The following is a 57,289-nucleotide window of genomic DNA, read 5'->3' on the forward strand; positions in this document are numbered from 1 at the left end:
CTGCCAGCCTGGTGTGGCCAGATTGAGCCCTGGGTATTGCCGGCGGCAGTTTTCCAGGGCAGGCGACTGAGCATTGCGTTCTTCGTCACGCAGCGCATCCGAGGCGCCTCTGATAATTCGTGCAGCTTCCTCGCGCTCTCGCTGTTCTTCTTGTCTAGCGCGTAAATCCAGTGCTCGGGCATGCTCCAGTTGAAGCCGCTGTACCTCCAGCATGGCAATGAAGCGTTCAGTGTTTTCGGCTAGTAGCTGACGCTCGGCGTCGGTAAGAAGCTGGCCAGCGCTTGATCCATAAACGGGCACCGCCCCGGTGTCATAGGAGCCGTATAGGAGCTTGAAGCACTCGGAGCCGAGGACGGTGAACCGCCCATTCTCCCGCACGATGTGGATGCGTTTGTACACGCTGTGGCGACAGCCGTCGCGCTGACAAATTATCCGATCTCCTTTGTCTACCTCGACTACTGCCATCAGCTGCGCGTTCGACATCTTTTATTTTTCCAAGCAAAGACCGCCCCCGGTCATAAATGTCGACTATACAGTATAGGGTCAGGGCGTTTGCAAGTCGACTGCGCGGAATGGTTTGCGGGCGATATGCTCGGCCAAATCGCCTTAGCGCCCGATTTTTTCCGTTTTCCCTATTCGCCCCAATTCGGCAAGTCCTTCCTCCCCGGCCACCTCGGCATCCGGATCACCGAAGTCGCCGAAGGGCGCGTCTGCGCCGAGCTCCCGGTCCAGCCCCACCTGCTGGCACCGCGCGCCAGGGCACGATCGCCGTCGTGGCGACCGCAGTGCATCTGGGACGCACCACGCAGGTATGGGATGCGACGGTGACGGACAAGGACAGCGGCAAGACCATCGCCCTGTTCCGCTGCACCCAGATGATTTTGTACCCCAAGGCTTAAGAGGCGAGCTCTTTCTCGATCAGCTTGTGCAGGGTCGGGAAGTCCGGCTCGCCCACGTACTGCTTGATGATCCTGCCCTGCTTGTCGATGACAAAAGTGGTCGGGGTCAGGGTCACGTCGCCGAACTGCTTCGCGATGTCGCCGGCCGAGTCGATGGCGACCTTGAAGGGCAGCTGGCGCGTCTCGGTGAAGTTCAGCACGTAGTTGGGCGGGTCGTACTGCATCGCCACCGCCACGAACTCCAGGCCCTGCGCCTTGTACTTGTTGTAGGTCTCGACCATCTGCGGCATCTCCTTGACGCAGGTGACGCAGGAAGTCGCCCAGAAGTTCACCATCACTACCTTGCCGCGCAGGGACTCGGTACTGATCTTGTCGCCGGCGATGCTGATGAAGGTGACGTTCGGCGCGGGCGGGGCGCTGGTGAAGGAGGCGTAGCCGATGCCGGCCAGGGCCAGCACCACGGCGGCAGCGGCGGCGGGCTTGATCCAGGAACGGGAGGAAGTCTGAGCGGTCATGATGGGAGCGGATGAAAAAACGGCAGGACCGCAGTCCTGCCGTTGGCATTAACCCTGGCTTGGCGCCGCCTGGTTGGCGCGCGGGTCTTCGTCGGCGATGTATTCGAAGATCTTGACGACCTTGACCACGCCCGGCACGCCCTTGGCGACGTCGGCGGCGATATTGCCTTCACGCGCGGTGACCAGGCCCTGCAGGTAGACGATGCCGCGCTCGGTGGTCACCTTGAAGGCGGTGGCCGAGACGGTCTTCTTGTCGACCAGGCTGGCCTTGACCTTGGTGGTGATCAGGGCGTCGTTCGAGCGCGAGGTATAGCTCGACGGGCCGGCGATCTCCAGCTCGTTGATCACCGAGACCACGTTGTCGATCGCGCGCACTTCGCGCTCGGCCGCCTGCTTCATCGCGTCGTCGCGCACTTCGCCGGTCAGCAGCACCTTGCGGTTGTAGCTGGTGACGTTGATGTGGCCGTTCTCGCCGGTGAGCTCGCGCAGCTTGAGCTCGGCCTTGACGTTGATCGCCTTGTCCTCGGTCTGCATGCCGAGGGTGCGGCGGTCGTTGGCCGACAGGACGGCCGTGGCGGCGCCGCCGACGGCCATGGCCACGCAGCCCGACAGCGATGCCGCCAGCGCGGTACCCAGGACGATTTTGGACAGCAGGCCGGCCAGCGGGCGCAGTTTGGTCATTCTTCTTCTCCTCCGAACAGTGCGACGTCGATGCCGTCGCAGATGCAGTGAATCGCGCACAGGTGGACTTCCTGGATGCGCGCGGTGCGTGCGTGGGGCACGTTGATATGGATGTCGGCGTCGGTCAGCAACTTCGCCAGCGCGCCGCCGTCCTTGCCGGTGAAGGCGACGATGCGCATCTCGCGTTCCAGCGCCGCCTCGACCGCGGCCAGCACGTTGGCCGAATTGCCCGAGGTCGAAATCGCCAGCAGGATGTCGCCGGCCTGGCCGAAGGCCTGCACCTGCTTCGAGAAGATCTCCTTGAAGCTGTAGTCGTTGCCGACCGCCGTCATGATCGAGGTGTCGGTGGTCAGCGCGATCGCGGGCAGCGGGAAGCGCTCGCGCTCGAAGCGACCGACGAGCTCGGCAGCGAAGTGCTGGCAGTCGGCGGCGGAACCGCCGTTACCGCAGGCCAGGATCTTGTTGCCGTTGGACAGGGCGCCGAACATGAGTTCGACGGCCTGCGAAATGGGTTGTGCCAGGGCAGCAGCCGATTTCATCTTGAGATCGGCGCTCTCCTGGAAGTGAGCGAGGATGCGTTGAGTGTTCATAGCCGGGAATTATAGTGCAGTGGCAACCCAGGTCGGGCAAGCACGTTAAAAATTGCTTACATTTAAATAAGCGCCGTAGATACGGTTAGTCGATGACATTTTGCAGCCACTCCAGCTGTTCACCATCAATGGCGACGACATCGAAGCGGCAAGGCGGCGTGACGGGAAAACGCAACAGGTACACCTGGGCCGCGCGCACCAGGCGGCGGATCTTGGCGGGAGTGATGCTGGCGGCAGCGCCGCCGTGTTCGCGATCGGCACGCTGGCGCACCTCGACGAACACCAGGGTATCGCCATCGCGCATGACCAGGTCGATTTCGCCGCCTTTGCAGCGGAAATTCTCTTCGACCGGCTGCAAGCCGTGACGTCGCAGGTGAAGCAGGGCGACCTGTTCCCAGTCGCGGCCCTGGGCTTGCCGCGGTGACAGGCGCAGCGGCCACATGGTAGAAGTTATCCCAGTAAAGTTTCTTAGCGCCCGAAGGCGACCGTTTCGTAGATGCCGTCACGGTACACCGTGCCGGTTTCGACGCGCCGGAAGCCCCCTGCGCCGGCGCCCATGTCGATCGACAGGCGGCCGGTCACGCCATCCAGTTCGAAGCGGGCGTCGGGACGTGCGGCCAGTTCGCGGGCGATGCGGTAGGCGTCGATGCCGAGGGCGTACAGGCGCTTCATGTCGTAGCCGCCGGTCTCGCCGCTCCAGCGCGGATAGCTTGCCACCAGGGGATTGTCCGGCTGCACGGTCCAGGGCAGGTCGAGGATGCGCACCCCGGCCAGTTCCGGTCCGCCCACGGTCGGGTCCGGGCCCGGGTTGATCGAGCCGGTGCCATAGGTCGGCAGCGAGGTGCCGATGGCGCTGCGTACCTGGCGCAGCTGGACCGGGTCGAGGGCGGCGAACACCAGTTGCGGCGGGTCGACCTGCATGCGCGCGCGCAGCTCGGCCAGCGCGTTCGGATCCACGTAGCCGTCGCTGCTGGGCAGTTCGACGGTGGCATTGTTCAGGCCCAGCTGCGCCCAGCGCGCGGTGAAGGCGCCCGACAGGCGTTGCTGCCATGCGGCCTTTCCGGTCAGCACCAGGGCGCGCCCGCCCGGCTGTTCCGCGGCGGCCCAGTCGGCCACCTGGCTGGCTTCTTCTTCGAGCGACAGGCCGACCACCAGCAGCTGGCGCGGCAGCGGGCCATTGGTCTGCGGGTGATTCAGGGCAATGGTCGGCTTGCTCACGATGCCGCTGGTGGCCAGCGCGGCCACGGCAGGGCGGGTGAGGGGACCGACCACGATGTCGTTCTGTTCGCTGGCGCGCGCATAGGCATCGAGCGTGGCCTGCGCGGAATCGCTGGTGGGAATCAGGTTGACGGTCACGCCGCTGCGGTCACGCTCGTAGCCGGCCATGAAGCCGGCGCGCACCGCTTCGGCAGGCTGCGCGAACGCGTCGGATTGCATGGGCAGCAGCAGCGCAATACGTACTCCTTGCAGGCCCGGGCGGGGAAGGTTCGATGCCAGCGGACGGCCATCGGATGGGCCGAGTTCGACCGGATTGGTGCGGACCGGCGCGGACGCCGGCGCGGGCATATAGCCGGGTTCGGCAGGTGGCGGGCTTGCACTCGGCGCGGCGGGCGCGCAAAATCCGCCCGGTACGCCGCAGCCCCGGTCTGGCGGCATTGGCGTGCTGCTACAGGCCGACAATGACGACGCCAACAAGCCCAGCGCGGCCGTCGCCAGCAGCGCTCTGATATTCTTCTTCTTCAACATCGGAATCCCTTATGACAGAACAGCAGACCATCGACATCGCCCGGCTTCCCGTCATGGGCGAAGCGGCCCAGCAGTCCTATCCTACCGCAACGCTGTATGTCGTGGCTACACCGATCGGCAACGTCACCGACATCACGCTGCGCGCACTGCACCTGCTGGCGCTCGCCGATGTCGTGGCCTGTGAAGACACGCGCAAGACCGGCGCGCTCCTTCAACGCTTTGGCTTGAGCAAGCAGACCATCGCCGCGCACATGCACAACGAGCGCGAGGTGGCCGACAAGATCGTCGAGCGCCTGCAGGCCGGACAGCGCGTGGCCCTGGTGTCCGATGCGGGCACGCCGGCCGTCTCCGACCCGGGGGCGAAGATCGTCGATGCGGTGCGCGCGGCCGGGCTGAACGTGGTGCCGCTGCCGGGACCGTCGGCGGCGATCGCGGCCCTGTCGGCCAGCGGGCTGGTGAACGACCGCTTCCACTTCGTCGGCTTCCTGCCGGCAAAATCGAAGCAGCGCGAAAGTGCGCTGGCCGAGCTGGCGCGCGAGACCTCGACCCTCGTCATCTACGAAGCGCCGCACCGCATCGTCGAGTGCGTCGAAGGCTTGATGAGCGTGTTCGAGCCGACCCGCCAGGTGGTGTTCGCGCGCGAGCTGAGCAAGATGTTCGAGGAAGTGCACCGCTGCCCGCTGAGCGAGGCACGGGGCTGGGTCACGGCCGACCAGCACCGCGAGCGCGGCGAATTCGTCGTGCTGGTGGAAGGGGCCACCCTGGAAACCGATGCGCAGGATGCGGAGGCGGAGCGCATCCTCCAGATCCTGCTGGGCGAATGCTCGGTCAAGCAGGCAGCGAACCTGGCGGCCCAGATCACCGGGCGCAAGAAAAATGCGCTGTACGAGCGCGCCCTGCAGATCAAGGGCGAGTGACGCCGGCCGCCGCCCGGCCGCAAGACCAATCCCGCTGTCTTCCTGGGCTGTCCGCCCAGGTATCCTGCTGTATTCCTCCCTTCTTCCATGCTGGCAGCATGAGTCGTTATCGCATTGGCATGTTCGTAAATATTTAGTTAAGCAATTTTTGATTCAGATCAAGTAAATGGTTTGATGAGCACAAATTGCTTACCTACAATATTGCTCTAGATTCACTTAAATATCCTACGGGAATCATGATCTAGGTTTCAACCGCGAGAACTCGCATCGCTGCCGTCGTTCACTCAAAGCCAGTGGCATTCCCGCTCGTTCGAGCACTTATCCGGACCGATTGCTGAGTAATCCACGACATGCCTGGTGACATTGGCGTTTTCTCGTCATGTCATCAGCCAGTAACAGGCTTCAATCAACGACGATGGGTATCCGCTATGGTGCAGCACGCGCAGCTTGTGAGGTCAATGCCGAACGCATTGGATGAAACGGTCGACTCGATCGGACGCGAAATTGGACTCGACCAGCAGGAAGTCGCCGAACGCATGGCTTTCCTCGACTTGCGCGCGGACGACCTGCGCCTGCTGCGCGAGCTGCACGGAATGGTGGAGGATACCGACACCTTCTCGGACGACTTCTACGAGCACATCCTCGGCTTTCCCCAGCTGCGCCAGCTGGTCAAGGACGACGCCACGGTACAGCGCCTGAAGCACTCGCAGGCCGCGTATTTCCGCAGCCTGAGCTCGGGCGACTACGACGGCAGCTACATCCGCGACCGCCTGCGGGTCGGGCTGGTCCACCAGCGCATCGGGCTGGAACCGAAATGGTATATCGGCGCCTACCGTAAGTACGTGGCAGGCATGTTCGATCTCCTGTGGAAGCAGTTCCACGCCGAGCCGGAACGCTTCCGGGCGATGTTCAACAGCGTGCTCAAGGTCGTTTGCCTGGACATGGGCCTGGCCCTCGACACCTATGCCCACGCCGACCGGCGCAGCGTGGTGCAGCACCAGAACTACCTGGAACAGGTCATCGGCGGCATGCCCGCCGGGCTGATCGTCACGGATGCGTCGGGCCGGATCCGCTCGATGAACGCGACGATGCGGGACATGCTCGGCGTCCCGGACGATGCGCTCGAGGCGCCCCGCTGGCTGGAATCGCTGCTGCCGTCGCCGGAACTGGCCGAACGCATGGCCGCCGCGCTGGCGTCCGGCGCGCCGCAGGACGGCGTGGTCGTCACGGTCGACGGCCATGCCGACGGGGTGCGCTACCTCGAGTTCAACATCCGCCGCACCCGCCAGGCCGACGAGAACATCCTGCTGCTGATCGGCCATGACGTCACCTTCAAGCGCCAGGCCCGCCTGCGCCTGCAGGAGAGCGAGGAATTCTTCCGCCTGACCTTCTCCCAGGCCGCGGTCGGCATCGCCCTGCTGTCGCGCGAAGGCCGCTTCGTGCGGGTCAACCGCAAGCTGACCCAGATCGTCGGCTTTACCGAGATCGAGCTGCTCCAGCGTTTTCTTTACCAGATCACCTACCAGAGCGACCTGCTGGAAGACCGCGCGCTGTTCCGCCAGCTCATCGACGGCGAAATCCGCGACTTCCAGCGCGAGACGCGCTTCATCTCGAAGCGCGGCAACCCGGTATGGGTGACGGTCAGCGCGTCAGCGATGCGCGAAGCCGTCAGCGGCCAGCTGCGCCTGATCGTCGCGGTCGAGGACATCTCGCGCAGGAAGGAGGCCGAGGAAGCCCTGCTGCGCATGGCGAACCACGACGCGCTGACCGGCCTGCCGAACCGCATCCTGCTGCAGGACCGCCTCTCGCACGCGATTGCCCAGGCCCAGCGCAGCGGGCGCCTGGTCGGGGTGATGTTCGTCGACCTCGACCGCTTCAAGCACGTCAACGATAGTCTCGGGCACGAGGCGGGCGACCAGATGATCATCGAGATCGCGCGCCGCCTGAGCCGCAGCCTGCGCGAGAGCGACACCGTGGCGCGCCAGGGCGGCGACGAATTCGTCGTCGTGCTGCCGGACCTGGCCAGCACCGGCGATGCCGCCCTGGTGGCCCAGAAGGTGCTGTCGGAGCTGTTCCAGCCCTTGATGCTGGCCGGGAACGAGCTGTTCCCCACCGGGAGCATCGGCATTGCGCTGTATCCGCGCGACGGGCAGGACCCGACGGCCCTGCTCAAGGCCGCCGATACCGCCATGTACCGTTCCAAGGCGAACGGCGGCAACCATTTCCATTTCTATACCGAGGACATGGGCATGCGCGCCGAAGAGCACCTGCATGTCGAGGCAAGGCTGCAGCGCGCCCTGCAGCGCAACGAACTGAGCCTGCACTACCAGCCCCAGGTCGACATCGCCAGCGGCCGCATCGTCGGGCTGGAAGCCTTGCTGCGCTGGGAGGTCGACGGCGTCGAGGTCTTGCCGGCCGCCGACTTCATCCCGCTGGCGGAAGAAACCGGCCTGATCGTACCGATCGGCGAGTGGGTGCTGGCCACCGCGATGCGCCAGCTGACGCACTTCGCCCGCATGGGGCTGGCGCCGCTGCGCATGAGCGTGAACGTCTCGGCGCGCCAGTTCCACCAGCAGGACATTGCCGCGCAGGTGGCGCAGCTGCTGGAGGATTCGGGCTGCGATCCGCACGCCCTGACGCTGGAGATCACCGAGACCCTCCTGATGGAAAGTCCGGGCGCCGCCGCCGAGGCGATGGTGCGCCTGTCGAACATGGGCATCCAGCTGGCCATCGACGATTTCTGCACCGGCTACTCGAGCCTGGCCAACCTCAAGCGCTTCCCGATCCATGGCCTGAAGATCGATCGCTCCTTCATCGCCGACATTCCGGGCGACAGCGATGCCGCCGCCATTGTCCACGCCGTGATCGCGTTGGCCGGTTCGCTCGAGCTCGACGTGGTCGCCGTGGGCGTCGAGAGCGCGGAGCAGCAGGCTTTCCTGGAAGCGCACGGTTGCCGGCACCTGCAGGGCTACCGGTTCGGCAAACCGGTGCCGGCAGCCGAGATCGAGCGGCTGCTGCGGCGCGGATGCGTGGACGCGGCAGCATGAGGACACTGCTGCGCCGTATGCCGGGCGGCCTGCGCCTGGCGATCCTGGCCGCCCTGCTGGCCGCGCTCGTCCTGGGGCTGGCCCTGAGCTGCGCGAGCATGCTGGCCTTCGCAGTCGGCGTGAGCGCCGGCGCGGCCCTGATCCTGGTGTCGCGGACGCGCCGCGCGCCGGAGCTGGTCGTGGAAAGCCGGCCGGAACAAGCCTTGCCCGCTCTACCTGCCGGCGGCACGCTGGCCAGCCTGCCGGACCGGCGCCATGCGCTCGAGGTGCTGGCCGAAGCGATCGACGCCGCACGCCGCGACGGCGGCTCGGCGGCGGTAATCGTGCTCGACATCGACGGTTTCAGGAAGATCAACAGCCACTATGGCTGGGCCGGGGGCGACGAGGTGCTGCACGAATGCATGGCGCGCCTGGCGGCGCGGCTGGGCCCGGGCGACACGCTGGCGCACCAGGGCGGCAACGAATTCATCGTCGTGTGCAGGCAGGCCGACCGCGACGGCGCGACAGCGCTGGCCCGCGGGCTGCAGGACTGCATGCGCCTGCCGTTCGCGCCGGGCGGACACTGCGTGTTCCTGTCGGCCAGCGTCGGCATCGCGATGCTGCCGCCCGAACCCTGCCAGGCGTTCCAGCTCCTGCACATGGCGCAGGTGGCCAGCGCCTGTGCCCGCCACGAAGGACCGGCGCACCTGTGCTTCTATACGCCCCGCATGGGCGGCGCGATCCGCGAGCGGGTCGACCTGGAAACCATGCTGTGCCATGCCATCGAGCGCAAGGAGTTCGTGCTCCAGTACCAGCCGCGCATCAGCATGAAGGACGGGCACATGGTCGGCGTCGAGGCCCTGGTGCGCTGGTGCCACCCGGAACTCGGCCTGCTGTCGCCGGCGCGCTTCATTCCGCTGGCCGAGGAGAGCGGAATGATCAACGAGCTCGACCTGTGGGTGCTGCGCGAGGCCTGCACCTGCGCCGCCGCATGGCGCGCGCAAGGCCTGTTCGGCGGCCGCGTGTCGGTCAACCTGTCGGCGCGGCAGTTCCAGCAACCCGGGCTGGCAGGGCGGGTGCGCAGCGCGCTCGAGGACAGCGGCCTGGCGCCGGCCGGACTCGAACTCGAGATCACCGAGAGCACCGTCATGCACGACACCGAGGACGCCGCCGACGTGCTGCGCTCGCTGCGGGAGCTCGGCGTGACCGTGTCCATCGACGACTTCGGCACCGGCTATTCCTCGCTGAGCTACCTGAAGCGCTTCCCGCTCGACGTGCTGAAGATCGACCGCGCCTTCGTCAGGGACATGGAAGGCGATGCCACCGGCGCCGCCATCATTCGCGCCATCATCACCCTGGCCCATTCGCTCGGCCTGTCGGCGGTCGCGGAGGGCGTCGAGACGGCGGAGCAGGTGGCCTTCCTGAAGGAAAACGGCTGCGATGAAATCCAGGGGTATTACTTCAGCCGCCCGGTCTGGCCCGACGAGGTAGCGCGCCTGCTGGCGGATGAAGCGCCGGCCCTGTGTTCAACCATGTAAGAGTCCATCCTATGCGTTTATTCAACCAACTCAGCATCAAGCTCCGCCTCCTGCTCGTGCTCTCCCTGCTCGGCATCGAACTGGTCATCGGCGCAACCGTCGGGCTGTTCAGCCTGGAACAGGCCAACGACGAGCTGCAGTCCCTGTACGCCGACCGGCTGGTCCGCCTGGGCCAGCTCGACCAGATCGTGCGCAGGCTGAACCGCAACCAGTTCAACGTCTCCGAGGCCTTGACGGCCGATGCCGGCCAGGTGCCGGCCCTGCTCGACGACATCGAGCGCAACAAGGCCGTGATCGACGAACAGTGGAAGGCCTACACCGGATCTAGCCTGGCAGGGCAGGAGCAGCAAGCCGCCGCGCGCTTCCTCCAGGCGCGCGCGGCCTTCGTCGAGCGTGGCCTGCAGCCCGCCGCTGCGGCCCTGCGCGCCGGGGACCTGGAGCTTGCGCGCCAGATCGTGCACGGCCCGCTGGTCGAACTGTTCCGGCCCGTCGCCACCGCCATCGATGTGCTCATCCAGCTGCAGCTCGACGAGGCCAGGAAGTCGAACGAGGCCTCGCGCCACCAGTTCGAAGTGGTGCGCGCGGTCTGCCTGGGCGGCATGATCCTGGGCCTGCTGCTGGCCGGCGCGGTCGGGGTGGTGCTGGTGCGCGGCATCGTCGGCCCGCTCGAGCAGGCGGTGCGGATCGCCGGTGCGGTGGCCGATGGCGACCTGACCCGGGACATCGACGTCCAGGGGCGGGACGAGACCGGCCGCCTGATGCAGGCGCTGAGCGACATGAACGAAGGGCTGGCCGCCATCGTCGGACGGGTGCGCGGCGGCACCGACACCATCGCCACCGCCTCCGGCCAGATCGCGGCAGGCAACCTGGACCTGTCGGCGCGTACCGAACAGCAGGCGGCTTCGCTGGAGGAGACCGCGGCCTCGATGGAAGAGCTGACCTCGACCGTCAAGCAGAATGCCGACAATGCGCGCCAGGCCAACGGGCTGGCGCAGTCGGCGTCGGCGGTGGCGAACCAGGGCGGGCAGGTGGTGGCGAAGGTGGTGGACACCATGGCCGCGATCGATGCCTCGGCGGCGCGCATCGGCGACATCACCGGCGTCATCGACGGCATCGCGTTCCAGACCAATATCCTGGCCCTGAATGCCGCGGTGGAGGCCGCGCGCGCGGGCGAGCAGGGACGCGGTTTCGCGGTGGTGGCCGGCGAGGTGCGCAACCTGGCCCAGCGCAGCGCCGCCGCCGCCAGGGAAATCAAGACGCTGGTCGAGGATTCGATACGGACGGTGAGCGAAGGCTCGACCTTGGTGGAGCAGGCCGGCGCCACGATGGAAGAGATCGTCCGCAGCGTCGGCCGCGTCACCGACATCATGGCCGAGATCATGGCGGCCAGCCAGGAGCAGGCCACCGGCATCGAACAGGTGAACCAGGCGATCATCCAGATGGACCATGCCACCCAGCAGAACGCGGCCCTGGTCGAGCAGGCCTCCGCCGCGGCCCAGGCACTGCGCGAGGAAGCGGACAGCCTGGCGCAGGCGGTCGGCGCCTTCCGCCTGCGTGCGCAGGGCCTCAAGGGTGCTGCCGCGACCGGTCACCTTGGTGCGGGCAGGCCGCCTGTGCAGCTGCTGGCGCAGGCCTGACAGGCCGCGTCACACCTTCAGGCGAGCGCCTCTTTCGCGGCTTCTTCAGGGCTCAAGCCATCGTAGAACTGGTCGGTGAACCATTCGACCTGTTCTTCGATATGGTCCTGGGCCTGCCTGACGGTGGCGCCGCCGGCGACCAGGAATTTCTCCACTTCGGTGAGCCAGCCGATGAATGCCAGCGTTTCTTCGTCCAGTTCTTCCTTCTTTGCCATCTTGGTTCCTGTTCCTGCGTTGCCGCCGGTCGGTGCGACCGGCTTTCCAGGGCATTCTACTGCAGCAGACCCTGATACCAATTCGGATATCGGCATGCGATAAAAAGTTATTGGTCCCTTGACAAGGTATTGCCGCAGAATGTTAGCGCAATCATTGCAGTGTCGCAGTGCTGGAGCAGTAATCACTTGGAGAGGAGAAAACACATGATGAGGACAATCCGCATGGGCCTGGCTGCCGGGCTGGCCGGCCTGGCTTGCGCCCTGGCCGTGCCGGCGCTGGCGCAGGACGACAGGATGACGCCGATCGCGATCCCGGCGCAGCCGGACGCGATCGTGCTGGGGACCGGCGAGCTGCCGGGCGCCACCACGAAGGAAAGCTGGCACAGCCAGTACGGCAGCGTGTTCGCCCGCAACGTCACGCTGGCGACCCTGACTCCCTTCCTGCCGGCCCCGGGAAAGGCGACCGGCGCCGCGGTGATCGTCGCGCCGGGCGGGGGCTTTCGCACGCTGTCGATGAATAACGAAGGCTGGGACGTGGCCCGGGCGCTGGCCGACAAGGGCGTGGCGGCCTTCGTGCTGAAGTACCGCCTCAACCAGACGCCGCAGGACATGGGGGAATTCGCGCGCTCGATGGCGCAGATGTTCTCGGCCGGCGCACAGGCGGCACGGCGAGCGTCGCAGCAGGATCCCGCCGTCGCCCTGGCGCCCCAGATCGCCGATGCGCGCGCCGCCTTTGCGCTGGTGCGCTCGCGCGCCAAGGAGTGGCGGGTGGATCCCGAGCGCATCGGCATGGTCGGGTTTTCCGCCGGCGCGATGCTGACCATGGCCACCGCGCTGCATGGGCAGGACGCCAAACCCGCCTTCATCGGGAACGTTTACGGTCCACTCACGCCGATGAAGGCGCCGCCTGACGCGCCGCCCTTGTTCATCGCGCTGGCCGCGGACGATCCGCTGTTCGGCAATGCCGGGTATGGCCTGGTCGACAGCTGGCGCGCCGTCAAGCGGCCGGTGGAGTTTCACCTCTACGAGCAGGGCGGCCACGGTTTCGGCATGTACCAGAAGACGACCACCAGCACCGGCTGGTTCGACGGCTTCGCACGCTGGCTGGACATGCACGGCTACCTGAAGCCGAAGAAGGGCGTGTAAGGCCTTACCACTTGCAGCCGTGGTCCTTCTTGTCCATGGCCAGGAACAGCGGCGCCAGCAATCCACCGGGGACGCCGTCCTTGCAGTTGCGGCGCTTGGCCCTGCTGATGGCCTTGCCGAGCTTCGATTCCGTCTCCAGGGGCGGATCGGGGAATTGCGCGTTCGCGTGTCCTTCGCGGCCCAGTTTGGTTTGACCTGCCAGTTGCCGCGCTGTCTGCTTGGCGGTATTCATATCGAACTGGGGCGCTTCTCCTGGCGCCGGTTCGTCCGCCTGTTGTACCGTGAAGGCATCCGGTGCGTCTTCCTGTTGGGGTGACACCGGAACTGCAATCACGGCTTGCGGCGTCGACTTGCGTGCGCTGCGTGCGCTGCGTGCCGCTGGCGCTGCGCTCCGCTGTCGCGTTGCCGGCTCGGCGCGCGGCGGCGGCGGCGCGATGCGCACAGTAATGAAAGAGGGCGGTTCAGGCACGGCGGGGGTCGGGGCTGGCCCAGTAGTGCGATAGGCAAGCATCAAGAGAATGTGCACAGTCACGGACACCCCGACACCGGCCAGGAAGCGCCTGTGCTCCCGCCGCTTACGCTCATGCAGGCTGTCATGGACTGCTAGATACACAATATTGTCCGCACAATCATGAATAATGCGCCAGAGAATACGGTGAGCTGCTTATTTTGTCCTTAAGCCTTGACCTGGTCTGGCCGACGCGTTATGATCTTCGTCTTCGGAGTGTAGCGCAGCCCGGTAGCGCACCTGGTTTGGGACCAGGGGGTCCAAGGTTCGAATCCTTGTACTCCGACCAGTATTAAGGAAAAGGCCGACAGTGAAAACTGTCGGCCTTTTTCGTTGTCGGGTGTGTTCAGCCGGCGCGTTTCGCCGCAATCGCATTCCCGGCGCGGCTCGCGCCCTTGCGCCCCAGCTGCTGCGAAATGAACTGCCCCGCATCCACCACCTGGTCGAGGTCGATCCCGGTCTCGATCCCCAGCCCGTTCATCAGGTAGAGCACGTCCTCGGTGGCGACGTTGCCGGTCGCGCCCTTCGCATAGGGGCAGCCGCCCAGTCCCGATACCGACGAGTGGAAGATGGCCACGCCGACTTCCATCGCCGCGTAGATGTTGGCCAGCGCCTGCCCATAGGTGTCGTGGAAGTGGCCGGACAGGCGTTCCAGGGGGAATTCCTGCGCCGCGCGCAGCATCACGGCCTGGGTCTTGCGCGCGGTCGCGACGCCGATGGTGTCGGCGATGTCGATTTCATCTACGCCGAGGTCGCGCATGCGGCGCACCACGTCGGCCACGGCGTCGAGCGGCACCTCGCCCTGGTAGGGGCAGCCGAAGGCCGTGCTGATCGAAGCGCGCAGGCGCAGATTGTTGGCCTTGGCGGCTTTTGCCACCGGCTCGAAACGTGCGATCGACTCGGCGATCGAGCAGTTGATGTTCTTCTGCGAGAAGGCTTCCGAGGCCGAGCCGAAGATCACCACTTCATCCGCCTTGGCGGCCAGCGCCGCCTCGAAGCCCTGCATGTTCGGCGTCAGCGCCGAGTAGATCGTGCCCGGCAGGCGCTCGATGCGGGCCATGACTTCCGCACTGGTGGCCATCTGCGGCACCCACTTGGGCGACACAAAAGAAGCCGCCTCGACGTTGGGAAAGCCCGCGCGCGCCAGTCGGTTGACCAGCTCGATTTTCACCTCGGCGGACAGCGCTTCCTTCTCGTTCTGCAGGCCGTCGCGCGGCCCCACTTCGACAATCTTTACCTTCTTCGGCAGGCTGGCTTGGTTCATTCTTTCAGTATCCTAGATCGCGGTCGACGATGTCGTCGACGGGTTGGCCGCTCTCCAGCCTCGCGATCTTGTCGGCGATCTGGCGCACGGCGTCGTGGCGCACGGTGAGCGCCGAGATATGCGGGGTGATGCTGATGCGCGGCTCGTTCCAGAACGGGTGCGGCGCCGGCAGCGGCTCGTGACGGAACACGTCGAGCGTGGCGCCGGCGATCTGGCCGGAGCGGATCAGGGTCATCAGGTCCGGCTCGGCCAGGATGGCGCCGCGCGAGACGTTGATGAGATAGGCGCCCGGCTGCAGCTTGCCCAGGTTGTGGCGGTCGAGCAGGTTGGCCGTCTCGGGCGTGAGCGGCAGCATGCACACCAGCACCTTCGTGCCGCGCAGGAAGGGCTCCAGTCCTTCCTCACCATGGAAGCATTCGACGCCGGTGATGTCCTTGGGCGTGCGGCTCCAGCCGCGCACCGGGAAGCCGAACAGGCGCATCGCCTCGACCACCGGCAGGCCGAGCCTGCCCAGGCCCATGATCCCGACCGTGAAATCTTCCTTGGGCGCGAGCGGCAGCGGGTCCCAGACGCCGTGGCGCGCCTGCTGTTCGTAGTCGTCGAAGTGGCGGTAGTAGCGCAGCACCGCATGGGCCACGTATTCCGCCATCTGCACGCCCATGCCGGCGTCGCCCAGGCGCACGATCGGCACCGGCGGCAGCGCTTCGCCCAGCTTGAGCAGGGCGTCGACGCCGGCGCCCATCAGGAAGATCGCGCGCACGTGCGCGAGCTGGTCCAGCAGGGCCGGCGTGGGGCTCCATACCACCGCGTAGTCGCACGGCGGCAGGGCGGCGCCTTCTTTCCACGCGACGGTCTCCGCCTGCGGCATGAGGGCGGCGAATTCGCGCACCCATGGCTCGATCACGCCGTCTTCACGGAACAGGAGTATGCGCATGGTCTCCCCCTCTTTATTCTTGTGTTGGTGTTACGCCGCGGCCTTGAAAGCCAGCAGCGGCGCGCCATCCGCCACCTGGTCGCCGACCTGGTACAGCACTTCTTCCACCAGGCCGTCGCTCGGCGCGGAAATCGTGTGCTCCATTTTCATCGCTTCCATGATGACCAGCGGCTCGCCCTTCTTCACTTCCTTGCCGGACGAGGCCAGCACCGCCACCACTTTACCCGGCATCGGCGCGGTCAGGCGCCCGCCCGCGGCCTCGTGCTCGCCGGCATGCGCCATCGGGTCATTGTACGACAGGGTGTAATGACGGCCGCCGGTGAACACGTGGAACAGATCGCCGTCGCGGCGCACGCTGCCGTGCAGCGAGGATTCGCCCAGGCGGATGCTCAGCTCGGCGCCTTCTTGGCGCACCAGTGCCAAGGGCCGGCGCTCGCCGCCCGCGTCGATGTCCCAGCCGTGGGCGCCATAGGTCAAACCGACCTGGTAGCCTTTGTCGCCGCTGAACTCATCGGCAAAGGAAAGCACGCGGCGGTAGGCGCTGTTCATGCGCCAGCCGCGTGCCTGCGCCCACGGATCGGCCGGATTGGCCGCGCCGCGCACGGTTTCGCCGCTGCTGAGCGCCAGCGCGGCCAGGGCCAGGGCGCCCAGCGGGGCGGCGCTAGGGGCCGGGAACAGCGTTTCGCCGTGGCGGTCGATCAGGCCGGTGTCCAGGTCGGCCGTCGAGAAGGCCTCGCCTTCGACCAGGCGCTTGAGGAAGGCGATGTTGGTCGCCAGGCCGACGATCTGGAATTCGGCCAGGGCTTGCGACAGGCGCGCCAGGGCCTGGGTCCGGTCGGCGCCCCAGACGATCAGCTTGGCGATCATCGGGTCGTAGAACGGCGAAATCGCATCGCCTTCGCGCACGCCCGAGTCCACGCGCACCGCGGCCGGGTTGGCACCGTCGGCGCCCAGCTGGAATTCGACCGCCGCCGGCGTATCCATGTGGCGCAGCGTGCCGATCGACGGCAGGAAGCCTTTTTCCGGGTTCTCTGCGTAGACGCGCGCCTCGATCGCATGGCCGTGGATTGCCAGCTCGTGCTGCTTCTTCGGCAGCGGCTCACCGAAGGCCACGCGCAGCTGCCATTCGACCAGGTCGGTGCCGGTGATCATCTCGGTGACCGGATGCTCCACCTGCAGGCGGGTGTTCATCTCCATGAAGTAGAAGGAACCGTCCTGGTTGGCAATGAATTCCACCGTGCCGGCGCCGACGTAGCCGACCGCGCGCGCGGCATTCACGGCCGCTTCGCCCATGGCGGCGCGGCGGTCCCCGGTCATGCCCGGCGCCGGCGCTTCTTCCAGCACCTTCTGGTGGCGGCGCTGCACCGAGCAGTCGCGCTCGTGCAGGTAGACGCAGTTGCCATGGGTGTCGGCGAACACCTGGATCTCGATGTGGCGCGGGCGGATCAGGTATTTCTCGACCAGCACCTTGTCGTCGCCGAAGGAGCTGATCGCTTCGCGCTTGCACGAGGCCAGCGCGGCTTCGAAGTCTTCCGAGCGCTCGACCACGCGCATGCCCTTGCCGCCGCCGCCGGCGCTGGCCTTGAGCAGCACCGGGTAGCCGATGCGGTCGGCCTGCTCGCGCAGGAAGCTTGGGTCCTGGTTGTCGCCGTGGTAGCCCGGCACCAGGGGCACGTTGGCGCCCTCCATCAGCTGCTTGGCGGCCGACTTGGAGCCCATCGCGCGCATCGAGGAACCCGGCGGGCCGATGAACACCAGGCCGGCGGCCTGCACGCTTTCTGCGAACTCCGCGTTCTCGGACAGGAAGCCGTAGCCCGGGTGGATCGCCTGGGCGCCGGTAGCCTTGGCTACCTCGATGATCTTCTGGCCGCGCAGGTAGCTGTCCTTGGCGGCTGCTGCGCCGATCAGGACCGCCTCATCGCAGACCGCCACGTGCTTCGAGCCCGCATCGGCTTCCGAGTAGACGGCGACGGTGCGGATACCCATGCGGCGCGCGGTGGCGGCGACACGGCAGGCGATTTCGCCACGGTTGGCGATGAGGATTTTGGTGAACATGCGTTTGTCTTTCGCTTCTGGTTGTTCGAATTGGTTGGTTGCGGCCGTGTCTCCCCGGCCGCGGTGCATCAGCAGCCGCAGGCAGCCTTCGGCGCCGAATCCAGCGTCGCGGCGCGCGTCTTCAGGCCCAGCTTCTCGAGCAGCACGCGGTCATCGTCCGCTTCCGGATTGCCGGTGGTGAGCAGCTTGTCGCCGTAGAAGATCGAGTTGGCGCCCGCCATGAAGCACATCGCCTGCACCGCTTCGCCCAGCTCGCGGCGGCCGGCGGACAGGCGCACGCGCGCCTGCGGCATGGTGATGCGCGCCACCGCGATGGTGCGCACGAACTCGATCGGGTCGAGCTTCTCGACGCCGTGCAGCGGGGTGCCCTCTACCTGCACCAGGTGGTTGACCGGCACCGACTCCGGATACGGGTTCAGGTTGGCCAGCTGGGCGATCAGGCCGGCGCGCTGCTCGCGCGTTTCGCCCATGCCCACGATGCCGCCGCAGCAGACCTTCAGGCCGGCGCTGCGCACGCGGCCCAGCGTGTCCAGGCGGTCCTGGTACTCGCGGGTGGAGATCACGTTGTCATAAAAATCCGGCGCGGTGTCGATGTTGTGGTTGTAGTAGTCCAGGCCCGCCTTCTTGAGCTGTTCGGCTTGTCCTTCTTCGAGCATGCCGAGGGTGGCGCAGGTTTCCATGCCGAGCGCCTTCACTTCGCGCACCATGGTTTCGACCTTCTCCATGTCGCGCTCCTTCGGGCTGCGCCATGCCGCGCCCATGCAGAAGCGGGTTGCGCCGTTGGCCTTGGCTTCGCGCGCCGCGTCCAGCACGGTCTCGAGGTCGAGGATCTTCTTGGCTTCCACGCCGGTGTCGTAGCGCGCTGCCTGCGGGCAGTAGCCGCAGTCTTCTTCGCAGCCGCCGGTCTTGATCGACAGCAGGGTGGCCAGCTCGACGTCGCCGTCCGGGAAGTTGGCGCGGTGCGCGGTCTGGGCGCGGTGCATCAGTTCATTGAAAGGCAACTCGAACAGGGCCAGCACGTCAGGCAGCGGCCAGGTCGCGTTCTCCGCCTGCTTGATGGCGACAGGACGGTGCAGGGCGACGGTATTGGTTTGGGACATCTTGGTTTTCCTTAAGTCTGGACGCGCGGTGAATGCCAGCCCGGCAGTCCCGCGAGGTCGATATATTCTGCGGCGGCTTGCGCCGTCGGGTCTTGCAAGCGGGGCACGTGGCCCAGCAGCGGCGCCGGAATGCGTTGTTCCAGCGCGTCGATGTTCTCGCGCTCGAAACGCATGTCCGGGTCGACCGTGTTGGCGACCCAGCCGGCCAGCACCAGGCCTCGGGATACGATGGCCTCCACGGTCAGCAGCGCATGGCTGATGCAGCCCAGGCGCATGCCCACCACCAGGATCACCGGCAGGTTCAGTTGCGTGGCCAGGTCGGCACTGTCGAAATCGTCGTTGAAGGGCACGCGGAAGCCGCCGACGCCTTCGACCACGACGGCGTCCGAGGCCGCGTGGATCTCGGTGTAGGCAGCCAGGATCGGCACCGGTTCGATGGTGACCCCTTCCAGCGCGGCGGCGATGTGCGGCGCCGCCGGCTCCTTCAGCATGAAGGGCGTGGTGATGCTGCTTGGCAGGTGTACGTTACCGGCCGCGCGCAGCATGTCGGCGTCCTCGTTGTGCAGTTCGCCGTCGCGCATCTCGGCGCCGGCTGCGACCGGCTTCATGCCGCAGGCGCGGCGCCCGCTCGACGCCAGCTTGTGCAGGATCGCGGCGGAGACCAGGGTCTTGCCGATCTCGGTATCGGTGCCGGTGACGAAGCAACAGAAGCGCGAGGGCACGGCGTCAAGCGGCAGCGCTTCCGGCTGCGGCTCGGCGGGCGCTTCCGTGGCGACTGCGGCGCCGGCGCTGCCCGGCACTGTGAGCACGGGCGTCAAAGCGACCGGCTGGTCTGGTTCGTTCAGGTTCTTCATGCGGTGGCCCTTTCCAGTTCGTTCAGTGCGCGTGCCAGTCTTGCCACTTCTTCGTGGCTGTGCGCGGCCGACAAGGTCACGCGCAGGCGCGCCGTGCCCGGCGCCACGGTCGGCGGACGGATCGCCGGCACCCACAGGCCCTGTTCGTGCAGGCCGGCCGCCACGCGCAGCGCGTCCTCGTTGCTGCCGATGATGATCGGCTGGATCGCGGTATGGGACGGCACCAGCTGCCAGCGCTGCAGGCGCAGCGCATCGCGCAGCTGCGCCACCAGCGCCGCCAGGTGGGCGCGGCGCCGCACGCCTTCGTCGTCGCCGATGATATCAAGGCTGGCCTGCAGCGCATGCGCCAGCGCCGGCGGCGCGGCGGTGGTGTAGATGTAGGGGCGGGCGCGCTGCACCAGCAGCTCGATCACGCTGACATGCGCCGCAACGAAGGCGCCGCCCACGCCGGCTGCCTTGCCGAGCGTGCCGATGTAAACCAGGTTCGGGGAACGCAATGCGAAGTGTTCGAGCGCGCCGCGGCCATGTTGTCCCAGCACGCCGAAGCCGTGGGCATCGTCCACCACCAGCCAGGCCCCGTGGCGTTCGCACAGCGCCAGCAGCTCGGGCAGCGGCGCCAGGTTGCCGTCCATGCTGAACACGCTGTCGGTGACGACGATCTTGGTGCCGGCCGTGCTGGCGCCCAGCTGCTGTTCCATGGTGGCGACGTCGCCGTGCGGATACACCGTCACGCTTGCCTTGGCCAAGCGAGCGCCGTCGATCAGCGAGGCGTGGTTCAGCGCTTCCGAGAAGATCTGCGCATCGGCGTCCGCTCCCAGGGCGGTCAGCACCGCGAGGTTGGCCATGTATCCGGTGCACAGGTAGAGCGCACGTGCCTCGTCGATATAGGGCGCCATCCACTCGCCGAAGCGTTCTTCCAGCAGCGCATGGGCGCGGCTGTGGCCACTGACGAGGTGCGAAGCGCCGCTGCCGGCGCCGTAGAGGTCTGCGCCTTCGCGCAGCGCCGCGACGATGGCCGGATGCGCGGCCAGGCCCAGGTAGTCGTTGCTGCAGAAGGCCAGCATCTCGCGGCCGTCGACGACCTGGCGCGGGCCGCTGGCGCCGTCGGTCACGCGGCGGCGGCGCGTCAGGCTTTGCGCTGCCAGCGCGTCGAGTTTGCGGTCGATTCCTGCGATCAGGTCCATCATGTTCAACCCGCGATCACCGACTCGAACACCTTCTGCGTGCGCGCGGCCAGGCCGGCGACGTCCTCGTCGTCCAGCACGTAGGGCGGCATCAGGTAGACCGTCCGGCCGATCGGGCGCAGCAGCAGTTCGTTCTCCACCGCCGTGCTGAAGAAGCGGCGCGCGAAGGTCGAGGCGCGTGCCGGGTCCGGCTCCACCGCATCGAAGGCGAAGATCATGCCGCGCTGGCGGAAGTGGCGCACGCGCTCGTGCTCGGCCAGCGGCGCCAGGGCGATGGTCAGCTTGGTGGCCAGCTCGCGGTTGCGGTTCAATACGTCGTCGTCCTCGAAGATCTCGAGCGTGGCCAGGGCCGCGCGGCAGGCCAGCGGGTTGCCGGTGTAGGAATGCGAATGCAGGAAGCCGCGCGTGATGTCTTCGCTGTAGAAGGCCTGGTAGATGGCGTCGCTGGTGAGCACCAGCGAGAGCGGCAGGTAGCCGCCGCTGATGCCCTTGGACAGGCACAGGAAGTCCGGCCAGATGGCCGCCTGTTCGCAGGCGAAGAAGGTGCCGGTGCGGCCGCAGCCGACGGCGATCTCGTCGGCGATCAGGTGCACGTGGTGCTGGTCGCACAGCTCACGCAGCAGTTCCAGGTAGAGCGGGTCGTACATCGCCATGCCGGTCGCGCACTGCACCAGCGGCTCGACGATGATGGCGGCGATCCTGTCGCCACGCTCCTCGAACAGGGTGCGCACGTTGGCGATGGCGCGTTTGGCCACGTCCTGCGCGGACTCGCCTTCGACGGCATTGCGCGCATCCGGCGCCGGCACCACATGGGAGGCGCGCAGCAGCGGGCCGTAGGCATCCTTGAACAGCGGCACGTCGGTCACGGCCAGCGCACCGATGGTCTCGCCGTGGTAGCTGCCCTGCAGGCAAACGAATTCCTGCTTGGAGGAATAGCCGGCGTTGCGCCAGGCGTGGAAGCTCATCTTCATTGCGATCTCGACCGCCGAGGCGCCGTCGGACGCGTAGAAGGCATGTCCGAGGTTATGGCCGGTGAGGGCGGCCAGCTTTTCCGACAGCTCGATCACGGGCTCGTGGGTGAAACCGGCCAGCATCGCGTGTTCCAGCTTGTCCAGCTGGTCCTTCAGCGCCGCATTGATGCGCGGGTTGGCGTGGCCAAACAGGTTGACCCACCAGGAGCTGATGCCGTCCAGGTAGCGGCGGCCTTCATGGTCGTACAGCCACGGGCCCTTGCCATGGCTGACCGCGATCAGCGGCACCTCTTCGTGGTGCTGCATCTGGGTGCAGGGGTGCCACACGCTGCGCAGGCTGCGTGCGATCCAGTCGGAAGAGGTTTGCTGCTTCACAATCGATCCAATACTTAATACTGTTTACTTAATTTAGCCAGGTCGGCTTGCGCTTCTCGAGGAAGGAAGCAACACCCTCGCGGCCCTCGAGCGACGCGCGGATTTCCGCAATACGGTTGGCCGTGTCGGCCAGCAGCGCGTCGTCGACCTGTTGGCCCACGACGTCGCGCACCAGCGTCTTCGCTTCACGCACGGCGTTAGGGCTGTTCGACACCAGGCACTTCACGATGCCGGCCACGGTGGCGTCCAGCGCTTCCGGCGCTACGACCTCGTGGGCGAAGCCGATGCGCCGGGCCTCAAGCGCATCGAAGCGCTCGGCGGTGAGGAAGTAGCGGCGCGAGGCCTGTTCGCCCATGGCCTTGATGACGTAGGGCGAGATGGTCGCCGGGATCAGGCCCAGCTTCACTTCGGACAGGCAGAAGTGCGCCACCTCGCTGGCGACCACGATGTCGCAGGCCGCCACCAGGCCCATACCGCCGGCGTAGCAGTCGCCCTGCACCTTGGCGACGGTCGGCTTCGGGCACAGGTAGATGGTGCGCAGCATGTCGGCCAGCCGCGCGGCGTCCTGCTGGTTCTCGCTGTGCGAATAGCCGGCCATCTTCTTCATCCAGTTCAGGTCGGCACCGGCGCAGAAGGCCGGGCCGTTCGCGGCCAGCACGATGGCGCGCACCTGCTCGTTGCGACCGAGTTCGTCGAAGGCCAGCGCCAGCTCGGCGATGGCGTGCTCGTTGAAGGCATTGCGCAGGTCCGGGCGGTTCAGGGTGACGGCGGCCACCTTGTCGTCGATCGAGACAGTGAGGGTTTGGTATTCCATTGTCAAGTCCCCTTTACATCCGGAACACGCCGAACTTCGTGTCTTCGATCGGCGCATTCAGCGCGGCCGAGAGGCCCAGGCCCAGCACGGTACGGGTGTCGGCCGGGTCGATCACGCCATCGTCCCACAGGCGCGCCGAGGCGTAGTAGGGGTGGCCCTGGTGCTCGTACTGCTCCTTGATCGGCTGCTTGAAGGCCGCTTCTTCCTCTTGGGACCACTGGCCGCCCTTGCCCTCGATGCCGTCGCGCTTGACCGTGGCCAGCACGGATGCGGCCTGGTCGCCGCCCATCACCGAGATGCGCGCATTCGGCCACATCCACAGGAAACGTGGCGAGAAGGCGCGGCCGCACATGCCGTAGTTGCCGGCGCCGAAGGAGCCGCCGATGATGACGGTGAACTTCGGCACCGAGGCGGTGGCGACGGCCGTGACCATCTTGGCGCCGTTGCGGGCGATGCCTTCGTTCTCGTACTTGCGGCCGACCATGAAGCCGGTAATGTTCTGCAGGAACACCAGCGGAATCTTGCGCTGGCAGCACAGCTCGATGAAGTGGGCGCCCTTGAGTGCCGACTCCGAGAACAGGATGCCGTTGTTGGCGATGATGCCGACCTTCATGCCGTAGATGTGGGCAAAGCCGCAGACCAGCGTGGTGCCGTAGCGCGCCTTGAACTCGTCGAATTCGCTGCCGTCGACCACGCGCGCGATCACTTCGCGCACATCGAAAGGCTTGCGGGTGTCCACGGGAATCACGCCGTACAGCTCTTCCGGCGCATATTTTGGCTCCACGCTTTCGCGCAGGGCGCCCTGCACCGGCTTGACGCGGTTCAGGTTCGACACGATGGTGCGCGCCAGCGACAGCGCGTGCAGATCGTTCTGGGCCAGGTGGTCGGCCACGCCCGACAGGCGGGTGTGGACGTCGCCGCCGCCCAGGTCTTCGGCGGTGACGACTTCGCCGGTGGCGGCTTTTACCAAGGGAGGGCCGCCCAGGAAGATGGTGCCCTGTTCCTTGACGATGATCGATTCGTCGCTCATGGCCGGCACGTAGGCGCCGCCGGCGGTGCAGGAACCCATCACCACCGCGATCTGCGGGATGCCCTTGGCCGATAGATTCGCCTGGTTATAGAAGATGCGGCCGAAGTGGTCGCGGTCCGGGAACACGTCGTCCTGGTTCGGCAGGTTGGCGCCGCCCGAGTCGACCAGGTAGATGCAGGGCAGGTGGTTCTGCTCGGCGATCTCCTGGGCGCGCAGGTGTTTTTTCACCGTCATCGGGTAGTAGGTGCCGCCCTTGACGGTGGCGTCGTTACAGACGATCACGACTTCCTGGCCGGCGACGCGGCCGATGCCGGTGATGATGCCGGCGCTTGGTGCCGCACCGTCGTACATCTCGTAGGCGGCCAGCTGGGAGAATTCGAGGAAGGGCGTGCCCGGATCCAGCAGCATCTGCACGCGGTCGCGCGGCAGCAGTTTGCCGCGCGCGACATGCTTGGCGCTCGCCGCTTCGCCGCCGCCTTGCGCCATCTGCGCGACTTTTGCGCGCAAATCCTCGACGATGGCCTGCATGGCCGCGGCGTTGGCCTTGAAGTCTTCGCCGCGCGGGTTCAGTTTGCTCTCGATCTGGGGCATGCTGTCCTCTAAGTCTCTACTGTATTTATTTTGGGAAACTGCCGTCCAGGTAATACCAGCGTTTCACTCCCGTCTCGGGATCTGGCTCGCGCAGGAAACGGCTCACTTCGTGCAGCCGGTGCGCACGTCCGCCCAGCTTGAAACGGGCGACGAACTCGACGGTATCGCTATCTGGATCGTCCGGTGAATTTACTTTACGTTGACGTAAACGTAAAGCAGATTTTACCTCAAGCCCCAGCCATCGGATTGGTTCTTTGTCATCGATGATGGGTTCTGCAGGACGGGTCGTAGGATGCCAGGTAGCAAGCAGATAGGGCTCGTTCTTCAGCGTATACGCGGTGTAGCGCGAACGCATCAGGGCCTCGGCCGTGGGCGGCATGGCTTCGCCGGCAATGAACGGCCCGCAGCAAGCGCCAAGGGACGGCCCGCCGCAAGGGCAGGCTCCAGAAGTGGTCGTTTTGGACATGGCCGTCATTATCCGCCATTTCGACGGTGGAGACGGCAGGCGGGTATGCGTGGCGGGTCAGCCGCGCAGGGTCAGCCCATCCAGGGAGAAGGGCGGCGCCTCGCCTTTCATGGCGCCGGCCAGCAGGCTGGCGCTGCCGCAGGCGAAGGTGAAGCCCAGCGGGCCGTGGCCCACGTTCAGCCACAAATTGCCGTAGGGGGTGGCGCCGATGATCGGGGCGCTGCTCGGGGTGGCGGGACGCAGGCCGGCCCAGACCGAGAGCTGCGAATAGTCCGCCGCGCGCGGCATGGTTTCCTTCACCTGGCGCGTCAGGCCCTCGACGCGCTTGGGATTGTGGCTCAGGTCTTCGCCCACCATGTCGACCATGGCCGCCACGCGCAGCTTGTCGCCGATGCGGGCGTACAGCACCTTGCGCTCGAAGTCGGTGACGCTGATTTCCGGCGCCACGTCGTCGGCGCGGATCGGCGCCGTCAGGCTGTAGCCCTTGAGCGGGTAGAGCGGCAGCGAGATCCCGACCGCGTCCGAGAGCGTGCGGCTCTGGATGCCGGCCGCCAGCACGTAGCTGTCGGCCTGGAGCATGCCCTGGTCCGTGTCGATGCCGGTAATGCGGCCTTTGCTTGCCACCAGGCGGCGCGCCTCGGCGTGGATGAAGCCGTCGAAACGCGGATGCTCGCGCAGGCGCGCGGCCAGCGCCAGGCAGAATGCATGGCAGTCGGCCACCGCTTCGCCGCTGTTATAGATGCCGCCGGCCAGCAGCGGCTCGGCCGCCGCCAGGGCCGGTTCGCGCGCGGCGCACTCGCTGGCGGACCAGATCTCGCCGGCGCCCGGCTTGCCGGCTGCCTTCTCGAACACCTCGCGCGAGCGGTAGACCACCAGCTTGCCGGCGTCGCGCCAGTCGAATTCCTCGAGCGGCACGGTGACTTCGAGCTGCTTCATGCCCTGGCGCGAGAGCTCGCCCAGTTCCAGCAGCTTGGCCGTGGTCTTGCGGTTGACGTCGGCGCGGCAGTGCGCAAGGAAGCTGGCCAGCCAGCGGTACTGGCGCAGGTCGGCCTCAGGCCGGAAGTGCAGCGGCCCGGTGTCCTGGAACATCCATTGCAGGGCCTTCAGCGGCACGCCCTCGTCGGCCAGCGGCGACACGTAGCGATAGCTGAGCTGGCCGCCATTGCCGTAGCTGGAGCCGCTGCCGACACATGGTGCGCGTTCGAGGAGGCTGACGCGGTAGCCGGCTTCCGCCAGCCACCAGGCCGAGGTCAAACCGACCACGCCGCCGCCGATGACGATGATTTGCTGCATCCTAAACTCTTCTTTTTAGCGTGGGTGTGGAGCTTATGCGCTGGCCGGCGCAGCGGCCAATGAAAGTCGCGTCGGGCGCCATAACCGGCTTATATACGAATGCGTTGGCATCATGTTGCCGCCTGTTGGCCGACGATGGCGTGGCGGTACAACGCGCTGAGGATGCGCTCCTCGAAGCGCGCCCGTGCCGAATAACGCCCTTGCTGCAGTTCCGGATCGGCCGAACAGCCTCCTGCCAGCATGACCAGGCCGTTGCCGCGCGCCAGGTCGGCCGCGAAGACCGAAATCAGGCCATACGCGTCGCCCGAGTGGCCGACCGCATCGAAGCCGCCGCCTTCGACCAGCCCGGTGCCGGATCGGTCCGGGAAATGGGCGTTGCCCAGGCCCCAGGCAGGGAAGAAGCCGTTCAGCGAATCGCCGTTGCCGCCTTTGTCGTCGATGGTCCAGTGGCGCGCGAACATGCGCTCGAGCGTGGCGCGCTGGAACAGCCGCGTGTTGCCATGCACGCCGCCGTTCATCAGCATCCGCATGACCACGCCCATGTCGCGGGCCGAGATGCGCAGGCCGCCAGTCGGGCTGAAGGGCGTGGCGTTGGCGCCGGGGACGTAGCCGGCGATGCCGGCGGGAGGAACCGGGGGCCTGTCCGAATAATCGTCGACCTGGGCAATCCAGGGGCCGCTCGCGTTCCAGATCTCGGTGTCGACCGTGCGCTTGCGGTACAGCGTCGCCAGGTTCTCGAGTGCCGCCGGCGGCAGCGCCGACGGGTTGTAGCCCGCATTGACGCCGAGCGGCTGCAGCAGCAGGCGCTGCATCAGGAGGTCGAAGCGCTCGCCCGTCACGCGTTCCATCGCGGTGCCGATCACGCCCCAGCCGAGGTTACAGTAGGTGAAGTACTCGCCCGGGCCGGCATGGGCAGACCACATCTTTCCTTCGCCGTACAGGGGAGCGCCCGGAACCAGCACGTCCTTCAGCGCGGTGGCGAACGGCCACGAATAGCCGCCATCGTCGCGCAGCGAGGAGGTGTGGGTGAGCAGGCTGCGCAGCGTGATGACGCGCTGGGGGAAATGCGGGTTGCGCAGGCTGAAGCCCAGGTAGCCCGACACGTCGGCCTCGAGGTCGACGCGGCCCGCTTCCACCAGGCGCATCAGCCCCAGCGTGGTCATCATCTTGGAGATCGACGCGATGCGGTACAGGGTCGCGGACGTGGCCGGCTTGTCGGGCAGTGCGCCGTTACCGATATAGCGGCGCCCGAAAGCCTGTTCATACACCGGCTGGCCGCCGCGGATGGCGACGACCGACAGACTGGCCAGCTGCATTGCCGGATCGTCGACGATGGCCGCCAGTTCGGCGTCGAGCGCCTGGCGTGCCGCGGCCGGCAGGCGCTGCGTGGCCGCAGGAGAAGCCGGCGCTGCGAACAGCGGCTCGACCGCGCCCAGCAGGGCCATGCCCAGCACGCTGCGCCTGCGCTCGTTCATTCCGGTCTCCTTTTGCGTTTTGTTATTTGTAAAATATGTGAACCTTTGGTTGAGCATACGGAGTGACAGGAAGGATTGCCAAATGAATAGCCGTCACCTGGGCATAACCGTTTTATATTGGTATCAAGTGGTATGCTTATAAGCCAGGCGAATGCATGCACAATGCTTTTTCATGGATCGCAATGTGTCTGCAACACATGTTGCCATTACACTTTGTTCAACCCCCTGAACATGCTGCCGATGACGACTAGCAACCCCGCCTTCCAGGTCGACCTGACCGACAACTCGCCGCTGTACATGCAGCTGGCGCGCAAGCTCGCGCAAGACGTGCGCGACGGCCGCTACCAGGCCGACCAGGCCCTGCCTTCCGAACGCACGCTGTCCGAGCAGCTCGACGTCTCGCGCGTGACCGCACGCAAGGCCATCGACCAGCTGGTCGACCAGGGCCTGGTGGTGCGCCGGCGCGGCTCCGGCAACTACATCGCGCCGCGCATCGAGCAGCCCCTGTCGGACCTGTCGAGCTTTTCCGAGCAGCTCCAGCAGCGCGGCTATACGCCCAGCAGCCACTGGCTGCGCCGCGAGGTCGTGCTGGCCGACGCCGACGAGCAGCTGTCGCTGGGTTTGTCCCCGGGCACGCGGGTGGCGCGTCTCGAGCGCCTGCGCCTGGCCGACGACGTGGTGATGGCGTATGAAGTCAGCGTGATCCCGGCCACCGTGCTGCCGCGTCCCGACAGCGTCGGCGGCTCGCTGTATGCCCACTTGGCCAAGACCGGACACATGCCGGTGCGCGCGCTGCAGCACCTGCGCGCGATGAACGCGTCCGCCGAGCTGGCGGCGCGCCTGGACGTGCCGGAAGGCCGCGCGGTCCTGTTCATCACCCGCGTCGGCTACCTGGAATCGGGCGAACCGGTGGAGCTGACGCACTCGTATTGTTTAAGTGATCATTACGACTTCGTCGCCGAACTCCGCCGCCCGAGCTAGGCACTCGGGTAGCATAACTTTTCGGCATGATGAAGGGCGCAGCTTTCATGAGCCACTCGCCGTAATTGGTATTACACTGGTTTCATCGACTACTTTGCACCAGGAAGACACGGCATGCTGAAAACCGAAACCCCGGCCCAGGACCACGCTTCCCTCGACCAGTACCCGACCGTGGAGCTGGTCAACGTCCTGGTCGACGACCAGCTCAATGCGGTCAATGCCGTGCGCGCCGCCGCGCCGCGCATCGCCGCCGCCGTCACCGCCGCGCTGCCGCGCGTGGAAGCGGGCGGGCGCCTGATCTACGTCGGCGCCGGCACCTCCGGCCGTCTCGGCGTGCTCGACAGCGTCGAGCTGTACCCGACCTTCTCGTGGCCGCATGAGCGCGCGGTGGCGCTGCTGGCCGGCGGCCAGGAAGCGATGTTCGTCGCGGTCGAAGGCGCGGAGGACGACTTCGAGCAGGGCGCGGCCGACCTGCGCAACGTGAACGCGGGCGCCAACGACGTGGTGCTCCTGATCGCTGCGTCCGGCTTTACTTCCTACGTGCTGGGCGCGCTGCAAGCCGCGCGCGCGGCCGGCGCCCTGACCATCGGCTTCGCCAACAATCCTGACGCCCCGGTGGCCAAGGATGCCGAGATCGGCGTCACGCTCGACACCGGCCCGGAAGTCATCTCCGGTTCCACCCGCCTGAAGGCCGGCACATCGCAGAAGATCGCGCTGAACACCTTCTCGAGCGCGCTGATGGTCCGTTTACACAAGGTGTATGGCAACCTGATGGTAGACTTGAAGGCTACCAACGCCAAGCTGGTGCGACGCGCCATCCGCCTGACCGTGTTCGCCACCGGCGCCGACGAAGCCGCCGCGCAGGCGGTGCTCGAGCAGTGCGGCTACCACGTCAAGACCGCGGTGGTGGCCCTGATCAAACAAACCAGTGTCGAGCAGGCGCAAGCCCTCCTGGAGGGGGCGCACGGCAGCGTGCGCGAAGCCATCGCGTAACCTGTCCGGCGCACACCGCTGTGCGCCGCTCCTGCCGACCACGAAAGACCTATGCAGACTTCGCTCGACAAACCTTCGTCCGCCACCAGCCCGTCGCAGTCCAATCCGTGGTCCTGGATCCCGTCCCTGTACTTCTCGCAGGCCATCCCTTATGTGGTGGTGATGAGCCTGTCCGTCATCATGTACAAGGACATGGGCGTGTCGAACTCCGACATCGCCTTCTATACCAGCCTGCTGTACCTGCCCTGGGTGATCAAGCCCCTGTGGTCGCCGATCGTCGACATGTTCGGCACCAAGCGCCGCTGGACCGTGCTGCTGCAGCTGGGCGTGGCCGCTTCGCTGGTGGCGGTGGGCCTGTCGCTGCAGCTGCCGAATTTTTTTGTGGCCAGCCTCGCCGTGATGTGGCTGATGGCCTTCAGTTCCGCCACCCATGACATCTCGGCCGACGGCTTCTACATGCTCGGCCTGCGCCAGCAGCAGCAGGCGGCTTTTGTCGGCGTGCGTTCCACCTTTTACCGCCTGGCGACGCTGTCGGTGCAGGGCCCACTGGTGGTGCTGGCCGGCTACCTGGCCACCCGGCTGGGCAGCGTCAACCAGGCCTGGGCCATCGTGTTCTTCGTGCTCGCCGCCTTCTTCTTCGCGGCCTTCCTGTGGCACGGCTTCATCCTGCCGAAGCCGGACAGCGACCGCAAGGTGGCGCGCTCCAGCAACCCGCTGCGCGACTTCTTCACCACCTTCGCCCTGTTCTTCCGCAAGCGCGACATCTGGCTGATCCTCGGCTTCATCCTGACCTTCCGCCTGGGCGAAGCCCAGCTCCTGAAACTGGTGGCGCCCTTCCTGAAGGACCCGCTGGCCGCGGGCGGCCTGGGCCTCACCACCGAGCAGTACGGCATCGCCTACGGCACCATCGGCATCGCCTTCCTCACGCTGGGCGGCCTGGCCGGCGGCTACCTGATCTCGCGCCTGGGCCTGAAGCGCTGCCTGTGGGTGATGGTGTTCGCGATCCACCTGCCGGACCTGGTGTTCGTCTACCTGTCGCAGACCCAGCCGACCAGCTTCGCCGTGGTCTGCACCGCGCTGGCGATCGAGCAGTTCGGCTACGGCTTCGGCTTCACCGCGATGATGCTGTACATGATCATGGTCTGCGAAGGCGAGCACAAGACCGCCCACTACGCGATCTGCACCGGCTTCATGGCCCTGGGCATGATGGTGCCGGGCATGTGGAGCGGCGACCTGCAGGAATACCTCGGCTACAAGAACTTCTTCATCTGGGCCTGCCTGTCGACGATCCCCGCCTTCATCATGGCGGCGCTCGTCAAGATCGACCCCGAGTTCGGCAAGAAGTAAATCACGGGGCCGCCGGCCCCGTACAACGAACAACAACAAGGAGACAACGCAGCAATGCGCGACGCACCCGTGCGCCTGACCTCGCTCGACGCCTTCCGTGGCTTCACCATCGCCGCCATGGTGCTCGTGAATAATCCGGGCGACTGGGGCAACCTGCATGCGCAGCTGGCCCACGCCAAGTGGCACGGCTGGACCTTCACCGACTGCATCTTCCCCTTCTTCCTGTTCATCGGCGGCGTCGCCATGACGCTGTCGCTCGGGCGCCTCGCGGAAAGCGGCGCCGACAAGCCGCAGCTGCTGCTCAAGCTGGCCAAGCGCGCCGCGCTGATCTTCCTGATCGGCTTCCTGCTCAACCTGATTCCGCGTTTCGACTTCGAGACCGTGCGCATCCCGGGCGTCCTGCAGCGCATCGCCCTGTGCACGCTGCTGGCCGCGCCGCTCGTGGTCTACCTCGGCTGGCGCGCGCAGCTGGCCGTGATCGCCGGCCTGCTGGCGCTGTACACGGTGCTGATGCTGTGGGTGCCGGTGCCGGGCATCGGCGCGGGCGTGCTGGAGCCGGGCCAGGATTTCGGCGCCTGGGTGGACCGCATGGTGCTGGATGGTCACATGTGGGTGCAATCGAAGACCTGGGACCCGGAAGGACTGCTCAGCACCATCCCCGCCCTGTGCAGCCAGCTGTTCGGCGTGCTCGCCGGCCGCGTGCTGGCGGCCAGGCTGCCGCGCGTCGAGCAGACCGCGTGGATGCTGTTCGCCGGCCTGGTCCTGCTGGGCCTGGGCTCGAGCCTGGATGCGGTGCTCATGCCGATCAACAAAAGCCTGTGGACGGTATCCTATTGCCTGTGGATGAGCGGCTGGGCGCTGCTGGCCTTCGGCATGTTCTACTGGCTGCTCGATGCCAACCCCCATGCGATCGTGCGCGAACGCGCTGCCGCGTGGGCCAAGCCCTTCGTCATCTATGGCATGAACGCGCTGTTCATCTTCGCGTTCTCGGGTTTCGTGGCCAAGATGCTCGGTTTTATCAAGCTGGCGCAGCCGGACGGCAGCCAGCTCTCGCTCGGCCGCACCCTGTATGCGCCGATCAAGGCGCTGCCGCTGGGCGCCGCCAACACCTCGCTGTTATATGCCATCCTCTTCAACGCCTGCATGTTCGCGATCGCGTACGGCATGTGGCGCAAGCGGTGGTTCGTCAAAGTCTGAGAAGAGAACAAAGGAGCGGATTTGAAGCCCGACTTGAAAAAACGTGCGTTCACCCTGGCCGGCATGGCAGGCATGGCTGGTGCGCTGACCATGGGCGGTTTCCTCACCGCCTGCACCACGCAGCCGACCGTTCCCGAAGGCGGCGGCGCCGACATTCCGCCGCCGGCCCCGCGCGAATTCCGCGCCGCCTGGGTGTCCACGGTGGCCAACATCGACTGGCCGAGTAAACCTGGCTTGCCGGCCGTGCAGCAGCAGGCCGAGGCGATCGCCATCCTGGAGCGTGCGGTCGCGCTCAACCTGAACGCCATCGTGCTGCAGGTGCGTCCGGCGGCCGATGCGATCTATCCGTCGAAGATCGAACCCTGGACCGAATACCTGACCGGTGCCCAGGGCAAGCCTCCGATGCCGTGGTACGACCCGCTCGCGTTCTGGATCAAGGAAGCGCACGCGCGCGGCCTCGAGCTGCACGCCTGGTTCAACCCCTATCGCGCGCGCCACGACAACGCACGCTCCCCTAGCGCGCCGAACCACATCACCAACACCATTCCGTCCGCGGTCAAGCGCTACGGGAAGTTCATGTGGATGGACCCGGGCGAAGAAGCAGCCTCGAAGCAGACCATGGACGTGATCCTCGACGTGGTGCGCCGCTACGACATCGACGGCGTGCACATCGACGACTACTTCTATCCCTACCCGATCGCGGCGCCGGAAGTGGCGGGCAACGCCCAGGCGCTGGACGGCAATGGCAAGCCGGCGACGAAGGAACTCGACTTCCCCGACGGCCCGGCCTGGGAGCGCTACCTCGCGCGCGGCGGCAAGCTCGATCGCCCGTCCTGGCGCCGCGACAACGTCAACCGCCTGATCGAGGCCATGTACAAGGGCATCCACAAGGAAAAGAGCTGGGTGCGCTTCGGCATCAGCCCATTCGGCATGGGACGCCCGGACCGCCGCCCGCCGGGCATTTCCGGCTTCTCGCAGTACGACAAGCTGTACGCGGATGCCGAGCTGTGGCTGGAGAAGGGCTGGCTCGACTATTTCGTGCCCCAGCTGTACTGGTCGATCGCCCAGACCGCCCAGTCCTACCCGGTGCTGCTCGACTACTGGATCTCGCAGAACCCGCAGAACCGCCACATGTGGCCGGGCCTGTTCACCAGCCGCATCGGCGCGGCGGCGCCGACCCTGAACTACGAGCCGAAAGAGGTCCTGGACCAGATTGCGCTGACCCGCCAGCGTCCGTTGTCGACCGGCCATGTGCACTTCAGCATGGTGGCCCTGACCCAGAACCGCAAGGGCATCAGCGACCAGCTGCGCGCGACGACTTACCAGGGCCAGGCGCTGGTGCCGGCCACGCCCTGGCTGGCCAGCGAAGCCCCCGGGACCCCGCAGGTTTCGGCCAAGCGCGGCAAGGATGGCGTGCAATTGCGGCTCAAGGCCGGCAGCGCCAACATGCTGTACGCGATCTGGGCCCGCCATGGCGGCGAGTGGCGCTTCTCGGTAGCGCCGGCCGCGCGCGTCGACTGGACCGTGCCGGACGACGCCAAACTGGGCGCAGCCGACCTGGTGTTCGTGAGCGCGGTGAACCGCCTCGGCAAGGAAGGCGCACGCGTGCAGGCCTGGCGCAAGCCCTCGTAATATGGAACACTCGCAGGCCATGCACCCTCACGAATCGCAAGACAATCTGGGCCTCGGCATCGATGCCGGCGGCACCCAGACCCGCTGGGCCCTCGCGGCGCCGGGCGGGCGCATCGTCGCCGAAGGCACGGCCGGGGGCCTGTCGGCCCTGCAGATGGGCAGCCTCGAAGGGCGCGAGACCGTGCAGGCGACCTTCGGCGCCATCGCGCAGGCGGTGCTGTCGCATGGCCGCCCGGTGGCGGTGCGCGCCGGCGTGACCGGTTTCGGCGGTGACGGCGGCCCCCTGCAGCAAAGCCTGGGCGCGCTGCTCGGCCTGGACCCGAAGGCCGTCGTGCTGAGCAATGACATCGAAATCGCCTACCTCGCCAGCTTCAAGCCGGGCGAGGGTTACCTCGTCTATTCCGGCACCGGCTCGATCGGCGCCTTCATCGATGCAGGCGGGGGCTTCCACCGCGCCGGCGGACGCGGGGTGGTGCTGGACGACGGCGGCGGCGGCTTCTGGATCGCCCGCGAGGCGCTGCGCCACATCTGGCGCATCGAGGACGAGCGCCCCGGCGCCTGGGAATCCTCGCCGATGGCGCACGCCGTGTTCCAGCACGTGGGCGGCTCGGACTGGTCGTTCTCGCGCCAGTTCATCTATGGCCGCGAGCGCGGCGAGGTCGGCAAGCTGGCGATCGCGGTCGCCGCCACCGCCGAGCGCGACCCGGCGGCGGCCGCCATCCTGCGCGAAGCGGGCCGCGAACTGGCACGGCTGGCGCAGGCGCTGGTGAACCGTTTCGGCCCGCGCCCGGTGGCCCTGGCCGGCCGCGCCGCCGAACTGCACCCGGCGATCGTCGAAACCATGCGCGCGGCGCTGCCGCCCGATACCATACTGAGCCAGACCGGCATGCGCGCCCATTACGCGGCCGCACGCCTGGCCGCTGGGCCATCCCACTAGATGCAAACCACCAGGATTCCACGCCGATGAAACACCTGAACCTTCTCGCCGTTCCGATCATTCTTTCCGTGCTGGCCGGCTGTACCACCGCGCCGGTCGCGCCAAACGGCCCGAAGATCGATACCACCTACACCGCCAAGGGCCAGTCGAGCCGCGCGCGCTTCCTGGTGCTTCACTACACGGTGTCGGACAACCCGACCTCGATCAAGATCCTGACCGAGCAGCAGGTGAGCTCCCACTACCTGGTCACGAACCATGCCCAGCCGATCATCTACCGCCTGGTCGACGAGAACCGCAGCGCTTACCATGCCGGCAACTCGAGCTGGAAGAATTACACGCAGCTGAACAACAGCTCGATCGGCATCGAGATCGTCAATCCCGGCTGGACCGCCACGCCCGACGGCGGCCGCCTGTTCTATCCCTTCCCGCAATCCCAGATGGATGTCCTCATCCCGCTGCTGAAGGACATCGTGCAGCGCCACGGCATCGCGCCCGAGAACGTGCTGGGCCACAGTGACATCGCGCCGCAGCGCAAGCAGGACCCGGGTCCGCTGTTCCCGTGGGCGCGCCTGGCCCAGGAAGGCCTGGTGCAGTGGCCGGACGCGAACCGCGTCGCCCTGGTGCGCCCGATCTTCGACGCTACCCTGCCGGACGTGTTCTGGTTCCAGCGCAAGCTGGCCACCCACGGCTTCGCGATCCAGCAGACCGGGGTGCTCGACCAGCAGACCCGCACCGTGCTGCAGGCCTTCCAGATGAAATACCGCCCGGCGGACTTCGTCGGCAATCCGGACGCGGAAACCGCGGCCCTGCTCGAGGTCCTGACCACGGCGGCCAATGCGCCGCTGCCGGTAATCCTGCCGCCGCCGGTGATCACCTCGCCGGTGCCGATGCTGCCGCCGGCGACGCCGCCGGCCCCGGTGGTGCCTGAAACCGCGCCTGCCCCGGCCGCGCCGGTGCCTGTGCCGACACCGGCCGTCCCGGCGCCGGTGCCGACGCCGGCCACCCCGCCCATCCCGGCGCCGGCTGCACCGGCCACGCCGGCGGCACCGGCCGCACCGGCCAGCCCAGCTGTTGTGAACACGCCGTGACGGTCGCCGTGGCCACGTTTTCCCTGTATCCTTCGGAAAATCCGCGCCTTGCGCGCGAAGCCTCTATAGAAGGATGAAGCGATGCGCCTGCGCCATATCGAAGTTTTCCACGCCATCATGCAGGTCGGTACCATCAGCGGTGCCGCCCAGGTTCTCCACATCTCGCAGCCGGCGGTGACGAAGGTCCTGCAGCACGCTGAGCTGCAGCTGGGCATGCCGCTGTTCGAGCGGGTGCGCGGCAAGCTGTATCCGAAGCCGGAAGCGCACCGCCTGTTCGCCGAAACCGAGAAGCTGAACCGCGACCTGCAGGGCATCCGCCGCCTGGCCGCCAGCCTGAAGAGCCGCGCGGTGGAAACCGTGCGCCTGGTCTCCACGCCCACCATCGCGATCAGCGTCCTGCCGCAGGCGATGACGGTGTGGCGCCGCGACTTCCCGCAGGCGCGCTGCGAGCTGTCCACCCACCACACCAGCGAGATCGTGAACGCGCTGCGCCTGGGCGAAGCCGACCTGGCGCTGTCGCTGCAGGACCCGCGCCACCCCGGCATCGTGGCCGAACCGATCGCCCACGGCTATCTCACCGTGATGGCGCCGCGCGGCACCTGGAGCGAGGAAGAACTGTCCAGGCCCTTCGGCGTCGAAGGCTTGAGCGGTGAGCTGATCGGCCTGAACGACGGCGACCCGCTGGGCGAGATCGTGGTCGCGGCCTGCGAAGCCCAGGGCGTGCAGCCGGTCTACCACACCGTGGTGCAGACCTACCAGATCGCCCGTTCGCTGGTGGAAGCCGGCGCCGGCCTGGCCGTGCTCGACCCCTTCACCGCGGCCTCGGCCGACCCGGCCAGGGTGCAGTGCCGCCAGTGGGCGCCGGCGATGTCGGTGCACCTGTATCTCCTGAGCGCCAGCCATTCCCCCTTGTCGCATGGGGCGCGGGAGCTGGCCAACTGTATCGGCGCGACCGCGCGCGCCTGTCTCGAAAAAGGCTGTGCATGACCCTGACCGTGGCCAGCGAGGATATCGCCGGCAGCCCTGAATTCCGCCATCTCACCAGCATCGACGGGATCGCGATCGACCTGCGCTACGCCACGCCCAACAACTTCGTCGGACGTGACTTGTATTCGCCTTTCGATTGCGCCTGGCTGCACCGCGACGCCGCCGCGGCGCTGGAGAAGGTCGTGGCCTGGCTGAAGCAGCGCCGTCCCGGATATACCGCCCTGGTGCTCGACGCCCTGCGCCCGCAGCGCGTGCAGCAGCAGCTGTGGGACGCGCTCGAGGACACCGGCCTGCAGATGTACCTGGCCAACCCGGCGCGCGGCTCGATCCACTCCTACGGCATGGCGCTCGACATCACCCTGCTCGACGAACAGGGGCGCGAGCTCGACATGGGCACCGGCTTCGACGACATGACCAATTTGTCGCACCCGGCGCTGGAAGAAGGCTTCCTGATCACCGGCGAGCTTACCGACGAACAGGTGGCCAACCGCCGCCTGCTGCGCGAGGGCATGCTGGAGGCGGGCTTCTTCGGCATCAACACCGAATGGTGGCATTTCGACTGCGGCGACCGCGAACTGGTGCGCGCCACCTACCGCCGCGTGCTCTGACCGTTTTTTTCTGCCTGTAGCGCGGCGGCTACAGGCGGCCACGTGAGCGCGTTGTCCCCTTGGTCTGGCATCCTCATTCCGAAGGGAGAACGGTGCCGGAGGACGCAATCATCAGCAAGTAGCGCCCTCTATACTCTTGCCCTTCCGAAGGTCCAGTCCGAAGTGACAGGTGTACGGAGACTTCGCATCATCCTTGTCATAAGAGCAGGCCACATCACCCCGTTCTCGCTGACGCATGCCCAAGGTCGTTCCGCAGGCTAGTTTCAGGTCAGGTCCGATGGCGTCAAACATGTCCTTCGCAAGCTGTCCCTGAACAGCAAACGAAAGCCGCTTGTCAGTCCGTGTAGGGGGCTGTTTCTCGCTAAGGGAGCCGGAATACATGAGGTAATGCACCGTGTAGGAAGAGTAGGTGCCATCCCATGCTTGCTGAGCAGCGACAGCAGCCAAAGAGAGCAGAGCCGTTGCTGTGACGATTACCAGTTTCGTTGTCTTCATCGGTGAAATTCAGAATTGAACATGAAAATGATCGTCGTGCTTTTTCAGCCGACGCGTGCCGGGAATTCGCACGTCATTGAAGAAAATGACTAGCGGGGCGGCTGCGCAAGCACGGAACAGCCCAATCAGTTTGGTCGTTGCGGTCAGGTCATAGTCCGGGCTGTCGTAAGTAACTGGCACATGTCGCCCATCCTTTCGCAAAGGGCGGCAATCCACTTCCAGTCCCTTGCGGTGCGATTTGTGGCCAAAGTAGGCTCCTCCATCAACGCTAATGTTACCGACGCCGAATTTGCGGACTTCTGTGCGTGCCCATTCCCTTTCCACAGCGAGGAGCAATGTCAGCATACTTGGATGAGCGTACTGGGCCTTGCCATGTGTCGGGGTGCCATAAACGTAATACCCAGCTTGCTCTGGGGCCTGCGGCAACATGAACAAGCCGCGTGAATCTTGCGGTGGGACATCTGGCATGGCAGCGCCGATCAGCAAGAAATCCGGTTGTTGGACAAGTCCCAACCACCGTAGGTATTGCCACCCGAGCCGCCGGATATCTTCTGCTGGGTATACGTCCATTTCACTTTGCTAAATTTCAGCGTGAATGAGTCGTGCAAGCCGCTACCCTCGTAGGCTACCTGATCCATGCTGCCGATGAGGACATTAGAAAGCTCGACTTCGTAATATTTGATTCGGTTGCCATCACCGTCGGCCCGCATGAACTCCAACTTGGCTTTTGGAAACGTCCTCCCGGAGGAACAGTTCTGCATGAGAATTGGAGAGGCGAGATCGGCAACTTTTGTCAGTGCGATGCTCTTATGCTCGCACCGCTCGGCTGTATGTCCGCCAGCCGTGGATGCTGTGGCACTCCTTGGTTGTAGGACACCCCACTGTGCTGATGTAATCTCGACCCATCCGGGGTGGGTTGAGTCGGTAGATTCACCCTTGATGCCCTCAATTTGAAGGTACACATCTATTGCCATGATGCACTCCGTTGCGAGTTGAGCAGATGGTGATTCTTACTTGAGTGTACCGAGCGGAAGTTGGCTTGAGACAGATAGAAGGGCAACGAAGATCAATAGCACTATTCCCTTTGCGCCTGTCTGGCCGCAAGCGGACTGGCGCTGCTGGGCAGCCTACGCAGGGGGCATAAGCGCCAGGGCCTGGCTGGACAGTAGCCACGCAGGCGGCTACATTGCCGATTCCTGTTTCGCGTGGAGCCGTCCCATATGTCTTCTGTTTTTCCCGCGCGCTGGCTGCGTGGCACGATCGGCGCAGCCGCTGCCCTTGCCGCCCTGGTGCTGGCGCCGCAACTGCAGGCCCAGTCGGTCGCGTTTACCTTCGACGACGGCCCAATCCTGGCCGCTACCCCACACCTGGGACCGCAGGCCCGTAACGCGGCGATGCTGGCGGCGCTGGCGCGGCACCAGGTCCAGGCCGCGCTGTTCGTCACCGTCGGGAACGGCGCCGACCGCCCGGAAGGCCTGGCGCTGGCGCGCGCCTGGGGCCAGGCCGGCCACGCGCTCGCCAACCACACCATGACGCATCCGGACCTGGACAGCGACAAGGTCACGCTCGCCCAGTACCAGCAGGAAGTGCTCGACTGCGACCGCGTCATCGCCGCGCTGCCGGGCTACCAGAAGTGGTACCGCTTCACCTACCTGCGCGAAGGGAACAGCAAGGAAAAGCACGACGGCATGCGTGCCTTTCTCCGCCAGCAGGGCTACCGCAACGGCTACGTCACGCTCGATACCAGCGACTGGCGGCTGAACGAGAAGCTGACTGAGGTACTGATGAAGAATCCGCAGGCGAACGTCGAGCCGATCCGCTTGGCCTACCTGGCGCACATCCGCCAGCGTGCGCTGGCCTACCGCGAGCTGGGGCAACGGCTGCAGGGCAGGGACATCCCGCAGGTCCTGCTGCTGCACCATAACCTGATCAATGCGATGTGGCTGGACGACGTGATCCGCCAGTTCAAGGACATGGGCTGGACCATCACCACGCCGGCCCAGGCCTATGAAGATCCCGTCTACCGCTTCATGCCGGAACGCCCCGGCGGCAGCCTGTTGCTGGCCATGGGACGCAGCCTGGGACTGAAGCCTGCGGAACTGGGACTGCGCCTGATGGACGACGGCGACTTCGAGATCGAGGCCCTCGCGCAGCAGGGTCTTTGAAACCGGCGCGGGCTTGCGCGCAGGGCCGTTGCGCTGGCTCATAGGTAGCAGACTGGACAGTACTAAAGTTAGTCCAACTGATGCCGAATGGAGCGCTGCCATGCCTGCCTTCGATCACGTACGCCGCCTGTGCGGCGCGCTTGCCGCAAGCTGCTTTCTCCTGGCTTCACCGCTGCATGCGCAGTCGGTGGCCCTGACCTTCGACGACGGCCCATCGCTGGCCCCAACCCCGCTCCTGTCGCCCCAGGCCCGCAACGACGCGATGCTGGCGGCGCTGGCCAGGCACGGCGTCCAGGCGGCGCTGTTCGTCACCGCCGGCTTCGGCACCAACCGGCCCGAAGGCATGGCGATGGCGATGGCGTGGGGGCTGGCCGGCCATGTCCTCGCCAACCATACGGTGACCCATCCGGACCTGGACGACCCCGCGGTCACGCTGGCGCAGTACCAGCAGGAAGTGCTCGACTGCGACCGCGTCATCGGCACGCTGCCCGGCTACCGGAAATGGTTCCGCTTCCCCTACCTGCGCGAAGGGGCCACGCCTGAAAAACGCGAGGGCATGCGCGCCTTCCTGGGCGAGCACGGCTACCGCAATGCGCGTATCACGCTGGATACCGCCGACTGGCGCCTGAATGGCGAACTGCTCGAGGCGCTTGCGAAGGATCCGCGGACGGACCTCGAACCGTTCCGCCAGGCCTACCTGGCGCAGGTCCGCGAGCGTGCGCTGGCCTACCGCGAGCTGGCCCTGCGCCTGCAGGGACGCGACATACCCCACGTGGCCCTGCTGCACCATAACCTGATCAATGCGCTGTGGCTGGACGACGTGATCACGCTGTTCCAGGACATGGGCTGGACCATCACGACCCCGGCGCATGCGTATGGCGGCAGGGCCTACCAGCTGGCGCCAAAGCCCCCGGCCCCGGCCCTGAGGATGCTCTAGGGCAGGGCCGGCGCCTGTGCCGGCGCCGGCTGCGCTCCCGAGCGCGCCACCCAGTCCACCAGCGCATCGAGCACCGCGCGTCCGCGGCCGTTGCCGGCCTGCTCGCTGTTGACGATCGCGACGAACACGTTCTGCACCCCGTTCGCATCGGGCACATAGCCCGCCAGCGCCACCACGTTGCGCAGCGTGCCGGTCTTCAGGCGCGCACGTCCCGCCGCCGGGGTGCCCTGCAGGCGGCGGCGCAGGGTGCCGTCGATGCCGGCGATCGGCATGCTGGACTGGAACTCGGGCGACCAGTTGCTGCGCAGGCCGGCCTGCAGCAGGTAGGCCATCTGCTGCGGCGTGATGCGCTCGGTGCGCGACAGACCCGAACCGTTCTCGATCACGAAGCCGGTATCGTCGATGCGCTGGCCGCGCATCCATTCGCGCACCGCGGCGTCGGCCCGCGCGAAGGTACTCTCGCCGTTGACCGGGAGGGCGAAGCTGCCCGCTGCCGGATCCGGCTGCAGGCTGCCCAGGCTGAGGAACAGGGTGCGCGCCAGCAGGTTGTCCGAGGGCTTGTTGGTGTCGCGGACCAGCTCCGGCAGCATGCGCGAGGTATGCTCGGCCAGCAGGGTCGAGTCGGGCGGCGCCGTGCCCTCGACCGCCTTGCCGCTGAACTTCCCGCCCAGCTCCTTCCACTTCTGGCGGAACAGGCGCTCGATGTAGTCGTTCCGGTCCAGCACGTTGATGCTGTAGCTGCGTGCGCAGTCCTTCGGGAAGGTCCCGTGCAGGAGCACCCGGATGCGGCCGTCCTTCTGGCGCACGGCTTCCGGCAGCTTCCAGCCGTCTTCCCACTTCGAGCAGTCGGCGTCGATGAGCGTCATATCGGAGCCGATGCTCACGCGGTCGAGTTGCGGCTGCATCTCCAGCTTCAGGCGCTTGTTGGTCGAGCGCATGTCGATCTGGATCATGTTCTTGTTGACCAGCAGCGCATCCGGGATCACGTTGTAATAGGCCTCGGGCGACTCGTCGAAGGGCGCGATGCCGACGTCAAGGCGCGCCGGTTGCCACAGGCTGCGGTCCAGCACCAGGTCGCCCTCAATGCGGCGGATGCCCTGGTAGTGCAGGGCGCGCAGCATGTTTTCCAGGTCTTCGCCGGACAGGTCGGCGTCGGCGCCGCCCTTCAGGATCAGGTTGCCCCGCAGGACGCCCTTCTCGATCTCGCCCGTGGTGCGCAGCTCGGTGCGGCCGCGGAAGGCGGGGCCGAGGCGCTCCAGGCTGACCATGGTCGTCACCAGCTTCATGGTCGATGCCGGCTGCATCGGCCGGTCGGCCTGGTGCGCGAGCACCACGCTGTCGCCCTTGAGCACCAGCACGCCGAGGGCGTCTTCGGGCAGGCCCTGCTGCGCCAGCACCTGGGCGACCGGCGCCGGCAGCTGGGCATGGGCGCTGCCGACAACGGCAACGAAGAGGGTGGCGAGGGTAAGGCGGCGCAGCATGATGACTCCTGATTAACCGAAGAACAGATAGGCGACGAAGATGGCGCCGATGACGCCGGCCAGGTCGGCCAGCAGGCCGTAGCCGATCGCATAGCGGCTCTTGCGGATGCCGACCGAGCCGAAATACAGCGCGATGATGTAGAAGGTGGTGTCGGCGGCGCCCTGCAGGATGCTGGCCAGGCGGCCCACGAAGGAGTCGACACCGTAGGTGGTCATGGCATCGATCATCATGGCGCGCGAGCCGCTGCCCGACAGCGGTTTCATGAGCGCGGTCGGCAGCGCGCCGACGAAGTCGGTCGGCAGGCCGAGGGCGGTGAAGATCCAGGCGAAGCCGCTGACGATCAGGCCCAGGATGCCCGAGTTGCGCACCACGCTGATCGCCACCAGCATGCCGACCAGGTAGGGAATGATCCGCAGCGAGGTCTCGATGCCGCCCTTCGCGCCCTCGATGAAGGCTTCGAACACGTTCACCTTCTTCGCCAGCGCGCCGACCATGAAAGCCGCGATGATCGAGAACAGGATCAGGTTGGCGGTGACCACCGAGACCAGCTGGATCTGCGACTTGTCGAGGAAGACGGTGAAGTACCAGACCAGCAGGGCGATGAGGGCGGTCAGGCCGCCGATCCAGCCGAACACGGCCGGGTGCAGCAGGTTGATGCGCTGGCGCAGGCTGACGGCGATGATGCCGGTCATGGTCGAGCAGTAGGTCGCGATCAGGGTCGGGATGAAGATGTCGGCCGGATTCGCGGCCCCGAGAATTGCGCGCTGGGCCATGATCGCCAGCGGGATGATGGTCAGGCCCGAGGTCTGGATCACCAGGAACATGATCTGCGCGTCGCTGGCCTCGTCCTTGCTCGGGTTCAGCGTCTGCAGGCTTTCCATGGCCTTCAGGCCGAAGGGGGTGGCGGCATTGTCCAGGCCGAGCATGTTGGCCGAGAAGTTCATCACCATGTGGCCGTTGGCCGGATGGTCCTTCGGCACGCCGGGGAAGATGCGCGAGAAGAAGGGCGCGATGATGCGGGCGAACAGGTTGATGGCGCCGGCCTTTTCGCCGACGTTCATGATGCCCAGCCAGAGCGTCATGACGCCGGCCAGCGGCAGGGCGATGTCCATCACCGCCATCTTGGCCGACGAGAAGGTGCCGTCGATGATGCGCTTGAAGATTTCGGTATCGCCCATGAACAGCCATTGCGCGAGTGCCGCGATGAAGCCGACGAGGAAGAAACCGGTCCAGATGTAATTGAGTGCCATGTGAATACCGCTGCTGAGATCGTACGATTGTGCAGCGGAGAGTATAGGCCCGGAAACAGCTGCGCAGATGAAAGAATGCGCCTGCGCCATGTTTAAAAGTTATAAGGGGAGCCGGCCTGCCCGCTTTTCTGTTTGCTTCATGGCATGAAAATCAGGGCATAATCCTTCTCCACAACCGTGCCTTCCGGAGAAGCCCAGCATGCATCGTTTCTCTCGCCTTACCCTGTGCAGCCTTGTTTTCGTAGTCGGCAGCGTCGCCGCCGTGCATGCCTGCGCGCAGGCGCAGGCGCCGGTCGCGAGCCGGGGCGAACGCGTGGCGGCCCTGCTTCCCGAGATAGACAAGATGTACACCGAGCTCGCCGGCAAGGAGCACCTGCCGGGTTTGGTGTACGGCGTGGTCCTCGATGGCAAGCTGGTGCACATGCGCCCGCTCGGCCTGGCCGACGTGGCGCGCAAGACCCCTGTGACGGGGTCGACCGAGTTCCGCATCGCCTCGATGAGCAAGAGCTTCGTGGCGATGGCGGCGCTGAAGTTGCGTGACGCGGGCAAGCTGCGGCTCGACGATCCGGTCCTTGAATACCTGCCCGAAGTGCGCCGCGTCCAGCTGCCGACGACCGACTCGCCCGCGCTGACGATCCGCCACCTGATGACCATGACCACCGGGCTGCCCGAGGACAATCCCTGGGGCGACCGCCAGATGGCCGTCCCGAACGCCAGGCTCGAGCAGCTGGTCGGCGCCGGGTTGTCGTTTTCCAACGCGCCCGGCCAGACCTTCGAGTACAGCAACCTCGGCTACATCCTGCTGGGCAAGCTGGTGAGCAAGGTGTCGGGCATGCGCTTCCAGGACTACGTGACGCGCGAGATCCTGCGGCCGCTGGGCATGCACAACACGCGCTGGGAATATACGCAGGCCGCGCCCGGCAAGCTGGCGCTGGGCTACCGCTGGGACCGCGACCACTGGGAGGCGGAGCCCATCCTGCACGACGGCGACGGCGCCGCGATGGGCGGCCTGATCACGACGGCGGACGACTTTGCGCGCTACGTCGCCTTCCACCTGGACGCCTGGCCGGCCCGCAACGACCCGGAGCGCGGACCGCTGCGCCGTGCCTCGGTGCGCGAAATGCACCTGCCGCAGGCGTTTGCCGGTCTGTCCACCAAGGCCACCCTGAGCGACATGACAACGCCGAATCCGACCGTGAGCTTCTACAGCCATGGCCTGGTCTGGCAGCGCGACAGCCGCAACGTGGTGAGCTCGGGCCATTCGGGCGGCCTGCCGGGCTTCGGCAGCCAGTACCGTTTCGCGCCGGACCACGGGGTGGGCGTGTTCGCCTTCACCAACCTGCGCTACGGACCGGTGTACGGCCCGACCGCCAAGGCGCTGGCCATGCTGGTCGAGCGTGCCGACCTCGGTCCTCGCCCGACTCCCGTATCGCCGATCCTGGCGACGCGCCATGGGCAAGTGGCGCAACTGGTGCAGTCGTGGGATGCGTCGCTGGCAAGCGCGATCGCGGCCGACAACCTGTTCCTCGACCGCTCGCGCGAAGACTGGATCGTGCACGCGCGCGAAAAGCTGGAGCCGATCGGGAAGATCACCTCGGTCGGCCCCATCAAGGCCGAGAACGCCTTGCGCGGCAGTTTTCCGCTCGTTGGCGAGCGCGGTAGGGTAGACGTCGCCTTCACGCTCACGCCCGAACGCGAGCCGAAGGTGCAGGAGATCACGCTCACGCCGGCGAAGCAATAAGCTCCATTTAGCTCCATTTAGCTCCATTTTCGCGCAGCGGCGGCTATGATACGCAGGTTTGTTCCCGCCGCTTGCCGACATTGCCCTCGCCATGACACTTCGCCTGACCGCCGCCGCCCTCCTGTTCTCCCTGCTGTGCGCCGGTAGCGCGGGTGCGCAGGAAAAAGTCCTGCGCATGTTCCTGTCCACCAGCGAAACCGGCCTGGACCCGGCCGTGGCCTCGGACAACGCCACCCTCTCGCTGCTGGAAAACCTGTTCGACCCCCTGCTGCGCTACGACTACCTGGCGCGTCCGGCAAAGCTGCGCCCCAACACGGCCGCCGCCATGCCCGAGGTGAGCGCCGACGGCCTGACCTACACCTTCCGCATCCGCCCCGGCATCCATTTCACGCCGGACCCGGCCTTCAAACGGGTGAAACGCGAGATGACCGCCCAGGACTACGTCTACAGCATCGGACGCCTGCGCGATCCAGCCACCAGGTCGCCCTGGGCCGCCACCTTCGAAGGCGTGGCCGAGCTGCGCGCCCTCGACCGCCATACCTTGCGCATCCGCCTCAAGGCGCCGGACAACAACTTCCTGTTCTACCTGGCGATGCCCGCATCGAGCGCAGTGGCGCGCGAAGTGATCGAGGCCTACCCGGGCCAGGCCGGCAACCATCCGGTCGGCACCGGCCCCTTCATGGTCGGCGAGTGGAAGCGCAGCGACCGGATCGTCCTGCTGGCCAATCCCGATTCGACCGCCGTGTTCCATGCGACGCCCGGGGATAACCCCGAAGACAAGGCGATCGCCGCCGCCCTCGAGGGCAAGCGCCTGCCGCGCGTGGACCGGGTCGAGGTGCGCATCGCCGAGGAATTCCAGGGCCGCATGCTGGGTTTCCTGAACGCCGAATACGACTACCTGGAGCAGATTCCGGAGTCGATGACCGACATGGTGGTCAGCGACGGCCAGCTCAAGCCGGAATTGGCTGCGCGCGGCATCGTGCTGTCGCGCTTCCCGGTGCTGCAGACCTACTACATGTGGATGAACATGAACGACCCGACCGTCGGCGGGTATGGGAAAGACAAGGTGGCGCTGCGCCGCGCGATCTCGATGGCCTACAACAATGCCGAGGACATCGCGCTGCTGAAGAAGGGCTTCGCGATCAAGGCAGAATCGCCGCTGCCGCCCAATGTGCTGGGCTACGACCCGCACTACCGCAGTCCGGTGCCCTACGATCCGGCACTGGCCAATGCGCTGCTGGACCGCTACGGCTATACCCGGCGCGATCCGGACGGCTTTCGGCGCACGCCCGACGGCAAGCCGCTGACCCTCACCATGCACAGCGAGGCCACGGTCGGCGGCCGCCTGCGCGACGAGTTGTGGCGCAAGTGCCTGAACGCGATCGGCCTGCGCGTCGTGTTCAAATCGGACAAGAAGACCGAGATCATCAAGGCCTCGCGCCTGGGCACGGTCCAGATGTTCGAGAGCAACTGGATTGCCGACTTCCCCGACGGCGACAACTTCTACCAGCTGCTGTACGGCCCCAACGCCGGCCGCGCCAATTACGCGCGTTTCAACCTGCCCGCCTATAACCAGCGCTACGAGCAGGCGCGCCTGCTCAGCGACGGTCCCGCGCGCCAGAAGCTGTATTTCGAGATGAACCAGCTGATCCACGCCTATAACCCGTGGGTGCCGCTGACCCAGGTCTTGTCGGGCGATCTGCGCCATCCGTGGTTGAAAAACTACAAACGTCATCCCGTTGAATTCACGACCTGGCGTTATCTGGATGTCGATGTTGCGCAAAGAGCACGCTCCAGCAGAGGGGGGCGCTAGTTTTGGTGAGTTTTCCCAAATAAAACATTCCCCTTAGTTATACTGGCCGCCGGATATTTCATTGGATAGCTGTAAATAAGAAGGCTTACCCTGAAATCGAAAAAATAATGTAATGCCAAGACATTACAACGAAGATCGGCCAGGAATTCCTGGGTCGCCAAGGGAAACGTTAGGAGAAACGCGTGAAGGTAAAAAAGCTCGCTCAATTGATCGCCCTGATGGGTGTGGTCAGCCCGGCCATCGCACAGAACGTGCAGGTGACCGGTCCGATGCAGCGTGTCGAGATCACCGGCAGTAGCATCAAGCGCATCGCCAAGGAAGGCGCGCTGCCGGTCGAGGTCATCACGGCCAGGCAGCTCGAAGCCCAGGGCATCGTTACCGCCGAGCAGCTGATCGCGACGCTGAACGTCAACGGCAACGGTTCGGACAACCTGGCGTCGAATGCCGACGTTACCTCGGGTGCGCAGCGCGGCAACAACGGCGCCTCCTCGGCCAACCTGCGCGGCCAGGGCGCGGATTCGACTCTGGTGCTGCTGAACGGCCGCCGCGTGGCGACTCACGGCATGAAGGGGTCGGCGGTCGACCTGAACTCGATCCCGATGGCGGCGGTCGAGCGCGTTGAGGTGCTGAAGGATGGCGCCTCCGCGATCTACGGCACCGACGCGATCGGCGGCGTGATCAACTTCATCCTGAAAAAGAACTACCAAGGTCTGGAAACCCAGGCCTTCGTCGACGTTACCGAGGCGGGCGGCAGCGAGATCGGCCGCGCGTCGATCACCGGCGGCTGGGGCGACCTGCAGACCGACGGCTGGAACGTGCTGGCGACCTTCGCGCACAGCCAGAACAAGGCCCTGCGCGGCGACCAGCGCGATTTCGTGAACACCTTCCAGCCGGACCGCGGCGTGTCGGTGGATACCCGCGGCTCGCCAAGCGCCAACGTGTTCGCCACCACCCTGGCCCCGACCCTGCTGTCGCGCACCGGCACCGGCCCGACCATCCCGGGCGGCGGCACCACGACCTATAACGGCATCAGCCTGCTCGACCTGCCGGGCGGCGCGGGCTGCAACAGCATCGACGGCATGGGCCCGTACGACGAGAAGCTGTGGAACAGCGCCGGCGCCGCCTATGGCTGCGCCTGGGACACCGGCCGCGCGGCCGTGCTGCAGCAGCCGGTCAAGAACAGCAATGCGCTGGCGCGCGCCACCTTCCAGTCGGGCGACCACCAGTTCTTCATCGAAGGCGTGGCCTCGAACGTGGAAGTGTCCAAGCGCTTCTCGCCGAACCAGATCTCGCCGTCGGCCTCGACCTTCGGCGCCACGTCGTTCTACCCGCGCACCGGCGCCGCCTACGACAGCGTCTACAACGCGCTGGTCAAGGTGTTCCCGAGCATCTCGGCCAACTACGGCCTGCCGATCGCCTACCGCTGGCGCTGCATGGAGTGCGGCAACCGCGAGATCGTGACCGAATCGAAGGCAGCCCGCCTGCTGGTCGGCGCCGACGGCCCGGTCAACCTGTTCGGCCGCACCTACGACTACCGTGTCGGCCTGTCGCGCGCCTTCAGCGAGTCGGAATCGCAGCTGGGCACCGGCTTCAGCTACACCACCGCCCTGGCCAACGTGCTGGGCTCGGGCATCGTCAATCCCTTCCTGCTGCCGGGCCAGACCCAGTCGCAGGCGGCAGTCGACGCGATCAAGGCCACCTCGGCCGCGGGCGTTACCCTGTATGGCGGCAAGACCATCCTGACCCAGCTCGACGGCGCGCTGTCGGGCGAGCTGTTCAACCTGCCTGCCGGCGCCGTCATGGGCGCAGTCGGCTTCGACCTGCGCCGCGAAGAGTATAAGTTCAACGGCGACAAGCGTGCCGCGGCCGCCCGTCCGGCGATCCTGAACGCGCCCTTCGACGACGCCAACGCCCTGGACAACGTGCACCGCGACATCAAGGCCGTGTACGCCGAACTGCTGGTGCCGGTCATCAAGAACCTCGACGTGACCTTCGCCATCCGCCGCGACCACTACAGCGGCATCGGCAGCACCACCAACCCGAAGGTCTCGTTCCGCTACCAGCCGATCCCGCAGCTGCTGTTCCGCGGTTCGTACAACGAAGGCTTCCGCGCCCCGTCGTTCAACCAGCTGTTCAACGGCATCACCGAGTCGCCGTACGCCGGCAAGGACCTGGTCGACCCGGCCAAGTGCCCGACCGGCCTGGTCGACGCAACCAAGCCTGGCTGCGAATCGATCACCCCGAACTACATCACCGGCGGCAAGTCGAACCTGGGCCCGGAAACCGCGAAGCAGGGCACTATCGGTGTCGTGATCGAGCCGTTCAACTGGTTCTCGGCCAACGCCGACCTGTGGGAGATCCGCAAGCAGAACACCATCGATTCGTTCAGCACGTCGACCATGGTGGCGAACTACAACCTGTTCCAGGATCAGTTCATCCGCGACGCGGCGGGCAACATCGCTATCATCGACCAGCGCTGGGTCAACGCCGGCGAGCGCATCACCCGTGGCCTCGAGCTGGGCGCCCGCTTCAACGGCAAGTTCAGCACCGGTTCGCAGTGGACCCTGGGCATCGACGGTTCGCGCCTGCTGGAGAAGAAGTCGCGCGCCACTACCAATGCCGAATTTGGCAAGAGCGAAGTGGGCCGCTTCGTCTTCACCGGCGACCTGGGCCTGAAGTGGAAGCACAGCGCCTACGCGACCTACAAGTACGGCAACTGGAGCACCATGCTGCAGAACATCTACCGTTCGGGCTATGACGACCAGGTGCTGCCGGGCGTGGCTAACGGCCTGGTGAAGCCGGCCAACTGGAATCCGAAAGTGGATGCGTACTCGATCTTCCACCTGACGACCACCTACACCGGCTTCAAGAACCTGTCGCTGACTGCAGGCATCAAGAACCTGCTGGACGAAGATCCGCCGTTCGCTGTCACCTACGACAGCAACACCGGCGCGGGCAGCACTTGGGAACCGCGCGTGGCCGACCCGCGTGGCCGCTCGTTCACCCTGATGGCGACCTACAAGTTCTTCTAAGTTGATCGTATAAGTTGATCGAACCCGGCGGCCCGCTGTCGATGGAAGCGCAAGCTTCCACGGCGCGGGCCGTTTTTCTTTGGGTGCTTGAACAGACGATGCATTGTTCCACCCCGTACCCTTTGAGCCGTCATCCCGGCGAAGGCCGGGATCCAGTTTTGGTCGCGCACCGACAGCGCATGCAGAACTTGGGTCCCGGCCTTCACCGGGACGACGTTAATGAACCTCGCGTATGAACATCAGCCGGCGCGGCTTCGGCGCTTCCGTCGCAGCCGCTCTCTCCACTCCTGCCCTGGCCGCAGCCGCCCCGCGGCGCTCGTCCAGGCGCCTCGTCAAACCCCCGCGCCTGCGCCCCGGCGACCTGGTCGGCCTGATCGCCCCCGGCGGCTATGCCGACGACCGCTTGATCGAGAAAGCCGTCAGGAACATCGAAGCCCTCGGCCTGCGCGCCAAAGTGGGCACTTACATCAGGGCCGTGCACGGCAATTATGCGGGCTCGGTGCAGCAACGACTGGCCGACCTGCACGCCATGTTCCTCGATCCCGAGGTGAAGATGATCTGGCCGATCCGCGGCGGCTCGGGCTGCATCTCGCTGCTGTCGACACTCGACTACGGCCTGATTCGTCGCCACCCGAAGATCCTGCTCGGCTACTCGGACATCACCGCGCTGCACCTGGCGATCTATAACAAAACCGGCCTGGTGACCTTCCACGGCCCGGTGGCCTCGTCGACGCTGGCCGACTACCCGCGCGAGCACATGATGGCGGTGCTGTGCGATCCGCAGCCGCGCTACACGATCCCGATGGCGCCGGAGAACGCCGTGAAAGCCCAGACCATGCCGCACTTCGGCATCCGCACCCTGACCTCGGGCACGGCCACCGGCCCGCTCCTGGGCGGCAACCTGTCGATCGTGGCGGCCCTGTGCGGCACGCCCTATGCGGCGGACTTCCGCAAGGCCCTGCTGTTCCTGGAAGAGGTGGACGAGGCCCCTTACCGCCTGGACCGCTGGATGACCCAGCTCGACCTGTCGTTCGGCTTCGCGAATGCGGCCGGGGTCATGGTCGGCATCTGCGAGGACTGCGCGCCGCAGGAGGGCAGGCGCTCGCTGAGCCTGGACGAGACGTTTGACCAGCATCTCAAGCCCCTGACCATTCCGGCGGTGACCGGCTACTCGATCGGCCACATCCGCCACCAGTTCACGATTCCGGTGGGTGCGCGCGCCACGCTCGACACGGAGTCCCGAACGGTGACGCTGCTGGAGCCCTGCGTTACCTGACGTAGGGTGGGCGGCTATACCCGGATGCGGGTATTTGCCGGCGGCCTGGATGCCGCCCACGCGTTCAAACCAGGCATGAATGTCTGCATCGCTGCGCAAAGGGGAGCTGAACGCGTGGGCGGCGCCACGGCCGCGTGGCGTTCAGCCGTCAGGTGGAGCCGCCCACCCTACAGGAGCAGGCTCATCGATACCGCACCGACCGATTGTCCTTCGATGCGGTACAGGTCCGGCACTTCGCCGGTCTCGACGAAGCCCATGCGCACGTACAAGGCACGCGCCTTGTGGTTCTGCGACAGCACCTCGAGGTCCACCCAGGCGAAGCCGCTGGCGCGGGCCCAGGCCAGCGCTTCCCGCACCAGGCGCGTGCCGAGGCCCGTGCGGCGCAGGTCGTGGCGCACGCCCATGCCGAGCAGGGTGCGGTGGCTCGACGCCGGTTCCGGCCTGCCGCGCAGGTCGATGTGGCCGGCAATCGCGCCGTCTTCATCGAGCGCGATCCACACCTGGCGCCAGCCCGGCTGGCCGGCGATTGTCGCGATGCCGGCGGCGAAACGTTCGCGCATCGCGAGCGGCACGCCGTCCGTTGTCGGCGCCATCGGCTGGAACAGCACGCCGTCGCGGCCGTTTTCCGCCAGCTGTTCGCCCAGGTAGGCGAACAGCGCCGGCAGGTCGTTCGCCGTGGCGGGACGGATGGATATCACAGCGCGCGCGCGATCAGGATCTTCTGGATGTCGCTGGTGCCTTCGTAGATCTGGCACACGCGCACGTCGCGGTAGATGCGCTCGACCGGGAAGTCGGCCACGTAGCCGTAGCCGCCGAAGACCTGCATGGCGCTGGAGACCACGCGCTCGGCCATCTCGGAAGCGAACAGCTTGGCCATCGCGGCTTCCTTCAGGCAGGGCAGGCCCGCATCCTTCATCGACGCCGCGTGCAGGATCAGCTGACGCGCGGCCTCGATCTGCATCGCCATCTCGGCCAGGCGGAACTGCACCGACTGGTGCTCGAAGATCGGCTTGCCGAAGCTGGTCCGGTCTTTCGCATAGGCCAGCGCGGCCTCGTAGGCGGCGCGCGCCATGCCGACCGACTGCGAGGCGATGCCGATGCGGCCACCTTCGAGGCCGGACAGGGCGATTTTGTAGCCCATGCCTTCCTCGCCGATCAGGTTCGCGGCCGGGACGCGGCAATTGTCGAACACGATCTGCGCCGTGTCCGAGGAGTGCTGGCCCATCTTCTGTTCCAGGCCGGCGACGATGTAGCCGGGCGTATTCGTCTCGACCCAGAAGGCGCTGATGCCCTTCTTGCCGGCGGCTTTATCCGTGACCGCCATGACGATGGCCACGTCGCCGTACTTGCCGCTGGTGATGAACTGCTTGGTGCCGTTGAGGACGTAGTGGTCGCCGTCTTTCACGGCCGTGGTGCGCAGGGCCGAGGCGTCGCTGCCGGTGTGCGGTTCGGTCAGGGCAAAGGCGCCCAGCATCTCGCCCCGGGCCAGCGGGACCAGGTAGCGTTGTTTCTGCTCTTCGTTCGCATACATCATGGCGATCGAGCAGACCGGGCAGTTGTTGACCGAGATGATGGTCGAGGTGCCGCCGTCGCCGGCCGCGATCTCTTCCAGCACCAGCGCCAGCGACACATAGTCGAGGCCCGCGCCGCCGTACTGCTCCGGCACCGCGACGCCGAAGGCGCCAAGGCCGGCCAGTTCCTTCAGCTCGTCCTTCGGAAAGTAGTGCTCGCGGTCCCAGCGTGCGGCGTTCGGGGCCAGGCGCTCCTGCGCGTAGCTGCGCAGGGCGTCGCGGATCATCTGGTGTTCTTCGCTCAGAATCATGGTGTCTCGTTGTTTGTTATGTGGTTACCACGGAATCGGCGTGCCGTCGTGGTTCAGGAAGGCGCCGTTGGACGATGCGTCCAGCTTGTCCAGCGTGGCGCGCAGGTCGCTCACGCTTTGCTCCACCGTCAAGGTGGCTCCGCTGCCGCCCATGTCGGTCTGGACCCAGCCCGGATGGAAGGACACGCAGGTCGCTCCTTGCGCGCCATAGGTGATGGCGGCATCGGCCAGCACCGAGTTGAGCGCCGCCTTGCTGGCGCGGTACAGGGTGCCTTCGGTGGAATTGCGCGCGCCGATCGAGCCCATCTTCGAGGACAGCACGGCGAGTTTACCGCGCGTGTCGGCCAGCAGCGGGCCGACGATCGGGAGCAGGCGCATGGCCGCCAGCACATTGGTGTGCATGACCGCATCGAATTCGGGACCGGTCGGAAAACTCGAGCCCGAGGGGCCGTAGACGCCGGCCACCAGCCAGGCCACGTCTATCTGCTCGTCGTCGAGGCGCCAGCCCAGCGCCGCGATCGAATCGGCGCTGGTGACGTCGAGCTGGTGGGCGGTCGCGCCCATCTGCGCCAGTTCGTCGCAGTCTTCCTGCTTGCGGGCGGTGGCGATCACACGCCAGCCGTCCGCACGGTACTGGCGCACCATCTCGTGGCCGATGCCGCGCGAGGCACCGATAATCAGGGCAGTGGGCATGAGGTGCTCCTTTTCATCACGATATGTGTTCAATACAGGGCAAATGTCCCGCATTAAACACGGTTTTGTATCAAACCAGCTCGATTGCCATGGCAGTGGCTTCACCGCCACCGATGCACAACGAGGCCACGCCGCGCTTGCCGCCGGTGCGCTTCAGGGCGCCCAGCAGGGTGACGATGATGCGCGCGCCCGAGGCGCCGATCGGGTGGCCCAGGGCGCAGGCGCCGCCGTGGATGTTGACCTTGTTGTGCGGGATGTCGAGGTCGCGCATGGCGGCCATCGGCACCGCGGCGAAGGCTTCGTTGATCTCGAACAGGTCCACGTCGCCCGCCGTCCAGCCGGTTTTTTTGAACAGCTTCTGCATCGCGCCGATCGGGGCGGTGGTGAACAGGTTCGGTTCCTGCGCGAATGTAGCGTGGCCGAGCACGCGGGCGATCGGGGCCAGGCCCAGCTCTTTCGCTTTCGATTCGCGCATCATCACCAGGGCGGCGGCGCCGTCGTTGATCGACGAGGACGAGGCGGCGGTCACGGTGCCGTCCTTCTTGAATGCCGGCTTGAGCGACGGGATCTTGTCGACCTTAGCCTTCATCGGGCCTTCGTCCTTCTCGACCAGCAGTTCGCCGGTGCGGGTGGCGACCGAGACCGGCGCCACTTCCCAGTCGAACCAGCCTTCGTTGTTGGCGGCCTGGGCACGCTTGACCGATTCGATCGCGAAGTTGTCCTGCTCTTCGCGCGAGAACTGGTAAGTGGCCACGCACTCTTCTGCGAAGGTGCCCATCGAGCGGCCTTCGCCGGTCTTCTCGTTGCGCGAGTAGGCGTCTTCCAGGCCGTCGAGCATCATGTGGTCGAACATCGGCGCGTGGCCGATGCGGTAGCCGCCGCGCGCCTTCGGAATCAGGTAGGGCGCGTTGGTCATCGATTCCATGCCGCCCGCGACGACGATGTCGGCGCTCCCGGCCACCAGCTGGTCATGGGCGAAGATCGCGGCCTGCATCGCCGAGCCGCACATCTTCGAGAGGGTCACGGCGCCGGTCGACAGCGGCAGGCCGGCCTTGATCAGCGCCTGGCGCGCCGGGGCCTGGCCCTGGCCGGCCATCAGGCAGTTGCCGAAGTAGACGTGCTCGACGCTGTCCGCGTCGACGCCGGCGCGCTCCACCGCGGCCTTGATCGCCACCGCGCCGAGGTCGCTCGCCGACTTCGACGAAAAATCGCCCTGGAAGGCGCCCATCGGGGTACGGGCGGCGCCAACGATAACGACTGGATCATTCATTGTGTAAGTTCTCCAAAATGGGTGGGGGTGGTGTGCTTGGGTCTTGTGCACAGAAACGGATCTGCTGGGGGTACGGGAAGACGTCGTCGACGACGCCCGCCAATATGCGGTCCTTGTGGGATTGCCAATACGCGCGGGTCAACAGCTCCGCGTGGTGCTTCATGAAATGGCGCCGGATGCTCGGATTTCCAAGCAGGAAGCGGCCAAATTGTTCCGGAAAGACGTCGTGCCTGCCGATCGGGTACCAGGGTTCCGATGCCATCTCGTCCTCTTCGTTGCGCGCTTCCGGGATGTCGCGGAACTGGCAGTCGGTGAGGTATTCGATCTCGTCGTAATCATAGAACACGACGCGGCCGTGGCGGGTGACGCCGAAATTCTTGTACAGCATGTCGCCCGGGAAGATATTCGCGGCAACGAGGTCCTTGATCGCATTGCCGTATTCGATCACGCCGTGCTCCAGGCGTTCGTCGTCGCCGGCGGCCTGGGCCTCGGCCAGGTAGATATTCAGCGGCACCATGCGGCGCTCGATGTAGAGGTGGCGCACGATGATACGCTCGCCTTCGATCTCGACCAGCGAGGGCGCGTGTTGCTTCAGCTCGTTCAACAGCTCTTCCGAGAAGCGTGCCAGCGGGAAGGCGGCGTCGGAATACTCGAGGGTGTCGGCCATGCGCCCGACCCGGTCGTGGTGCTTCACCAGCAGGTATTTTTCCTTGACCTGGGCGCGCGTGGTTTCCTTGGGCGGCGGATAGAAATCCTTGATCACCTTGAACACATAAGGGAAGGACGGCAGTTCGAACACCAGCATCACCAGGCCGCGGATGCCCGGGGCGATGCGGAACAGGTCGGAACTGTGCTTCAGGTGCTGCAGGAAGTCGCGGTAGAACAGGGCCTTGCCCTGCTTCTGCAGGCCCAGCACAGTGTAGATCTCGCTGCGCGGCTTGCGTGGCATCAGGCTGCGCAGAAAACCCACGTAGGCCGAGGGCACCTCCATGTCCACCAAAAAGTAGGCGCGCGTGAAGCTGAACAGCAGGGTGATGTGGTAGACGTCGAGCAGCACCGTGTCCAGCACCAGCCGCCCCTGGCGGTCATGCAGCACCGGGATCACGAAAGGGTAGTTGCGCGGGCCGTTGATGACACGGCCGACGACGTAGGCCGCCTTGTTGCGAAAGAAGGGGCTGGACAGCACCTGCAGCTGCAGGTTCGGTTCCGCCTGCGCCAGCCCGAAGGCCTCGCTGAGTCGCGCCTCGACGCTGGCGACGTCGCGGTCGAGGTCGGCGAAGGGCACGGCGAACTGGAAGTTGGTGAGCACGCGGCGCAGGGCATTGCTCAGCCCGTCGGCTGCCGGGTAGTAGACGCGGTAGGTCGGCAGCGGTTCCTCGGTCTCGATGTACTCGGTGGAGATCACCGGGCGCACGAAAATGTAGTCGTTATGGTAGTAGCTGCGGTGCAGGATGATGCAGCTGACCGAGTTGAAGAAGGTTTCGGCCAGTTCCGGCTGCTTGTGGCCCGAGAGCAGGCCGATGTAGTGCAGCTTGGTTTCGCGCCAGACGGGGTCCGTCAGTTCTTCCGGGTCGTACTCGTCCTGCAGCACATGGACGCATTCCTGCACGCGCTTGTCGTAGTAATCGATGCGTTCGCGCGCGGCCGCCTGCGCGGTGGCCCAGTCGGCGGCCTCGAAATGACGCCGCGCCGCCTGGCTGGCCTGGCGGAACAGGCGGT

General features: G+C 66.2%; 49 protein-coding genes, 1 tRNA gene and 2 pseudogenes (1 of these 52 cut by a window edge). 22 read left to right on the forward strand and 30 right to left on the reverse strand.

All coding sequences use genetic code 11. The features are described from left to right. Positions 1-483 (reverse strand): annotated as a pseudogene (locus tag YWC_RS31665) (hypothetical protein); the annotation flags it as partial. A gap of 302 nt (positions 484-785) precedes the next feature. Between YWC_RS31665 and YWC_RS34190 the strand changes: the two are divergent. Further along, positions 786-899: a hotdog fold domain-containing protein gene (locus tag YWC_RS34190; RefSeq protein ID WP_371846389.1), complete on the forward strand. Its 114-nt coding sequence runs from the start codon at positions 786-788 to the stop codon at positions 897-899. Here YWC_RS34190 and YWC_RS0116580 read toward each other — a convergent pair. From YWC_RS0116580 to YWC_RS0116600, 5 genes are all read right to left on the reverse strand, one after another. Further along, positions 896-1,414: a TlpA disulfide reductase family protein gene (locus YWC_RS0116580; protein WP_027866382.1), complete on the reverse strand. Its 519-nt coding sequence runs from the start codon at positions 1,412-1,414 to the stop codon at positions 896-898. The two genes, YWC_RS34190 and YWC_RS0116580, sit on opposite strands and share 4 nt — an antisense overlap. A 48-nt stretch (positions 1,415-1,462) precedes the next feature. Beyond that, on the reverse strand, positions 1,463-2,095 hold the full coding sequence (locus tag YWC_RS0116585) for a BON domain-containing protein (protein WP_027866383.1): 633 nt from the start codon (positions 2,093-2,095) through the stop codon (positions 1,463-1,465). Then, positions 2,092-2,685, reverse strand: a complete 594-nt coding sequence (locus YWC_RS0116590) for a phosphoheptose isomerase (RefSeq protein WP_027866384.1) — start codon at positions 2,683-2,685, stop codon at positions 2,092-2,094. Before YWC_RS0116590 ends, YWC_RS0116585 begins: the two co-directional genes overlap by 4 nt. Before the next feature lie 85 nt (positions 2,686-2,770). Continuing rightward, a complete protein-coding gene (locus YWC_RS0116595; protein WP_027866385.1) occupies positions 2,771-3,127 on the reverse strand; it encodes a YraN family protein in 357 nt (118 codons plus the stop codon). Positions 3,128-3,153: 26 nt separating this feature from the next. Next, on the reverse strand, positions 3,154-4,341 hold the full coding sequence (locus YWC_RS0116600) for a penicillin-binding protein activator (protein WP_229413124.1): 1,188 nt from the start codon (positions 4,339-4,341) through the stop codon (positions 3,154-3,156). A gap of 101 nt (positions 4,342-4,442) precedes the next feature. On the opposite strand from YWC_RS0116600, the gene rsmI reads away from it, so the two are divergent. From rsmI to YWC_RS34115, 4 genes are all read left to right on the forward strand, one after another. Next, complete coding sequence (rsmI, locus tag YWC_RS0116605) at positions 4,443-5,348, forward strand: 16S rRNA (cytidine(1402)-2'-O)-methyltransferase (protein ID WP_027866387.1); 906 nt, start codon at positions 4,443-4,445, stop codon at positions 5,346-5,348. A 458-nt stretch (positions 5,349-5,806) separates the two neighbouring features. Then, positions 5,807-8,395 carry an EAL domain-containing protein gene (locus YWC_RS0116610; protein ID WP_036214778.1) on the forward strand — a complete coding sequence of 863 codons (2,589 nt, stop codon included), beginning with the start codon at positions 5,807-5,809 and terminating at the stop codon, positions 8,393-8,395. Next, on the forward strand, positions 8,392-9,912 hold the full coding sequence (locus YWC_RS29790) for a putative bifunctional diguanylate cyclase/phosphodiesterase (RefSeq protein WP_169728128.1): 1,521 nt from the start codon (positions 8,392-8,394) through the stop codon (positions 9,910-9,912). The genes YWC_RS0116610 and YWC_RS29790 overlap by 4 nt, the downstream gene beginning before the upstream one ends. An 11-nt stretch (positions 9,913-9,923) precedes the next feature. Then, positions 9,924-11,549, forward strand: a complete 1,626-nt coding sequence (locus YWC_RS34115; protein ID WP_051306519.1) for a methyl-accepting chemotaxis protein — start codon at positions 9,924-9,926, stop codon at positions 11,547-11,549. A 17-nt stretch (positions 11,550-11,566) separates the two neighbouring features. Here the strand turns inward: YWC_RS34115 and YWC_RS0116625 are convergent, their stop codons facing one another. Beyond that, on the reverse strand, positions 11,567-11,764 hold the full coding sequence (locus YWC_RS0116625; protein WP_027866389.1) for a hypothetical protein: 198 nt from the start codon (positions 11,762-11,764) through the stop codon (positions 11,567-11,569). 204 nt (positions 11,765-11,968) lie between these two features. Between YWC_RS0116625 and YWC_RS0116630 the strand changes: the two genes are divergently transcribed. Beyond that, on the forward strand, positions 11,969-12,910 hold the full coding sequence (locus YWC_RS0116630; RefSeq protein WP_156923764.1) for an alpha/beta hydrolase: 942 nt from the start codon (positions 11,969-11,971) through the stop codon (positions 12,908-12,910). Between the two features lie 4 nt (positions 12,911-12,914). On the opposite strand, the gene YWC_RS29800 is transcribed toward YWC_RS0116630, so the two are convergent. Beyond that, complete coding sequence (locus YWC_RS29800; protein ID WP_156923766.1) at positions 12,915-13,229, reverse strand: hypothetical protein; 315 nt, start codon at positions 13,227-13,229, stop codon at positions 12,915-12,917. 401 nt (positions 13,230-13,630) lie between these two features. On the opposite strand from YWC_RS29800, the gene YWC_RS0116640 reads away from it, so the two are divergent. Beyond that, positions 13,631-13,707, forward strand: a tRNA-Pro gene (locus YWC_RS0116640). Positions 13,708-13,764: 57 nt separating this feature from the next. Here the strand turns inward: YWC_RS0116640 and YWC_RS0116645 are convergent. The 12 genes from YWC_RS0116645 to YWC_RS0116700 all read right to left on the reverse strand — a co-directional run bounded on the left by YWC_RS0116645 (position 13,765) and on the right by YWC_RS0116700 (position 27,824). Next, a complete protein-coding gene (locus tag YWC_RS0116645) occupies positions 13,765-14,682 on the reverse strand; it encodes a hydroxymethylglutaryl-CoA lyase (protein WP_027866392.1) in 918 nt (305 codons plus the stop codon). Positions 14,683-14,686: 4 nt separating this feature from the next. Then, positions 14,687-15,616, reverse strand: a complete 930-nt coding sequence (locus YWC_RS0116650) for a 2-hydroxyacid dehydrogenase (protein WP_027866393.1) — start codon at positions 15,614-15,616, stop codon at positions 14,687-14,689. A gap of 30 nt (positions 15,617-15,646) precedes the next feature. Further along, positions 15,647-17,671 (reverse strand): acetyl/propionyl/methylcrotonyl-CoA carboxylase subunit alpha, encoded by a 2,025-nt coding sequence (locus tag YWC_RS0116655; protein WP_027866394.1) that lies wholly within the window; start codon positions 17,669-17,671, stop codon positions 15,647-15,649. A gap of 68 nt (positions 17,672-17,739) precedes the next feature. Next, complete coding sequence (gene bioB / locus YWC_RS0116660) at positions 17,740-18,771, reverse strand: biotin synthase BioB (protein ID WP_027866395.1); 1,032 nt, start codon at positions 18,769-18,771, stop codon at positions 17,740-17,742. An 11-nt stretch (positions 18,772-18,782) separates the two neighbouring features. Then, a complete protein-coding gene (gene bioD / locus YWC_RS0116665; protein WP_027866396.1) occupies positions 18,783-19,625 on the reverse strand; it encodes a dethiobiotin synthase in 843 nt (280 codons plus the stop codon). Continuing rightward, complete coding sequence (gene bioF, locus YWC_RS0116670) at positions 19,622-20,809, reverse strand: 8-amino-7-oxononanoate synthase (RefSeq protein WP_027866397.1); 1,188 nt, start codon at positions 20,807-20,809, stop codon at positions 19,622-19,624. Before bioF ends, bioD begins: the two co-directional genes overlap by 4 nt. A 5-nt stretch (positions 20,810-20,814) precedes the next feature. Further along, positions 20,815-22,155, reverse strand: coding sequence for an adenosylmethionine--8-amino-7-oxononanoate transaminase (gene bioA / locus YWC_RS0116675; RefSeq protein ID WP_027866398.1), 1,341 nt, complete (start codon positions 22,153-22,155; stop codon positions 20,815-20,817). A gap of 28 nt (positions 22,156-22,183) precedes the next feature. Continuing rightward, complete coding sequence (locus YWC_RS0116680; protein WP_027866399.1) at positions 22,184-22,969, reverse strand: enoyl-CoA hydratase/isomerase family protein; 786 nt, start codon at positions 22,967-22,969, stop codon at positions 22,184-22,186. A gap of 13 nt (positions 22,970-22,982) precedes the next feature. Next, entirely contained in the window at positions 22,983-24,644 is a 1,662-nt protein-coding gene (locus YWC_RS0116685) for a carboxyl transferase domain-containing protein (protein WP_371846396.1), read from the reverse strand. Then, on the reverse strand, positions 24,616-25,056 hold the full coding sequence (locus YWC_RS32150; protein ID WP_084416470.1) for a YchJ family protein: 441 nt from the start codon (positions 25,054-25,056) through the stop codon (positions 24,616-24,618). Before YWC_RS32150 ends, YWC_RS0116685 begins: the two co-directional genes overlap by 29 nt. Positions 25,057-25,113: 57 nt before the next feature. Continuing rightward, a complete protein-coding gene (locus YWC_RS0116695) occupies positions 25,114-26,349 on the reverse strand; it encodes a D-amino acid dehydrogenase (RefSeq protein ID WP_027866402.1) in 1,236 nt (411 codons plus the stop codon). 110 nt (positions 26,350-26,459) lie between these two features. Then, a complete protein-coding gene (locus YWC_RS0116700; protein WP_027866403.1) occupies positions 26,460-27,824 on the reverse strand; it encodes a serine hydrolase domain-containing protein in 1,365 nt (454 codons plus the stop codon). A 240-nt stretch (positions 27,825-28,064) separates the two neighbouring features. Here YWC_RS0116700 and YWC_RS0116705 point away from each other — a divergent pair, with 240 nt between their 5' ends. The 9 genes and pseudogenes from YWC_RS0116705 (at position 28,065) to YWC_RS0116745 (ending at position 37,594) form a co-directional block, all read left to right on the forward strand. Continuing rightward, positions 28,065-28,805, forward strand: coding sequence for a GntR family transcriptional regulator (locus YWC_RS0116705; RefSeq protein ID WP_027866404.1), 741 nt, complete (start codon positions 28,065-28,067; stop codon positions 28,803-28,805). A 114-nt stretch (positions 28,806-28,919) separates the two neighbouring features. Beyond that, a complete protein-coding gene (murQ, locus tag YWC_RS0116710) occupies positions 28,920-29,798 on the forward strand; it encodes an N-acetylmuramic acid 6-phosphate etherase (protein WP_027866405.1) in 879 nt (292 codons plus the stop codon). A 51-nt stretch (positions 29,799-29,849) separates the two neighbouring features. Beyond that, positions 29,850-31,145 (forward strand): MFS transporter, encoded by a 1,296-nt coding sequence (locus YWC_RS0116715; protein ID WP_051306520.1) that lies wholly within the window; start codon positions 29,850-29,852, stop codon positions 31,143-31,145. 54 nt (positions 31,146-31,199) lie between these two features. Further along, positions 31,200-32,342: an acyltransferase family protein gene (locus tag YWC_RS0116720; RefSeq protein WP_027866407.1), complete on the forward strand. Its 1,143-nt coding sequence runs from the start codon at positions 31,200-31,202 to the stop codon at positions 32,340-32,342. Positions 32,343-32,405: 63 nt separating this feature from the next. Continuing rightward, positions 32,406-33,974 carry a glycoside hydrolase family 10-like protein gene (locus YWC_RS0116725; protein WP_051306529.1) on the forward strand — a complete coding sequence of 523 codons (1,569 nt, stop codon included), beginning with the start codon at positions 32,406-32,408 and terminating at the stop codon, positions 33,972-33,974. A 19-nt stretch (positions 33,975-33,993) separates the two neighbouring features. Further along, positions 33,994-34,911 (forward strand): N-acetylglucosamine kinase, encoded by a 918-nt coding sequence (locus tag YWC_RS0116730; RefSeq protein ID WP_036214835.1) that lies wholly within the window; start codon positions 33,994-33,996, stop codon positions 34,909-34,911. 26 nt (positions 34,912-34,937) lie between these two features. Beyond that, a pseudogene (locus YWC_RS29805) lies at positions 34,938-35,732 on the forward strand (N-acetylmuramoyl-L-alanine amidase); the annotation flags it as partial. Positions 35,733-36,080: 348 nt separating this feature from the next. Beyond that, the gene (locus YWC_RS0116740) at positions 36,081-36,986 is read left to right on the forward strand and encodes a LysR family transcriptional regulator (RefSeq protein WP_027866410.1); all 906 of its coding nucleotides are present in this window, start codon (positions 36,081-36,083) and stop codon (positions 36,984-36,986) included. After that, positions 36,983-37,594, forward strand: coding sequence for a M15 family metallopeptidase (locus YWC_RS0116745; protein ID WP_027866411.1), 612 nt, complete (start codon positions 36,983-36,985; stop codon positions 37,592-37,594). The genes YWC_RS0116740 and YWC_RS0116745 overlap by 4 nt, the downstream gene beginning before the upstream one ends. A gap of 111 nt (positions 37,595-37,705) precedes the next feature. Here the strand turns inward: YWC_RS0116745 and YWC_RS33575 are convergent, their stop codons facing one another. Genes YWC_RS33575 through YWC_RS0116755 form a run of 3 tightly spaced genes read right to left on the reverse strand, consistent with a single transcriptional unit; the run spans position 37,706 to position 39,063 of the window. Then, positions 37,706-38,089 carry a hypothetical protein gene (locus tag YWC_RS33575; protein ID WP_036214789.1) on the reverse strand — a complete coding sequence of 128 codons (384 nt, stop codon included), beginning with the start codon at positions 38,087-38,089 and terminating at the stop codon, positions 37,706-37,708. A gap of 9 nt (positions 38,090-38,098) precedes the next feature. Beyond that, positions 38,099-38,575 carry a penicillin-insensitive murein endopeptidase gene (locus YWC_RS32885; RefSeq protein ID WP_169728129.1) on the reverse strand — a complete coding sequence of 159 codons (477 nt, stop codon included), beginning with the start codon at positions 38,573-38,575 and terminating at the stop codon, positions 38,099-38,101. Further along, positions 38,569-39,063, reverse strand: coding sequence for an Hcp family type VI secretion system effector (locus YWC_RS0116755; protein WP_027866413.1), 495 nt, complete (start codon positions 39,061-39,063; stop codon positions 38,569-38,571). Before YWC_RS0116755 ends, YWC_RS32885 begins: the two co-directional genes overlap by 7 nt. 246 nt (positions 39,064-39,309) lie before the next feature. Between YWC_RS0116755 and YWC_RS0116760 the strand changes: the two genes are divergently transcribed. Together YWC_RS0116760 and YWC_RS29810 are read left to right on the forward strand one after the other, a co-directional pair. Next, positions 39,310-40,254 carry a polysaccharide deacetylase family protein gene (locus YWC_RS0116760; protein WP_027866414.1) on the forward strand — a complete coding sequence of 315 codons (945 nt, stop codon included), beginning with the start codon at positions 39,310-39,312 and terminating at the stop codon, positions 40,252-40,254. Between the two features lie 100 nt (positions 40,255-40,354). Continuing rightward, a complete protein-coding gene (locus tag YWC_RS29810) occupies positions 40,355-41,191 on the forward strand; it encodes a polysaccharide deacetylase family protein (protein ID WP_051306521.1) in 837 nt (278 codons plus the stop codon). Here YWC_RS29810 and dacB read toward each other — a convergent pair. Continuing rightward, complete coding sequence (dacB, locus tag YWC_RS0116770) at positions 41,188-42,672, reverse strand: D-alanyl-D-alanine carboxypeptidase/D-alanyl-D-alanine endopeptidase (protein ID WP_027866415.1); 1,485 nt, start codon at positions 42,670-42,672, stop codon at positions 41,188-41,190. The genes YWC_RS29810 and dacB overlap by 4 nt on opposite strands. Positions 42,673-42,684: 12 nt before the next feature. After that, entirely contained in the window at positions 42,685-43,923 is a 1,239-nt protein-coding gene (locus YWC_RS0116775) for a spore maturation protein (RefSeq protein WP_027866416.1), read from the reverse strand. Positions 43,924-44,122: 199 nt separating this feature from the next. Here YWC_RS0116775 and YWC_RS0116780 point away from each other — a divergent pair, with 199 nt between their 5' ends. From YWC_RS0116780 to YWC_RS0116795, 4 genes are all read left to right on the forward strand, one after another. After that, positions 44,123-45,664 carry a serine hydrolase domain-containing protein gene (locus YWC_RS0116780; protein WP_027866417.1) on the forward strand — a complete coding sequence of 514 codons (1,542 nt, stop codon included), beginning with the start codon at positions 44,123-44,125 and terminating at the stop codon, positions 45,662-45,664. Between the two features lie 91 nt (positions 45,665-45,755). Next, complete coding sequence (locus YWC_RS0116785; RefSeq protein ID WP_027866418.1) at positions 45,756-47,477, forward strand: ABC transporter substrate-binding protein; 1,722 nt, start codon at positions 45,756-45,758, stop codon at positions 47,475-47,477. Positions 47,478-47,659: 182 nt separating this feature from the next. After that, positions 47,660-50,509, forward strand: coding sequence for a TonB-dependent receptor domain-containing protein (locus tag YWC_RS0116790; protein WP_027866419.1), 2,850 nt, complete (start codon positions 47,660-47,662; stop codon positions 50,507-50,509). A gap of 232 nt (positions 50,510-50,741) precedes the next feature. After that, positions 50,742-51,785 carry a S66 peptidase family protein gene (locus YWC_RS0116795; protein ID WP_027866420.1) on the forward strand — a complete coding sequence of 348 codons (1,044 nt, stop codon included), beginning with the start codon at positions 50,742-50,744 and terminating at the stop codon, positions 51,783-51,785. Positions 51,786-51,952: 167 nt separating this feature from the next. On the opposite strand, the gene YWC_RS0116800 is transcribed toward YWC_RS0116795, so the two are convergent. From YWC_RS0116800 to aceK, 5 genes are all read right to left on the reverse strand, one after another. Continuing rightward, the gene (locus YWC_RS0116800) at positions 51,953-52,483 is read right to left on the reverse strand and encodes a GNAT family N-acetyltransferase (protein WP_229413125.1); all 531 of its coding nucleotides are present in this window, start codon (positions 52,481-52,483) and stop codon (positions 51,953-51,955) included. After that, on the reverse strand, positions 52,480-53,607 hold the full coding sequence (locus YWC_RS0116805; protein WP_027866422.1) for an acyl-CoA dehydrogenase family protein: 1,128 nt from the start codon (positions 53,605-53,607) through the stop codon (positions 52,480-52,482). Before YWC_RS0116805 ends, YWC_RS0116800 begins: the two co-directional genes overlap by 4 nt. A gap of 24 nt (positions 53,608-53,631) precedes the next feature. Continuing rightward, positions 53,632-54,300 carry an SDR family oxidoreductase gene (locus YWC_RS0116810; protein ID WP_027866423.1) on the reverse strand — a complete coding sequence of 223 codons (669 nt, stop codon included), beginning with the start codon at positions 54,298-54,300 and terminating at the stop codon, positions 53,632-53,634. 70 nt (positions 54,301-54,370) lie between these two features. After that, positions 54,371-55,570: an acetyl-CoA C-acyltransferase gene (locus tag YWC_RS0116815; RefSeq protein WP_027866424.1), complete on the reverse strand. Its 1,200-nt coding sequence runs from the start codon at positions 55,568-55,570 to the stop codon at positions 54,371-54,373. Then, on the reverse strand, positions 55,563-57,289 hold the 3' portion of the coding sequence (aceK, locus tag YWC_RS0116820; protein WP_027866425.1) for a bifunctional isocitrate dehydrogenase kinase/phosphatase. 88 nt of this gene lie beyond the right edge of the window; only the last 1,727 of its 1,815 coding nucleotides appear in the window; its start codon lies beyond the right edge, outside the window; it ends in the stop codon at positions 55,563-55,565. The genes YWC_RS0116815 and aceK overlap by 8 nt, the downstream gene beginning before the upstream one ends.

The sequence above is a fragment of the Massilia alkalitolerans DSM 17462 genome, assembly GCF_000427785.1.
GTDB lineage: Bacteria > Pseudomonadota > Gammaproteobacteria > Burkholderiales > Burkholderiaceae_D > Telluria > Telluria alkalitolerans.

Coding starts and splice junctions, on each gene's coding strand:
- YWC_RS0116725 (WP_051306529.1), top strand. CDS start 32,406: ATGGCAGGCATGGCTGGTGCGCTGACCATGGGCGGTTTCCTCACCGCC.
- YWC_RS0116650 (WP_027866393.1), bottom strand. CDS start 15,616: ATGCGCATACTCCTGTTCCGTGAAGACGGCGTGATCGAGCCATGGGTG.
- YWC_RS0116600 (WP_229413124.1), bottom strand. CDS start 4,341: ATGCCGCCAGACCGGGGCTGCGGCGTACCGGGCGGATTTTGCGCGCCC.
- YWC_RS0116740 (WP_027866410.1), top strand. CDS start 36,081: ATGCGCCTGCGCCATATCGAAGTTTTCCACGCCATCATGCAGGTCGGT.
- murQ (WP_027866405.1), top strand. CDS start 28,920: ATGCTGAAAACCGAAACCCCGGCCCAGGACCACGCTTCCCTCGACCAG.
- YWC_RS0116720 (WP_027866407.1), top strand. CDS start 31,200: ATGCGCGACGCACCCGTGCGCCTGACCTCGCTCGACGCCTTCCGTGGC.
- YWC_RS0116780 (WP_027866417.1), top strand. CDS start 44,123: ATGCATCGTTTCTCTCGCCTTACCCTGTGCAGCCTTGTTTTCGTAGTC.
- YWC_RS0116595 (WP_027866385.1), bottom strand. CDS start 3,127: ATGTGGCCGCTGCGCCTGTCACCGCGGCAAGCCCAGGGCCGCGACTGG.
- YWC_RS32150 (WP_084416470.1), bottom strand. CDS start 25,056: ATGTCCAAAACGACCACTTCTGGAGCCTGCCCTTGCGGCGGGCCGTCC.
- YWC_RS0116745 (WP_027866411.1), top strand. CDS start 36,983: ATGACCCTGACCGTGGCCAGCGAGGATATCGCCGGCAGCCCTGAATTC.
- YWC_RS0116775 (WP_027866416.1), bottom strand. CDS start 43,923: ATGGCACTCAATTACATCTGGACCGGTTTCTTCCTCGTCGGCTTCATC.
- YWC_RS0116655 (WP_027866394.1), bottom strand. CDS start 17,671: ATGTTCACCAAAATCCTCATCGCCAACCGTGGCGAAATCGCCTGCCGT.
- YWC_RS0116805 (WP_027866422.1), bottom strand. CDS start 53,607: ATGATTCTGAGCGAAGAACACCAGATGATCCGCGACGCCCTGCGCAGC.
- YWC_RS0116625 (WP_027866389.1), bottom strand. CDS start 11,764: ATGGCAAAGAAGGAAGAACTGGACGAAGAAACGCTGGCATTCATCGGC.
- YWC_RS0116705 (WP_027866404.1), top strand. CDS start 28,065: ATGACGACTAGCAACCCCGCCTTCCAGGTCGACCTGACCGACAACTCG.
- YWC_RS29790 (WP_169728128.1), top strand. CDS start 8,392: ATGAGGACACTGCTGCGCCGTATGCCGGGCGGCCTGCGCCTGGCGATC.
- YWC_RS0116715 (WP_051306520.1), top strand. CDS start 29,850: ATGCAGACTTCGCTCGACAAACCTTCGTCCGCCACCAGCCCGTCGCAG.
- YWC_RS0116590 (WP_027866384.1), bottom strand. CDS start 2,685: ATGAACACTCAACGCATCCTCGCTCACTTCCAGGAGAGCGCCGATCTC.
- dacB (WP_027866415.1), bottom strand. CDS start 42,672: ATGCTGCGCCGCCTTACCCTCGCCACCCTCTTCGTTGCCGTTGTCGGC.
- YWC_RS34115 (WP_051306519.1), top strand. CDS start 9,924: ATGCGTTTATTCAACCAACTCAGCATCAAGCTCCGCCTCCTGCTCGTG.
- YWC_RS0116645 (WP_027866392.1), bottom strand. CDS start 14,682: ATGAACCAAGCCAGCCTGCCGAAGAAGGTAAAGATTGTCGAAGTGGGG.
- rsmI (WP_027866387.1), top strand. CDS start 4,443: ATGACAGAACAGCAGACCATCGACATCGCCCGGCTTCCCGTCATGGGC.
- bioF (WP_027866397.1), bottom strand. CDS start 20,809: ATGGACCTGATCGCAGGAATCGACCGCAAACTCGACGCGCTGGCAGCG.
- YWC_RS0116795 (WP_027866420.1), top strand. CDS start 50,742: ATGAACATCAGCCGGCGCGGCTTCGGCGCTTCCGTCGCAGCCGCTCTC.
- YWC_RS0116695 (WP_027866402.1), bottom strand. CDS start 26,349: ATGCAGCAAATCATCGTCATCGGCGGCGGCGTGGTCGGTTTGACCTCG.
- YWC_RS0116680 (WP_027866399.1), bottom strand. CDS start 22,969: ATGGAATACCAAACCCTCACTGTCTCGATCGACGACAAGGTGGCCGCC.
- YWC_RS0116785 (WP_027866418.1), top strand. CDS start 45,756: ATGACACTTCGCCTGACCGCCGCCGCCCTCCTGTTCTCCCTGCTGTGC.
- YWC_RS0116580 (WP_027866382.1), bottom strand. CDS start 1,414: ATGACCGCTCAGACTTCCTCCCGTTCCTGGATCAAGCCCGCCGCCGCT.
- YWC_RS0116815 (WP_027866424.1), bottom strand. CDS start 55,570: ATGAATGATCCAGTCGTTATCGTTGGCGCCGCCCGTACCCCGATGGGC.
- YWC_RS0116610 (WP_036214778.1), top strand. CDS start 5,807: ATGCCGAACGCATTGGATGAAACGGTCGACTCGATCGGACGCGAAATT.
- YWC_RS0116760 (WP_027866414.1), top strand. CDS start 39,310: ATGTCTTCTGTTTTTCCCGCGCGCTGGCTGCGTGGCACGATCGGCGCA.
- YWC_RS0116585 (WP_027866383.1), bottom strand. CDS start 2,095: ATGACCAAACTGCGCCCGCTGGCCGGCCTGCTGTCCAAAATCGTCCTG.
- YWC_RS0116730 (WP_036214835.1), top strand. CDS start 33,994: ATGCACCCTCACGAATCGCAAGACAATCTGGGCCTCGGCATCGATGCC.
- YWC_RS33575 (WP_036214789.1), bottom strand. CDS start 38,089: ATGAAGACAACGAAACTGGTAATCGTCACAGCAACGGCTCTGCTCTCT.
- bioD (WP_027866396.1), bottom strand. CDS start 19,625: ATGAAGAACCTGAACGAACCAGACCAGCCGGTCGCTTTGACGCCCGTG.
- YWC_RS0116755 (WP_027866413.1), bottom strand. CDS start 39,063: ATGGCAATAGATGTGTACCTTCAAATTGAGGGCATCAAGGGTGAATCT.
- YWC_RS0116700 (WP_027866403.1), bottom strand. CDS start 27,824: ATGAACGAGCGCAGGCGCAGCGTGCTGGGCATGGCCCTGCTGGGCGCG.
- YWC_RS29810 (WP_051306521.1), top strand. CDS start 40,355: ATGCCTGCCTTCGATCACGTACGCCGCCTGTGCGGCGCGCTTGCCGCA.
- bioB (WP_027866395.1), bottom strand. CDS start 18,771: ATGTCCCAAACCAATACCGTCGCCCTGCACCGTCCTGTCGCCATCAAG.
- YWC_RS0116810 (WP_027866423.1), bottom strand. CDS start 54,300: ATGCCCACTGCCCTGATTATCGGTGCCTCGCGCGGCATCGGCCACGAG.
- YWC_RS0116630 (WP_156923764.1), top strand. CDS start 11,969: ATGATGAGGACAATCCGCATGGGCCTGGCTGCCGGGCTGGCCGGCCTG.